This is a genomic window from Frankia torreyi (assembly GCF_000948395.1).
Lineage (GTDB): Bacteria > Actinomycetota > Actinomycetes > Frankiales > Frankiaceae > Frankia > Frankia torreyi.
The window spans coordinates 56,607-113,450 of record NZ_JYFN01000015.1 but is presented as its reverse complement, the minus strand read 5'-3'; the positions used below and the strand labels follow the sequence as shown (position 1 = coordinate 113,450).

Below are 56,844 nucleotides of genomic sequence, written 5' to 3'. Positions count from 1 at the left end.
TGGCGAAGTCGAACGTGCCGTGCCCGAGGTTGTCCGCGGACACAACGTACAGGCCGATCACCGCGGCGAGCATGAGCAGTCCGCCGAGCAGGCTGTAGACCAGGAACTTCACCGCCGCGTAGGAGCGCTGCGCCTGCTCCTTCACCGGGCCGTAGCTGCCGATGAGGAAGTACATCGGGATCAGCATCGCCTCGAAGAACACGTAGAACAGGAAGACGTCGGTCGCGGCGAACACGCCGATCATCCCGGCTTCCAGGGCGAGCAGCAGCGCGAAGAACGCCGGCACCGAACGGCGGCCGTGCCTCTCGGCGGCCTCGCCTCGCGCTTCGACCGGCGGGATCGTCACGGTCCGCGCCGGGGCCGGGGCGGCCAGCGCAACCGCGGTCCCGCCCGAGCCGCCACCGCCACCTGACCCACCACCGCCGCCCAGGTCATCACCGCCGAGCCCGCCGACACCGCCGAGCCCGCCGACACCGCCGATTTCTCCGGCCACGCCGATCGGCCCGACTCCGCCGGCGGAACCGGTGCCCCCGGCGGACCCGCCGGGCGTGCCGCCGGTGGCGTCGGGGGCGACCGTGGGCGCGGGGACACGGCCACCGCCCGTGGCGTCGCCGTCGACCTCGTCCCACGACGACAGCACCACGACGGGCACCAGCAGCGCGGCCAGCAGCATCAGTACCAGCGAGATGCCGTCGGCCCCGACCGAGTAGGAGATGCCGAACGTGGAGATCCAGTCGTAGGACTGGCCGAACTGGAAACCGGCCTTGTCGGGGTCGTAGGCGAAGGTCGCGAGCACGGCGAGCACCAGGACCGCGAGCGTGATGCCGAGAGTGAGCTGCTTGGCGAGCGTGGCGTGGCGCCGCGGCAGGGCAGCGACGACCACCGCTCCCGCGGCCGGGACGATGAGCAGGATCGTCAACCAGGGGACTGTGTTCACGTCAGCCCGCCCTCACCAGCAGCAGTGCGCCGACCACGAGGACGGCACCTCCCAACATCGACAGAGCGTAGGACCGAACGAAGCCGGTCTGCAGGCGGCGCATCCGCCCGGACAGCCCGCCGATGGCGGCGGCGCTGCCCCGCACGAGCCCGTCGATGCCGACGAGGTCCAGCCAGACCAGGAAGCGGGTCAGGTACTGGCCGGGACGCATGGCGACGGTCTCGTTGAACGTGTTCGCGAACAGGTCGTGCCGGGCGGCGAAGGTGACCAGGGTGACCTCGGTGTCCGGACGGGCCACGGACTCGACCGGCCGCATCTGGTAGCGCAGGTAGGCGCCGGCGAAACCGCCCGCGGTCACCACCAGGGTGAGCAGGGTGAGCACGACCGGAGAGAACGTGTGCACGCCCTCGACGCCCGTCCCGGCGACCGGTTCGAGCCAGTCCTGCAACGAGTGGCCGAGGACGAACAGGCCGCCGGCGAACACCGAGCCGACCGCCAGCACGATCATCGGCCCGGTCATCGACACCGGCGACTCGTGCGGGTGCTTGGCGGCCGGCCCCTCCGCCGACCAGCGCGGCTTGCCGTGGAAGGTCATCAGGAACAGCCGGGTCATGTAGAACGCGGTGATGCCCGCGCCCAGCAGCGCGATCGAGCCGAGCAGGTAGCCGGACGTGCCGCCCTTGTCGAACGCCGTCTCGATGATGCGGTCCTTGGTGAAGAACCCGGACAGCCCCGGAAAGCCGATGATCGCCAGGTAGCCGAGGCCGAAGGTCACCCAGGTGATCGGCATGTACCGCCACAGCCCGCCGTAGTGGCGCAGGTCCTGGTCGTCGTCCATCCCGTGGATCACCGACCCGGCGCCGAGGAACAGGCCGGCCTTGAAGAAGCCGTGGGCCAGCAGGTGCATGATGCCCAGCGCGTAGCCCGCGGGCCCCAGGCCCACGGCGAGGAACATGTAGCCGATCTGGCTGACCGTCGAGTAGGCCAGCACCTTCTTGATGTCGTCGTAGGCGCAGCCGATGACGCAGCCGATGAGGATCGTCGCGGCGCCGATGATGACGACGACGGTGCGCGCCGCCTGCGTCCCGTCGAAGATCGGCCCGGCCCGCACGATGAGGTACACCCCGGCGGTGACCATCGTCGCCGCGTGGATGAGCGCGGAGATCGGGGTGGGGCCCTCCATGGCGTCCGGCAGCCATGCCTGCAGCGGGAACTGGCCGGACTTGCCGCACGCGCCGAGCAGGAGCAGCAGCGCGATCGCGGTCAGGGTGCCGTAGCCGATGACGCCCGCGGCGGCGGCGCCGAACACGTCCGCGTAGCTGGTCGAACCCACGGTGGCGAACATGAACATGATCGCCAGGGCGAGGCCGACGTCGCCGACCCGGTTCATGTAGAAGGCCTTGTTCGCCGCGGTGGCCGCGGCCGGTCGGTCCTCCCAGAACTTGATGAGCAGGTACGACGACAGGCCGACCAGCTCCCAGCCGGCGTAGAGCGACAGGAAGTTGTTGCCCAGGACGAGCAGCAGCATCGACGCCAGGAACAGGTTCATGTAGGCGAAGAACTTCCGCCTGTTCGGGTCGTGCGCCATGTAGCCGATCGAGTAGATGTGGATCAGTGTGCCGACGCCGGTGATCAGCAGTACGAACACGATCGAGAGCTGGTCGACGAGCAGGCCGACGTCCACCCGGAAGCCGTTCACCGGGATCCAGGAGTACAGATGCTGCGACAGCGCCCGGTCGTCGCCGTCCCGGCCGAGCAGCGCGGCGAACAACACCAGGCCGAGCACGAAGCTCGCCGCCGCCGCGAGCGTGCCGATGATGTGGCCGACCCGGTCGGTGCGCCGCCCGCCGAGCAGCAGCACCGCGGCGCCGGCCAGCGGCAGCACGATGAGCAGCCAGGACAGCGAGAACACCCCGGAGGCGGCGGCGTAGTGGATCGGCTGGCCGCCGGGTTCGGTAGCGGCGAGCAGAGCCGGGGCGACCCTCATCGCGACCCCGCCACGGCGCGTCGTTGGCGATAAAGCGTCACTGCAGTCTCGTCCGTTCTTCCATGACCGCCGGGGGCGCCGCGGCCGCTGGGTCGCAGGTCAGTACTTCAGCAGGTTCACGTCGTCCACCGACGCCGAGCGACGGGTGCGGAAGATGCTGAGGATGATGGCCAGGCCGATGACGACCTCGGCGGCGGCGACGACCATGACGAAGAACGCCATGATCTGGCCGTCGAGGGTGCCGTTGATCCGGGAGAACGTGACCAGGGTCAGGTTCACGGCGTTGAGCATGAGCTCGATCGACATGAACACGACGATCGCGTTACGCCGGACGAGGACCCCGACGGTGCCGATGGTGAACAGCAGCGCCGAGAGGATCAGGTAGTTCGCGGGATTCACCGCTCGTCTCCCTTACCGGCGCCCGCCAGCGCCGAGCCGTTCACGTCGACCGGATCCGTTCCGCCCGCGGCGCCGTCCGCCGCGGCGCCGTCCGTCGGCGCCGGGGGTGTCGGCGCGCCCGGCGTGGAGCCGCCGCCCGCGCCCGGTCCGCCCGGCCGGCCCGGTCCTGCCGGCCCGCCGGATCCCCGCGGGCCGCCGGGACCCGCCGACCCCGGGCCATCGGACACTCCGGGGGCGCCTGGGGAACCCGGGGTGTCCGGGGCGTCCGCCGCCTCCCGGCCGTCGGGGAGGTCCGCGGCGCCCGGTTCGTCGGCGCCCCCGGGGATGCCGGGGATGCCGCCGATCCCGGAGGCGCGGCCGCCGCCGGGCAGCAGGCCGAGGGTGTCGGCCGAGTCGTGCCGGGCGAAGACGCCGGGTCCGGGCAGCGGGGTGACCTGGCGGCCGGGTTCGGCGAACCGGCGGCGCATCCGCTCCCGCTGGTCGACCCGGCCGCCCTCGCGCTCGCGGTGGCCGAGCACCATCGTCCCGATCGCGGCGACGACGAGCAGCGCCGAGACCGCCTCGAAGACGAAGACGTAGTTACTGAACAGCAGCCGACCGATCGCCTGGACGTTGCCGCCCTCGTTGGCCTTGTCGAGGCCCTTGGCGCTGCCGCCGTCGATGGCCGAGCCGATCGGGAAGACCAGCAGCCCGGCGAAGCCGAGCCCGAAGATCGCCGCGCCGAGCCGCTGGCCACGGATGGTCTCCACCAGCGAGTCCGAGGAGTCGACGCCGACGAGCATGAGCACGAACAGGAACAAAACCATGATCGCGCCTGCGTAGACGATGATCTGCACGAACCCGAGGAACGGCGCCTGCTGGACCAGGTAGAACACCGCGACGCAGAACAGGTTCGCCACCAGCAGCAGCGCTGCGTGCACGGCGCTGCGGACCAGCACCATCCCGACCGCGGCCAGCACCGCGATCGGCGCCAGGATCCAGAACACCGCGGCCTCGCCGGTGGAGGTGCTGGTGATCTCGCCCGCGGCGGCGAGCAGAGTCGCGTGGGTCATCGCGGCCGCTCCGACCCGGCGTCGGAACCGCCGGCGGCCGCGCGTTGCTCGTCGGTCACCTGCCAGGGCAGCGGCGCGTCGGGGTCGCGCACGTAGTAGTCGGTCTCGCTGGAGCCGAGCCGCATCGGGTGCGGCGGCGCCTCCATGCCGGCGGCCAGCGGGGCGAGGAGCTGCTCCTTGGTGAAGATCAGGTCCCGGCGGTTGTCGTCGGCGAGCTCGTAGTCGTTCGACATCGTCAGCGCCCGGGTCGGGCACGCCTCGATGCACAGCCCGCACAGGATGCAGCGCAGGTAGTTGATCTGGTAAACGCGGCCGTACCGCTCCCCCGGCGAGTAGCGCTCGGTCTCGGTGTTGTCGGCGCCCTCGACGTAGATGGCGTCGGCGGGGCAGGCCCACGCGCACAGCTCGCAGCCGACGCACTTCTCCAGCCCGTCCGGATGACGGTTGAGCTGGTGGCGGCCGTGGAACCGGGGCGCGGTCTCCTTCTTCTGCTCCGGGTACTGCTCCGTCGTCGGCTTCTTGAACATCGTCGAGAAGGTGACGCCGAAGCCCTTGTAGGGGTCGAAGAAGCCCATGACTCAGCTCTCCTGACGCGGAGGGGGGTCCGCGGGGATGACGGTGGACGACCCGTTGGCCGAGGTACCCGCGGGCACCGCCGGACGGTGGCGCGCACCGCCCGGTGGCGGGGGCGGCCACGGGATGCTTTCGAGGCTCGGCGCCTGGGCAAGCTTGCGGCGCTCGGCCTCCTCCAGCTCCCGCTGGTGCTTCGCGCCACCGGGATCGAGCAGCGCGATGATCAGCATGACGCCGATGACCACCCCGACGCCGATCAGCCACGGCGTGCGGTCGTCGACGTCCTTCTGGTAGACGCGGAAGGTCGCGATGATCAGGACCCACAGCAGGCCGACCGGGATCAGCACCTTCCAGCCGAACGCCATGAACTGGTCGTAGCGCAGCCGGGGCAGCGTCCCGCGCAGCCAGATGAAGAAGAACAGGAACAGCAGCAGCTTCAGGACGAACCAGATCAACGGCACCCAGCCGTGGTCGAGACCGGACAGGCCCGGGATCGGCGGCGGCTGCCAGCCGCCGAGGAACAGCGTGGTCGCGATCGCCGAGACGGTGACCATGTTGATGTACTCGGCGAGGAAGAAGAAGGCGAACTTGATCGAGCTGTACTCGGTGTGGAAGCCGCCGACCAGCTCACCCTCGGCCTCGGGCAGGTCGAAGGGGGTCCGGTTCGTCTCACCGACCATCGAGATGCAGTACAGGACGAACGACGGCAGCAGCGCGATGTACCAGCGCCCCGACTGGCTCTCCACGATCCCGGACGTCGACAGCGTGCCCGCGTACATGAACACCGCGACGAACGACAGGCCCATCGCCACCTCGTAGGAGATGATCTGGGCCGCCGAGCGCAGCGAGCCGAGCAGCGGGTAGGTCGACCCACTCGACCAGCCGGACAGGATCAGCCCGTAGACCCCGAGGGAGGCCGCGGCGAGCATGTAGAGCACGCTGACGGGCAGGTCCGCGAGCTGGAGCGTGGTGCGCTCGCCGAAGATCGAGACCTCCGGGCCGAACGGGATGACGGCAAAGGCGAGGAACGCCGGGACCGCCGAGAGGATCGGCGCCAGGATGAAGATCGGCTTGTCCGCGAGGGCCGGGATCAGGTCTTCCTTGAGCATCAGCTTGGCGCCGTCGGCGAGGCTTTGCAGCCAGCCCCTCGGGCCGTGCCGGTTCGGCCCGACCCGCTGCTGCATCTTCGCGACGACCTTGCGCTCGAACACGATCGAGAACAGCGTCATCAGCAACAGGAAGGCGAAGACCGCCACGCCCTTGAGCAGGATCAGCCAGAACGGGTCGTCGCCGAAGCCGGACAGGTCCGGGTCGACCGGGGCGGCGTACACGAGCGCGGCGGCGGCGTGGCTCATGGCCGGCCCCCGGCGGGCTCGTCGCCGACCGTGCGCGGCGCCGGGGCGATCGGGTCCGCGGCGGCGGATGCGGCCGGCGGTGCCGCCGGCGGTGCCGCCGGCGGCGCGGCCGTCCCCGGCGGTCCGGCCGCGGGTGGCCGGGAGCCGGCGGGCGACGTCTCGACCGTCACGGCGGTGTCGCGGGCGGCGGTGAGCTCGGCCCCCAGCGCCGTGCCGCGACGCTGGTCGACACCGAACGTGTCGGCGCCGGCGGGCCGGGGGGTGCCGCCGGCCGCGATCCGGACGACGACGCCGGCGCGGGCGGCGAGTGAGCGGCGCACGTGCGAGCCGGCCGAGTGGGTGGGCACCCAGACGACGCGGTCGGGCATGGCGGCGAGCTCGCAGGGCAGGGTGACCGACCCGCGGCCGCTGCGCACCGTCACCAGGTCCCCGGCGGCCACCCCGATCTCGGCGGCGGTCGCCGCGGACAGGCGGACCCGGGCGGGCCGGGCAGTGCCGGCGAGATACGGCTCGTCGGCGAGCAGGGCGCCGTCGTCGACGAGCTGGTGCCAGGTGGCGAGCACCGCCTCGCCCGGTCCGGGGACGCTCGCGGCCTCGGCGGGATCGGACGGTGCGGGCACCCGGGAGACGCCGGTCCCGGCCCGGCCGACGTCGCGCAGCTCGCGGGCGGCGGCGCCGGTGTCGGGCAGCCGCAGGTCGATGCCCATCTCGGCGGCGAGCAGGTGCAGCACGCGCACGTCGGGCAGCGCCGGGGTGTCCAGGGCCCGTTGGAACGGCCGCAGCCGGCCCTCCCAGTCGACGAACGAGCCGGCCTTCTCCGCCACCGGCGCGACCGGCAGCACCACGTCGGCGACCTCGGCGATGGCCGAGCGCCGCACCTCCAGCGACACGCAGAACGGCACGCGGGCCAGCGCGGCCAGCGCGGCGGCGGGGTCAGGCAGGTCCTCGGCGTCGACCCCGGCGACGAGAATCCCGTCGAGGCGGCCGGCGGCGGCCGCGGCGAGGATGCCGGCGGTGTCGCGGCCGGGCGCGCCGAGCAGCCGGCCGCCCCAGAACGCCTCGACCTCGGCGCGGGCGGCGGGGTCGGCGACCGGACGGCCACCGGGTAGCAGCGAGGGCAGCAGCCCGGCGGAGACGGCGCCGCGGTCCCCGGCGCGGCGCGGCACCCAGGCGAGCGCGGCGCCGGTGGCGTCGGCGAGGCGCAGGGCGGCGGACAGCGTTCCGGGGATCTCGCCGGCCCGCTCGCCGACGAGGATGACCGCGCCGGGCTCCCGCACCGCACGGGCGGTCGCGGCGAGCGAGTGGGTGTCGCCCGCGCCGGGGCGGGCGTCGGCAAGCGCATCGAGGACGGCCGGCTCGGCGCCGGGCTCGGTGGTGACCAGCGTCCCGGCGAGCTTGGCCAGCCCGCGGGTGACCAGCGGCGCGAGCGCGTGCACGGCGGTGGCGTGCTTGTCGGCGGCCTTACGCAGCCGCAGGAAGACGATCGGCGACTCCTCCTCCGGCTCGAAGGCGACGAGCAGCACCGCCGGCGCCGCCTCCAGGTCGGCGTAGGTCACCCCGATGCCGGTGCCGGCGACCGCGTGGCCGAGGAACTGCTCCTCCTCGGCCGAGTGCGGCCGGGCACGGAAGTCCACGTCGTTGGTGGCCAGCGCCACCCGGGTGAACTTGGCGTAGGCGTACGCGTCCTCGCGGGTCAGCCGGCCGCCGGCGAGCACGCCGACGCCGTTGCGGCCGCGGCATTCGGCCAGCCCGCGGGCGGCGTATTCCAGCGCCTCGGACCAGGTCGCCTCGACGAGTTGCCCGGTGTCGTCGTCGCGGATCAGCGGCGTGGTCAGCCGGTCGGCGGCGCGGGCGTAGGCGAACGCGAAGCGGCCCTTGTCGCAGTTCCACTCCTCGTTGACCGCCGGGTCGTCGCCGGCGAGGCGGCGCACCACCTTGCCGCGGCGGTGGTCGGTGCGCAGGCTGCATCCCGACGCGCAGTGCTCGCACGCCGTCGGCGTGGAGACCAGGTCGAACGGGCGGGCCCGGAACCGGTAGGCGGCGCTGGTGAGCGCGCCGACCGGACAGATCTGCACCGTGTTGCCGGAGAAGTAGGAGGAGAACGGCTGGCCGTCGCTGACCGCGACCTGCTCGGCGGCGCCGCGCTCGAACAGCTCGATGAACGGATCCCCGGCGATCTGCGCGGAGAACCGGGTACAGCGAGCGCACAGCACGCAGCGTTCCCGGTCGAGCAGGATCTCGGTGGAGATCGCCAGCGGCTTCGGGTAGGCCCGCTTGGCCTCCTTGAACCGGGAGACGGCGCCGCCGTTCGCCATCGACTGGTTCTGCAGCGGGCACTCACCGCCCTTGTCGCAGATCGGGCAGTCGAGCGGGTGGTTGAGCAGCAGGAACTCGATGTTGCCTGCCTGGGCCTTGCGGGCCACCGGCGAGGTGAGCTGGGTCTTCACGACCATGTCGGCGGTGACGGTCGTCGTGCAGGAGGCGACCGGCTTGCGCTGGCCTTCCACCTCGACGATGCACTGCCGGCAGGCGCCGACGGGGTCGAGCAGCGGATGGTCGCAGAACCGCGGGATCTCGATGCCGAGCAGCTCCGCCGCCCGGATGATCAGCGTGCCCTTGGGGACGCTGACCGGCAGCCCGTCGACGGTGAGGGTGACGAGATCCGCGGCGGTCGACGCGGCCGGCTGGGATGGTGCGACGGTCATGGTCAGTGCGCTCCCGCGTAGGCGCCCGGGGTGGGCGCGGCCGAGCCGTTGCCGGCCGCGGCGCTGCCCGGGGTGTCGGGGGTGTCCGGGGTGGCGTCCGGCCTCGACGTCACCGCGCTCACCGGGATGAACTCGTCCCGGAAGTACTTGATCCCCGAGACGATCGGGGAGGTGGCCCCGTCGGCCAGCGCGCAGAACGCCCGGCCGAAGATGTTGTCGCAGGCGTCGACGAGGGTGTCGACGTCGGAGGCGTCGCCCTGCCCCCGCTCCAGCCGGGACAGGATCTTCACCATCCAGCTCGTGCCCTCGCGGCACGGGGTGCACTTGCCGCACGACTCGTGGGCGTAGAACTGGGTGAGCCGGCGGACGACCCGGAGCATGTCGGTCGTCTCATCCATGATCATCAGAGCCGCGGTGCCGAGCAGCGACCCGGCCTCCTGCATGCCCTCGAAGTCGAGCGGGGCGTCGAGGTGCTCCGCGGTGAGCATCGGCGTGGACGACCCACCCGGCGTCCACGCCTTGAGCGCACGCCCGCCGCGCACCCCGCCGGCCAGGTCGAGCAGCTCGCGCAGGGTCGTGCCCATCGGGACCTCGTACTGGCCGGGCCGGGTCACGTGGCCGGACAGGCTGAAGATCTTCGGGCCCGGGGCGCGTTCCCGGCCCATCGTGCGGAACCAGTCCACCCCGTAGTTGACGATGTAGGGCACGGTCGCGATCGTCTCGACGTTGTTGACGACGGTCGGAGACGCGTACAGCCCGTGCGTCGCGGGGAACGGCGGGCGCAGCCGCGGCTGGCCACGCCGGCCCTCCAGCGAGTCGAGCAGGGCCGTCTCCTCGCCGCAGATGTAGGCGCCGGCGCCGGAGTGCACGACAAGCTCGAGGTCGAAGCCGCTACCGAGGATGTCGCGGCCGAGGTAGCCGGCGGCGTACGCCTCGGCGACCGCGGCGCGCAGCCGGCGGGCCGCGTGGATCAGCTCGCCGCGCAGGTAGACGAACGCCCGGCTGGCCCGCACCGCGTACGCCGCGATGATGATGCCCTCGACGAGCGAGTGCGGGTCGGCCTTCATCAGCGGGGCGTCCTTGCAGGTGCCGGGCTCGCCCTCGTCGGCGTTGATGACGAGGTAGTGCGGCCGGCCGTCGCCCTGCGGGATGAAGCCCCACTTCATCCCGGTGGGGAAGCCGGCGCCGCCGCGCCCGCGCAGCCCCGAGTCCTTGATGAGCTTGATGAGCTCGTCGGGGTCACCGGCGAGCGCCGTGCGCAGCGCGACGTAGCCGTCGAGCCGGCGGTAGGTCGCAAGCGTCCACGACTCCGGGGTGTTCCAGCGCCGGGTGAGGACCGGGGTGACGGGCATTGATCAGTTCCCCTTCCGCTCGGAGGAGGCGGTGGGCGCGTCGGGCTGGCCCGCACCGGTCTCGCCTGCGGTGACGAACGGTGCGGGGGCCTGGTCGGCCCGCCAGCCGGCCGCCTCGGCGAGCAGCAGGCCGGCGACCGACGGCTCGCCGACGCCGGGTCCCGCGACGCCCGCCGGGCGCTCGTCGGCGAACCCGGCGAGCTGGCGGGACGTCTCGGCGAACGAGCACAGCGGCCCGCCGCGGGTGGGGGCGGGGCGCTCGCCGGCCTGCAGGCCCTCGACGATCGCCTGCGCCGAGTCCGGGTCGACCTGGTCGTAGAACTCGTAGTTCACCGTCATCACCGGCGCGTAGTCGCAGGCGGCGAGGCACTCGGCGTGTTCGAGGGTGATCGAGCCGTCCGGGGTCGTCTCGTCGTGGCCGATCCCGAGGCGGTCGGCGACCCGGGCGAAGACCTCGTCCCCGCCGAGCAGCGCGCAGGACAGGTTCGTGCAGACCGAGACGAGGTAGTCGCCGACGGGCCGGCGCTTGTACATCGTGTAGAAGGTCGCGACCGCGCCGACCTCGGCCTGGGTGATGCCGAGCGTGTCCGCGCAGAAGGTCACCCCCTCGGTCGTCACGCAACCCTGCTCCGCCTGCACCAGGTGCAGCAGCGGCAGCAGCGCCGAGCGGGAGCGGCCGGCCGGGTAGCGGGCGATGATCTCGGCCGCGGCGGCGTGGATCTCGGGCGAGAAGGCCATCATCGATCAACTCCCCCGAGCACCGGGTCCACCGAGGCGACTCCGACGATCACGTCCGCGACCTGGCCACCCTCGGTCAGCGCCGGGACGGCCTGCAGGTTGACGAAGCTTGGGTCGCGGACGTGGACGCGGAACGGTCTCGTCCCGCCGTCGCTGACCACGTGGTAGCCGAGCTCGCCGCGGGGCGACTCGATCTGTGTGTAGACCTGGCCGGGCGGCACCCGGAAGCCCTCGGTAACCAGCTTGAAGTGGTGGATGAGGGCCTCCATCGAGGTCCCCATGATGTTCCGGATGTGCGCCAGCGAGTTGCCCATCCCGTCCGCGCCGATCGAGAGCTGCGCCGGCCAGGCGATCTTCTTGTCGGCGACCATGACCGGGCCCGGCCGCAGCCGGTCCAGGCACTGCTCGATGATCTTGAGTGACTCGCCCATCTCCTCCAGCCGCACCAGGTAGCGGGCGAAGGAGTCCGCCTCCAGGGCGGTCGGCACGTCGAACTCGTAGGTCTCGTAGCCGCAGTAGGGCATGGTCTTGCGCAGGTCCCAGGCGAGGCCCGCGGCGCGCAGCACCGGCCCGGTGACGCCCAGCGCGATGCAGCCGGCGGCGTCGAGGACGTTGACGTCGACCATCCGCGCCTTCCAGATCGGCTGGCCGGTCAGCAGCCGGTGGTACTCGCGGATGCGCTTGGGCATGTCGGCGAGGAACTCCCGGATGGCCCGCTCCGTGCCGTCCGGCAGATCCTGGGCCAGTCCGCCGGGGCGGATGAAGGCGTGGTTCATCCGCAGCCCGGTGATGAGCTCCAGCAGGTCGAGGACCTTCTCCCGCTCGCGGAACCCGAAGATCATCGCGGTGGTGGCGCCGAGCTCCATGCCGCCGGTCGCCAGCCACACCAGATGCGAGGCGATGCGCTGCAGCTCCATCACCAGCACCCGGATCACGGTGGCCCGCTCGGGGATGTCGTCGGTGATGCCGAGCAGCTTCTCCACCGACAGGCAGTACGCCGCCTCGTTGTACAACGGGGACAGGTAGTCCGCACGGGTGAGGAAGGTGACCGCCTGGGTCCAGGTCCGGTACTCGCAGCTCTTCTCGATCCCGGTGTGCAGGTAGCCGATGACGAGGCGGGTCTCGATGACCGTCTCGCCCTCGATCTCCAGCACGAGGCGCAGCACGCCGTGGGNGGAGGGGNGCTGCGGCCCCATGTTGACGACGATGCGCTCGGCGTCCTGTTCCCCGGCGCCGAGGATCTCCTCCCAGTCGCCGCCGGTGACGGTGTAGACGCGGCCGGAGGCGGACTCGGTGAAACCGGCCTCGTAGGCCGAGGACCCGTCGGTGGCGTGGGCGGTGCCGTCGGTGGGCTGGGCGGTCGATGTGTGCTGGGCGGTGGATGTGTGCGGGGCCGACGTGCTGGGCGTCATAGCGAACCTCGGATGTCGCCTCGGGGATGCAGGCGGCCGGTCAGGGCCGGGTGCGGGATCACGAGTAGCTCCGGCGCTCGTCCGGCGGCGGGACCGTGGCGCCCTTGTAGTCGACCGGGATGCCGCCCAGCGGGTAGTCCTTGCGCTGCGGGTGCCCGATCCAGTCGTCCGGCATCATGATCCGGGTCAGCCCGGGGTGGCCGGTGTAGACGATGCCGAACAGGTCGTAGGCCTCCCGCTCGTGCCAGTCCGCGGTGGGCCACACCGAGGTCAGGCTCGGCAGCGTGGGGTCGGCGTCGGCGACGGAGACCTCCAGGCGCAGCCGGCGGCGGTAGGTCATCGAGGTCAGGTGGACCACCGAGTGCAACCGGCGACCGGTGATGTCGTCCGGATAGTCCACTCCGGACAGCGACGACAGCAGCTCGAAGCGCAGTCCCGGATCGTCGCGCAGAGTCTGGGCCAGCGCGGGCAGGCCCTCGCGGCGCACGTGCAGGGTCAGCTCGCCGCGGTCGACGACGGCCCGCTCGACCGCGTCGCCGAGCTGCGGAAAGACGCGTTCGAGCGCGTCGTACACCGCATCGGCGTCGGGGTCGCCGAACGGCCGCTCGCTGGCGGCCAGCACCGGGGCCGGGGCGACGAGCCCGCCGAACCCGGAGGTGTCGCCGGTGCCGCCGGAACCGAACGCGTCGTGGCGCCGTCCCGGTCGCACGCCGTTGCCGCCGCCCACCAGCTCGCCGGCGCCGCTCGCGGCCGTCCCGCTCTCGTCGAGGGCGCCGCCGTCCGCGCCCCGGCCTTCGGCGGGAGTGCCGGCGGCGGGAGTGCCGTCAGGGGGTGTCATGGGTCGCTCCTGAGTCGGCATCCCGCTGCGCGGCGCCGGTGCCTGCCGTGGCGCCGCCCGCAGCGGCCTCGCTGTCGGCGATGTCGGCGGTGCTCGGGCCGGGACCGTGGGCCCGCGACTCGTCGGCGGGCTTGGCGTCGACGGGGATCCCCTTGGCCCGCCCGAACACCGACGGCGGGACGATCGCGGCCGGCCGGCGGGTGTCGAGAACGGGTTCGACGGCGCCGCGCCCCGTCGGGACCGGCGCGCCGGCCGGGATCCGGAAGTGCTTGCGGTCGTTGACGGACAGGGTCCGGGTGTCGAGCTCACCCGCGGGCAACCCGGCGCGGGCGGTGGCCACGTCGATCGGCTTGGGGTAGGGCGACGAACCGGACTCCGTGTGCGGGGTCTTGCCGGTGACCGGCCCGGCAAGGATCTTCTCGTGCAGCTTGATGATGGCGTCCATCAGCATCTCCGGCCGCGGCGGGCAGCCGGGCAGGTACATGTCGACCGGGACGATGTGGTCGACACCCTGCACGATGGCGTAGTTGTTGAACATGCCGCCGCTGCTGGCGCAGACGCCCATCGACAGCACCCACTTGGGCTCGGGCATCTGGTCGTAGATCTGCCGCAGCACCGGCGCCATCTTCTGGCTCACCCGGCCGGCGACGATCATCAGGTCGGCCTGGCGGGGACTGGCCCGGAAGACCTCCATGCCGAACCGGGACAGGTCGTAGCGGCCGGCGCCGGTGGACATCATCTCGATCGCGCAGCAGGCCAGCCCGAAGGTCGCCGGCCACAGCGACGACCGCCGCGACCAGTTGGCGAGCTTCTCGACGCTGGCGAGGAGCACGCCACCGGGCAGCTTCTCCTCTAGTCCCATTCCAGACCTCCACGACGCCACTCGTAGGCGTACGCGACGAAGATCGTCGCCATGAACAGCGCCATCGCACCGAGGCCGAACACCGCGAGGCTGTCGAACGCGACCGCCCACGGGAACAAGAAGATGATCTCGATGTCGAAGACGATGAAAAGCATCGCGGTGTTGTAGTACTTCACCGGGAAACGCTGCGGTCCGGCCGGGGCCGGAGAGGGTTCGATCCCGCACTCGTAGGCATCGATCTTCGCGCGGTTGAACCGGCGCGGGCCGATGAGCGCACCCGCCGCGACGGAACCGACCGCGAACAGGGTCGCGATCGCCAGCAGAACGAGGATCGGCACGTAGTTCGAGAGCATGCCGAACTCCTCTCCTTCGAAAGAGTGTTGCCGGACGTTATGAGGAATGGCTTTCCGGTGAACGGATCGCAAACGGTCCGTACTCGGTGTTCGTCACGTTTCTGGCCACTTGATCACGGCGCCGGAAGCGGGGCGCCCTCATAGAGTCCCGAGCCAGATCCCCTGGCCCGGTGGTACTTCGCGGTCTCGCCGGCCGCTCCTGCCGGCTCCCCCCAGGACTTGTGACCCCAGGATCTCCGACGGCGGGCTGGTCCCACAGTCCTGTCCGCGGAGAAAGCGGTCCGGGTACGCCATGACGGCCTGCCACACTCCGCTCCGACACCGGTCCACCAGCGCCGGCGCCGCAAGGCGCGATAGACCGGCATTCCGTCGATCCGGCCCGTTCTGCTCGCCACCGGATCGACTCGGGTAACACGTCAGGCCGCGGGAGCGAGCCGGGTCATAGCATTGATCAGTCGGTCCATCGCATCCCCTCCCCGGGGGTCGGTGAGATTCGCCATGATCTTGAGGACAAAGCGCATGAGGGTCGGCCGCGGCAGCCCGTACTTCGTTCCGAGCGCCATGATGGTCGGGTTCCCGATGAGCTGGACGAAGTATCGGCCCAGGGTGTAATACCCGCCGTACTGGGCGCGGATCATCGCCGGGTAGTGTCCGAGGGCGCGTTCCCGGGCGGGCCCCTCGGCACGGGCGAGCGCCTGCACGGCGACCTCGGCCGCGTACCGGCCGGACTCCAGCGCGTAGGCGATGCCCTCGCCGTTGAACGGGTTGACCATGCCGCCGGCATCGCCGACGAGCAGCACGCCGTCGCGGTAGTGCGGGGTGCGGTTGAAGCCCATGGGCAGAGCGCTGCCGCGCACCGGGCCGACCGCGTTGTCCTCGGTGAAGCCCCACTCCGGCGGCAGCGCCGCGAGCCAGCGGCGCAGCAGGTCGGTGTAGTTGGTGTTCTGGAAGGCGTCGGTGGTGTTCAGCAGGCCGAGACCGACGTTGCTGGTGCCGTCGCCGACGCCGAAGATCCAGCCGTAGCCGGGCAGCAGGCGGCTCTCGCGCGGGCGACCCTCCCACAGCTCGAGGTGGGACTCGAGGTGGTCGTCGTGGGTGAGCGGGCTGCGGTAGTAGCGGCGGACCGCAACGCCGAGCGGCCGGTCCTCCCGGCGGCGGATGCCGAGCGCCAGCGCGATCCGGGCACTGTTGCCGTCCGCGGCGATGACGAGCGGCGCGCGGTAGGTCACCGGCTCCCGGTCGGGCCCGGTACGCGCCAGTACGCCGACGACCCGGCCGGTGCGCTCGTCGAGCAGCGGCCCGGTGACGGCCGTGCCCTCCTGCAGCCGGACGCCAGCCTTCACCGCATGCCGGGCGAGCAGGTCGTCGAAGTCCAGCCGGGGGCGGACGAGGCCGTAGTCGGGCCAGCTCGCCAGGTCCGGCCAGGGCAGTTCCATCCGCACACCGCCGCCGACGATGCGCAGCCCCTTGTTGCGCGCCCAACCGGCGGCGGGCGAGGTGTCGATGCCCATCTCGACGAGGCTGCGCACGGCACGCGGGGTCAGCCCGTCGCCACAGACCTTCTCGCGCGGGAAGGTCGTCTTCTCGACGAGGAGGACGTCGAGCCCGGTACTGGCGAGGTGGTAGGCGGCCGACGAACCACCGGGGCCGGCGCCGACCACGATGACGTCGGCGTCGGTCGTCGACCCGCCGCCCACGCCGTCAGTCCTTGTCGTCGCCATGGCCACCCATTGCTCCGGATCTGCTCGACCACCCGTCCCGGGAGCACTCCCGGACGGGACCCTCCGCTTGAGTGCTCGTGAAATTCTTCACGAGCGTCCTCGGCGAGTGTAGGCCCTACGCAGGCCAATCGCACCAACCAGGATGCGCTGAAGACCGGACGAGTCGACTTCGCGCACCCAATGACCACTGTGAGCGACCGTTTCCCGCTCCCGGCCCGCACGGACCCGCCGCGGCGTCCCGGCGCAACTTCTGGGCGAGGGTATAATGCCCACCCCTCCTCTCGCGTGACCGCTGGTCACAGGCGCGACAGCCACGCCGAGCTCTCCAGCGTGTCACACATCGCAATTCATCCACTACACGCAGCCGACGGCCGGAAACGGCCCATGGCACCTTCTCCCCGCGGGGTGGGATCACCGCCTGTGCGGGGTAGTCACCCGCTGGCCGTCCGAAACGCGGCGCTCGTCCGCGGGCGCCGGGTGCGTCGCGGCGGTGCCACCAGGACCGCGCGGGGCACGTCCGGGCCAGGCGGCGCCGCCCGAACGGGCGGTCTCGACCGGCCCAAGCGGGTGACGCCCGGCCGGAAGGGACCACCCTGACCTGGCAGCCACGACATTCTGTCCCGACCCGATCCGCCCACTTGCCCACCTGATCGCCCGCCGCATCGTCCACGCCGTGTCATCTAACCCCGAAAAGGCGCAAAGTATCCCGAATCGTCACCCATCCCACCGGATGTGCACGGGCGGGCGGGCCACCACCGGCCCGGCCCGACCCGGCCCGACCCGGCCCGACCAGAACGCCCGTCACCGACACGCCCCGGAAGACCCGCCACAACCCGGCCGACCCGACCCAGTTCCGAATCGAGAGACGCGATGACCGAAGAGACCGTCGTCCTCCCCACCGCCGACGGACCTGCCCCGGCGACGCTCGCCGAACCCGACGGTCCCGCGCGCGGCGGCGTCGTCGTCCTGCATGAGGCGTTCGGCCTCACCGAGCACGTGCGGGGACTGTGCGGCCGCTTCGCCCGGGCCGGCTGGCGGGCGATCGCGCCCGACCTGTTCCACCGCGTCGGCTCGCCGGTCTTCGACTACGACGACATCGCCTCGGCGGTCAAGGTGGTCGAGGACCTCGACGGCACGGACCTGCTGGATGACGTCGATGCCGCCCTCGCCGTGCTCGCCGAGGAGGGAACGGCGCTGGACCGTTGCGCCGTCGTCGGCTTCTGCCTGGGCGGGAGCATCGCCTTCCAGGCCGCGGTGGCCCGCCCGTTCGGTGCGGCGGTCACGTTCTACGGCGGCGGGATCCGCACCCGACGCTTCGGCGAGCCCAGCCCGCTGGAGATCGCCGGGCGGCTGCAGGCGCCGTGGCTCGGCCTGTACGGCGACCAGGATCCGAGCATCCCCTTCGAGGACGTCGAGGCGCTGCGGGCCGCGGCGGCCGAGGCCCCCGTGCCCACCGAGATCATCCGCTACCCCGAGGCCGGGCACGGCTTCCACAACGACGCCCGCCCGGCGTCCCACCATCCGGCGTCCGCCCGCGACGGCTGGTCGCGCACCCTGACCTGGTTCGACTCGCACCTGCCCGGCTGACCCGCGGCAGGCGTCGATCAGCCGGGGGCGTCGATCAGCCGGGGGCGTGGCCGCGGTGCAGGGCGACGACGCCGCCGGTGAGGTTGCGCCAGGTGACGCGGGACCAGCCGGCCTCGCGCAGCAGATCGGCGAGCTCGGCCTGGGCGGGCCACGCCCGGATCGACTCGGCCAGGTAGACGTAGGAGTCCGGGCTGCTGCTGACCGTGCGGGCGACCCTCGGCAACGCGCGCATCAGGTACTCCAGGTAGACGGTCCGCCAGGGACCCCACACCGGGCGGGAGAACTCGCAGACGACGAGGGCGCCGCCGGGCCGGGTGACCCGGCGCAGCTCGGCGAGGCAGCGCACGGTGTCTGCGACGTTGCGCAGCCCGAACGAGATCGTCGTGCGGTCGAACACGGCGTCGGGGAAGGGCAGGTGCAGCCCGTCCCCGGCGGTCAGCACCACCCGTCCCGCCGGGCTGGCGGGCGGCGGCCTCTCGGCGAGACGGCGCTGGCCGGCGCGCAGCATGCCCAGGGAGAAATCGCAGGCGACGACCTGCGCGCCGGCCTCGGCGAAGGCCCGCGAGGAGGTGGCCGTGCCGGCGGCGAGGTCGAGGACCCGCAGGCCGGGGCGCAGGTCGAGGAAGGCGGCGGTGGCACGCCGCCAGGTCCGGTCGAGGCCGCCGGAGAGCACGGCGTTGGTCAGGTCGTAGCGCCCGGCCACACCGTCGAACATCGCCGCGACCTCCTGCGGCCGCTTGTCCAGCCCGGCCCTGCCCACCGCGCCCCCTCCCGTCGTCGACCCCGATCCATACCGAACCGATCCACCCCGCACCGATCCGAACTTGCCGCGCCGCTCAGCCACCGGCCGTCGATCCTCCACCGGCCGTCGATCCGCCGCCGAGCAGCTCGCCGTCGAACCGGGCGAGGGCCGCCGGGGCCGCGGCGCGGGCCGCCTCCTCGGCTGCGTCCCAGTCGGTGGCCGCGCCGAGGCGGCGCAGCCGGTCCCGGGTCGCCTCATCACACAGCGCCCCGGCGACGCCGGCCGCATACAGGTCGCGGGCGCGGGCGCCGAGCCCGGCGGCGACGGCGTGCTCGGTGCCGAGGTCGGTGCCGAACATCGCCGGGTCGTCGGTGGCCAGTGAACAGGCCACGCCGGCCGCGTGCAATGCGGCAAGCGGATGGTCACCCAGGCGGACCACGGAGCGGGTGCGCAGGTTCGACACGGGGCAGACGTCCAGCACGATCTCCGCGTCGGCCAGGCGGCTCATCAGCGCCGGGTTCTCCACCGCGCGGATGCCGTGGCGGATCCGCCGGGCGCCGAGCGCGTCGAGCGCACCCTGGATCGACGCCGGACCGTCCGTCTCCCCCGCGTGCGGCACCGCGGCGAGCCCGGCGTCCGCGGCCAGGGCGAACGCGGGCGCGAACGGCTCCGGCGGATGGCCGATCTCCGGGCCGCCGAGCCCGAGGCCGACGACGCCGCGCTCGGCGAAGCGCGCCGCCCAGCGGGCCACCTCGGTAGCCGCCTCGACGGGCAGCACCCGGTCGATGTCCGGGGTCAGGCGCACCTCGACGCCGAACCGCTCCCGGGCCTCGATCGCCCCGTCGGCGTAGCCGTTGAAGATCTCCTCGACCCGGACGCCGCGCTGCACGCGGAACCACGGCGAGAAGATGCCCTCCACATAGACGGCGCCGTGCGCGGCCGCCTCGGCGGCGTAGTCGACGACGACCTGGCGGAAGTCGGCCTCGGTCCGCATCACGTGCGTCGTCATGATCCAGACCTGGATGAAGTGGTTGAAGTCGCGGAACCGGTACAGCTCCGCGAGGCCCTCGACCGTCCGCGACGGCAGGGCCTCCTCGTTGCGCCGGGCCATCTCCAGCAGCGTCGACGGCCGGACCGTCCCCTCCAGGTGGACGTGCAGCTCGATCTTCGGCCCGGTAGCCGCCAGGACCGCGGCCGGGGACCCGGCGGACTCGCTCATCGGGCCAATCTATGGCGTCCCGCCCGGGGCGGGTGCCTGGGGCGGGTGCCTGGGNGCGCCCCCGCGCCAAGGAAGATTGCTCAGGTGGCCGAGACGAGGGGGAGCGCGGTGGAGGAGAAGTGGGAGGCGACGCGGTCGTCGGTCGGGTCCTGGGCCGGGTCGCGGTGGACGACGAGGTGGCGGTAGAGGGTGTCGCGCTGCGCGGGGATGCGGCCGGCCGTGCGGATCAGGCTGATCAGTTCGGAGCGGTTGGTCCGGTGGCGAGCGCCCGCCGAGGAGACGACGTTCTCCTCCAGCATCACCGAGCCGAGGTCGTCGGCGCCCATGTGCAGGGTGAGCTGGCCGACCTCCTTGCCGGTCGTCAGCCACGAGCCCTGCAGGTGGGCGATGTTGTCGAAGAACAGCCGGGCGACGGCGACGAGGCGCAGGTACTCCAGCGTCGTGGCCTGGGTCCGCCCGCCGAGGTGGTTGTTCTCCGGCTGGTAGGTCCACGGGATGAACGAACGGAAGCCGCCGGTACGGTCCTGCACGTCCCGGATCATCTTCAGGTGCTCGATGCGCTCGGCGTTCGTCTCGCCGGTGCCCATCATGAAGGTCGCGGTCGATTCCAGGCCGAGGGTATGCGCCGTCTCCATCACCGACAGCCAGACATGGCCGGGCTCCTTGAGCGGGGCGATGGCGTGCCGGGGGCGCTCGGTGAGGATCTCCGCGCCGGCGCCGGCGAAGCTGTCCAGGCCCGCGTCGCGCAGCCGGGTGATGACCTCGGGGAACGTCAGGCCGGAGGTGCGGGCGATGTGCACGACCTCGCTGGCACCCAGCGAGTGCAGGGCGAGCTGCGGGTAGGCCGCCTTGATCGCGCCGAACACCTGCTCGTACCACTCGATGCCGAAGTCGGGGTTGTGGCCGCCCTGGAGCATGATCTGGGTGGCACCGAGCTCCACGGCCTCGCCGCACTTGGTGACGATGTCGTCGACGTCGCGGACCCAGCCCTCGGCGTGCTTCGGCGCCCGGTAGAACGCGCAGAACCGGCAGGCCGTCACGCAGATGTTCGTGTAGTTGATGTTACGGTCGATGATGTAGGTGGCAATGCCGTCGGGATACCGGCGGCGACGTACCGTGTCCGCCGCCGTGCCGAGCGCGTGCAGGGGTGCCTGGGTGTAGAGGAGCAGGGCCTCCTCGGGCGAGATGCGGCCGCCCCCGGCGGCCCGGTCCAGGATCGACCGGATCTCGCCGGCGCCGTCGCCCCGACCCACCGCAGACTCGCCGTCGGCATCCACAAGGCTCATGGCGCGATGGTACGACCTGGATCCCGATGCCGGACCACGTCGCGCTCAGGCCAGCACCAGGACGGTCGGGGTGAGACGGCCGGACGATCAGTAGCCGGAACGACCGCCGGTGTCGGCCGGACCGGTGCTCGGAGGGACGTCCGCGTCGTAGCCGCTGGACGACCGCTCACCGTAACCGGCACCGGACCCGCTGGACGGCCGCTCACCATAGCCGGCATCGGACCCGCTGGACGGCCGCTCACCGTAGCCCTGCTCGGAACCAGAGCCGCCAGTCCCGGACGGCCGCTCACCGTAACCGTGCTCCGCGCCGTAGCCGCCCGGGTGGCTCGGGGTCGAGCCGGTGGTCGGGCCGTCGGTGGTCGGGCCGCCGGTGGTCGGGGGGCTACCCGGAGCGTTGTGATGGCCGGGGCCGTGGGTGCGGTTGGTGAACTTCTGCTGTACCTGCTTGATCTTGGCTCGGTTCTCGGGCTTGTTGGCCGCAGCCTTGGCCTTGTCGACCATTTCTCGCGTCTTCGGGCTGTGCAGAAATTCGTTGATCTTGCTTGAGATGCTCGCCATGAGGTCGGTGTACCTATCCGGCGGTGGTTTTACGCCTGTCGGTCAGCCGTTCCGCGCTCCGTCACCCCGGACCGCCCGAGGAACCGCCCAAGGTGTCCTTGGCCTGGTTCCACAGGCTGTCCACCTGGTCGCCCACGCCGTTCTTGACCGAGGTGGCCACCTTGTCCCACAGCCGGCTGCGCTGCTCGTCGACCATGGACGCGATCTGGTCGGCCGCGGAGAGCAGGAGCAGGACGACCAGAACGAACAGGATCGTCCGCTTGAAGGGGATCCGCAGCCGGAACCGTCGGCGCGGGCGTCGCGGCGCCGGGGGGTCATGGTGTTCCGGCGCCCGGTCGCGGGGGCGCTCGGCGACCGGGCGCGGCGCCGGTTGCGGGCGCGCGGCATCGCCGCGGTCGGCCGCCCGTCGCCCCTCGGCGCGCCGCCCCTCGGGACGGTCCGGTGCATACGGCTGGGCCTGCGGGTATGGCTGGGCCTGCGGATACGGCTGGGCCCGCTGGTTGGGCTGGGCCTGGGGATAGGGCTGGGCCTGGGGGTAGGGCTGGGCGGGGTAGGGCTGGGCCGGCGGGTGGGGCCGGGCCTGCGGATACGGCTGTGGCTGCTGCTGAGGCGGCGGGTACGGGCGGCCCGCCTGGCGAGGTGCCGCAGACGGGGGTGGTGCCGCCGGCGGGTAGGGCGACGGGGGCGAGCGGCGGTCGTCCGCCGGCGGCGCCGGCTCGGCGCGGCGGTCGCGGGCTGCCGGTCCGGGTGCGGCGGCCGGGGCGGGAGGCTGCTCATCTTCGTACTGGACGAATCCCGCGCGCCGCCGCCGGCGGCCCGGCACCCCCTGACCGTCGGCAGCGCCACCGAAGCCGGCGCCACCACCACCACCAAAGCCGGCGCCCTCGAAACCAGCGTCGCCGGCGCGGCCCGCCTCCTCGGCGGCCCCGCCGCGGGCGCGCGGGGCGCGATCCTCGACGCCGAGACCGGCCAACGCCGGTGGCGGCACGGGCGGCCCGGCCGGCGGCGGAAGGTCGGCCGGCTCATCCCATCTGGGTTCCCTCGCCGACGGGGCGTCGCCTTCCCACCAGCCGTGCTGCTCGCCGGCGCCGGCGACGCGGGTCCGCGCCGGCCTGGCGGCGTCGGCGCGCCGGGCGCCGGGCGCCGGGGGGTCGACGTCCGGTCCGGTCGAGCCGTCGGCGGCCACCGAGTCGTCATAGCGCCTGGTCCGGAAGGCGTCCGCGCCCGCTGCGGCCCCAGCGGCCCCAGCGGCCCCAGCCGCGGCCGCGGCGGCGCTGCGGCCTCGCGGCCAGGTGCCGTCGAGGACGGCGGTGGCCGCGACCCGGGTGTCCCCGCCGGGCGGCGCCTCCTCCCCGAGCAGGGTCAGCAGCAGCCGTTCGGTCGACGGGCGGTCCCGCGGGTCGCGAGCGAGCGCGGAGCGGACGACGGGTTGGAGCTGCGCCGGCACGTCCCGCAGGTCGGGCCGACCCGTCTGGATCTTCTCCGACATCTCCAGGTAGGTGCCCTGCCCGTAGGGGTGAGCGCCGACGGCGGCGTAGGCGATGAGCAGGCCCCAGGCGAAGACGTCGACCGCCGGGCCGATCGTCGAGCCCTCCATCTGCTCGGGGGCCATCCAGCCGACCGAGCCGAGGACGAGGCCGGTCTGGGTCCGTCCCTGCGCCGCGTCGAGGGCCCGGGCGATCCCGAAGTCGATGACCCGGGGGCCGGAGAACGACAGCATGACGTTGCTCGGCTTGAGGTCACGGTGGACGATGCCGGCCTTGTGGATCGCGGTCAGCGCGCTGGCCACACCGATCGCCACGCCCTGCAGGGTCGACATCGGCAGCGGCCCGGACCGGGTGACGACGTCATCGAGGCGAACGCCGTCGATGTACTCCGTGACCAGGTAGGGGCGGCGGGCGGCGGGATCGGCGTCGAGGACCTGCGCGGTGCAGAACGGGGCGACCCGGCGCGCCGCGGCGACCTCGTCCCGGAACCGGTCGCGGAACTCGGGGTCGGCGGCCAGGTCCGAGCGGATCACCTTGATCGCGACGAGGGCTCCGGCGGTGTCGCGGGCGAGGTACACCGTGCCCATGCCGCCCGAGCCGAGCCGGCGCACGACCCGGTAGGCGCCGATGACGGTGGGGTCGTCCGGGTGCAGTGCCTCACCCCGGGTGCCGTCCGGCGCGTCCCGGCCCGTCGATCGATCCGCCACCGCTCTCCCGCCCGTGTCCGCTGTAGTGCCCACCGCCGCTCGGTGCGGCCCGGCGACTGCGGGTGCCTGTTACCTCACGCTAGCCCTCGCCGGACGCCACACGGGGAGCGCTGTCCGCCATCCGACGGCCGCGACGGTGCGCCGTTCCCCCCGGAACGTCCTGGAATACTGCCTGAACAGCCGGCACGAGCGACAACGAACCGGGCAACGGCGAAACGATACAAGCGCAACGCCGCCTCCCGTTGACCGGGACCGCGCTTCGCCCGGCGATCCGGGCGCATCGCCCGGCACTGCCGGCGCCCGGCGTCGCGGCACCGGCCGGTCAGGGACGCCCACCAGCGGAGATGACGGCGTGCCAGCCGGATCTCCGGCAGGATGAGGCGAAGGAACGTCCAGTGGCACCGACCGGACACTCCAGTCCGACCGGTCGGGTCGCGGGCCGCGAGGTGCGGGGAGCTGCTCATGGTCACGCAGTCGGTCGAGGCGAACGACGGCACCGCCGTCCGCCCGGAGGCCGCCGCGGGCGGCGACGTCGACACCAGCGTGGACATGCTGATCGTCGGCGCCGGCCCCGCGGGGCTCTACGGCGCCTACTACGCGGGTTTCCGGGGCATGTCGGTCGCGCTGATGGACTCGTTGCCCGAGGCAGGCGGCCAGGTCACCGCGATGTACCCGGAGAAGGTGATCTACGACGTGGCCGGCTTCCCGGCCATCCGCGGCCGCGAGCTGGTCGACGCCCTCGTCACCCAGGCGGCCCAGTTCGACCCGACCTACCTGCTCGACCAGCAGGCCGCCGAGCTCGCCCACGAACCGGAGGCGGTCGTGGTGACCAGCAGCCAGGGCCACCGGGTCCGCGCCAGAGTAGTCGTGATCACCGGCGGGCTCGGCACGTTCACCCCGCGGCCGCTGCCGACCGGGACCGGCCATCTCGGCCGCGGCCTGGCCTACTTCGTGCCGAAGCTGGACGCCTACGCCGACCAGGACGTTGTCGTGGTCGGCGGCGGGGACAGCGCCTTCGACTGGGCGCTCGCCCTGGAGCCGATCGCCCGCTCGGTCACGCTGGTGCACCGCCGCGACCGGTTCCGCGCGCACGCGGCGACGATCGAGCGGGTCGAGGCGTCGAGCGTGGAGATCCTCACCTTCTCCGAGGTCGCCGCCATCCACGGGGAGGACCGGATCGAGAAGGTCGAGCTGGTGCAGACCCGCACCGGAGACCGGCACGTCCGCCCGGCGCAGGCGGTGGTCGCCGCGCTCGGCTTCACCGCCGACCTCGGGCCGCTGACCCGCTGGGGGCTCACCATGGCCCGGCGCCACATCGCGGTCGACTCGACGATGTTCACCGGCGTCGACCGGGTCTTCGCGGCCGGGGACATCACCGAGTACCCCGGCAAGGTCCGCCTGATCGCCACCGGTTTCGGCGAGGTCGCGACCGCCGTCAACAACGCCGCGCCGGTCGTCGACCCCGCGGCGAAGGTGTTCCCGGGGCACAGCTCCGGCGACAGCACCGCCTGACCACATGACCGCCCGACCGGAATGACCGTCTGACCGGACGACCGCCCGACCGGAATGACCGCCTGGCCGTCTGACCGGACGGCCAGCGGCCGCGATCGGGCATCTGGCGCACACTGGTGGCATGCGCGGTCTTCTGGTTATCGGCCACGGTTCACGGCGGGACGAGGCGAACGCCACCGTCCGCGAGCTGGCCCGCCGCCTGGCGACCGAACCTCGCCAGGACGGCGACGGCTGCGCGGGTCGCCCGCCGTCCGCGCCGGCAGCGCCGCGGCCGTGGGGGGCCGTCGAGGCGGCGTACCTCGAGGTCAGCCGGCCCGACATCGGCGAGGGCTATGCCAGGCTCGCGGACGCGGGGTGCACCGAGATCGTCGTCTATCCGTTCTTCCTCTTCGGCGGCAACCACACCCGCCGCGACCTCCCCGCGGCACTGGAGGAGGCACGCGGACGGCACCCGACGACCCGCTGGATCCTCTCCGAGCCCCTCGGCCTGCATGCCTGCGTCGTCGAGGCGGTGCGGGCACGGCTCGACGACACGTTGCGCGACCTGGTCGCCGCAGCCGAGCACCCCACCGGCTGACGGACCGGCCCCACGTCCGGCGATCATGGCGCCCCCTCAGGAACCGCGCCCTGCGTCGCAGCCCCTCGCAGGGAGGCGGTACGCCTGAGAACGGTGCCGCCGACGACGGCAGGCGGCGGCCGCCGGGGTGACGATCAGAAGGCCGCGGCGGCGCGGCTGGCGGCGACGAAGTCCGCGACGGCGGCGGCAAGCGGGCGCACCCCCGGCTCGGCCGGCACGATGTCCACCCGGATGCCGGCGGCCTCGCAGGCCTGGGCGCTGCGTCGGCCCATCGCGGCGACGAGCAGGTCCGGGGGCAGCGGCCCGTACAGCTCGGCGGTGCTGCGGGCAGCCGTCGAGGAGGCGAACGCCGCGACGTCGAAGTCGCCGTGCCGCAACTCGTCGGCGATCCGCGGATCGGGATCAGCGGTCACGTCGGTCAGCAGCGGCACCCGCCGCGGCGTCCACGGGCCGTCGGCCGGCAGGTCGGCGGCGCCGACGACGAGCACCTCCGGCACCGGGGCCGGCCGGCGGCCCGCCGTCCCCTGCCCGGCACCCACCGCTGCCCCGGCACCCACCGCACCCTCTGCACGGGCAGCACGGGCGGCCCGGCCGGCATCTCCCGCGCCTGCGGCGAGGTCGTCGAGCGTGGTGGCGGCCAGGCCCAGTGCGTCGAGGGCGGCGGTGACGTCGGGGCGGGCGGCCACCAGGGTCAGCCCGGCCAGCGCGCGCACGTCGGTGCCCGCCCGGCGCAGCAGGGCGACCACCGCGGCGACCTCGTCCGGGTCGGCGAGGACGAGGCCCGCGGCCCCGGGCAGCGCCGCCAGCAGAGCCGCACCGGCGTCGTCGAGCGGGGCGGGGCGGGCCACGACCGTCTCGACCGCGTCCGCGCCGAGCTGTCGCAGCCGGCGGGCCAGCAGGCCCGGGCGGGGCCGGGTGCGGGCGACCAGGACGCGCACGCCCGCGAGCGGCGCCGCACCGGCGGCCGGGGCGTCGTTGCGGGCGGCGACCTCGCCCACCACGATCACTGCCGGTGACCGCACGCCCGCGGCGATCGCGTCGATGGCCAGAGCGTCGAGCGTGGTGCGCAGGACCCGCTGGGCGGGGGTGGCGCCACGCTCGATCACCGCGACCGGGGTGGCCTCCGGGCGGCCACCGGCGAGGAGGGCGTCGGCGATGTCCATGAGCCGCGCCACCCCCATGAGGATGACGATCGTCGCCCGGGAGGCGGCGAGTCCCGCCCAGTCGACGGTCGAGTCGGGGTGGCCGGGTGGCAGATGACCGGAGACGACGGCGAGTTCCTGCGCCAGGTCGCGGTGGGTGACCGGGATGCCGGCGAGCGCCGGCACGGCCAGCGCCGAGGTGATGCCGGGGACGACGGTGCAGGCCACGCCCGCCTCCGCGCAGGCCTGGGCTTCCTCACCGCCCCGGCCGAGGACGTAGGGGTCGCCGCCCTTGAGCCGCACGACCCGGGCGCCGGCCCGGGCCCGGTCGACGAGGACCGCGTTGATCTCCTCCTGGGCCCAGGAGCGGGCGGTCGGACTCTTGCCTACATGGATGATCTCCGCGTCGGGCGGCGCGGCGTCGAGCAGGACGGCCGCGGCGAGCCGGTCGACCACGACCACGTCGGCGGTCGTGAGCAGCTCACGACCACGCACAGTCAACAGCCCGGGATCGCCCGGACCAGCCCCGACCAGCCAGACCTCACCCGCGATTCGCCCGTCCATCACGGCGTGCACCGTACCTGTTCGTCCTTGTCCGACGAGCGCTCACGCGGGCGGCGCCACAGCGCGGCCGAGTCGGCGGCCGGGTCGGCGGCCGGTCAGTGGATGCCGCACTCCGTCTTGTTCGTGCCGGCCCAGCGGCCCGCGCGGCCGGCGCCCCGCCGGGTGCACGGCCAGCAGCCGACGGAGTCGTAGCCGTCGGAGAGCAGCGGGTTGACGATGACCTCGTGCTCGGCGACGTACCGGTCGACGTCGGCGTCGGTCCAGGCGGCCAGCGGATGGATCTTCACCTTGCCGCGGCGCGCGTCCCAGTCGACGACCTTCAGGTTCGCCCGGCCGGCGGACTCGGCGCGCCGCGACCCGGCGGCCCAGGCGTCGTAGGGCGCCAGCGCCCGGTCCAGCGGCACCACCTTGCGCATCCGGCAGCACAGGTCGGGGTCGGTCTGGTAAAGGTCCTGGCCGTAGACGGCGTCCTGGCCGACGACGGTGAGCTGCGGGCGGACGCTGATCAGCGGCAGGTCGTAGGTCGCGGCCACCGCGTCGCGGGTGCCGACCGTCTCGGCGAAGTGGTACCCGGTGTCGATGAAGACCACGGGCACGTCGGACCGGATCCGGGCGAGCATGTCGACCAGGATCGCCTCGGCCATGGACGCGGCGACCACCAGCTTCGTGCCGAACTCCTCGGCCGCCCAGCCGAGGATCTCCTCGGCCGGCGCGCCTTCGAGCTCGTCCCCGGCCCGCAACGCCCGGGATTGCAACGTGGCACCCATCAGCTCGTCTCCTCGTCGTCGCGCGCGGCGCCTCGCCGTGCCGTCTGGTCCCCCGTTGCGCCGCGCCTGCCCGCCGGCGTGGCACCGACCGGGCCCGCAGCGACCGCGAGGGCCGTCAGGCTCAGTCGGAAGGCTCGCCGGCAGGCCCGGCACGCCCAGTGCCCGTGCCCGGAGCCGGCGCCGTCCGGCGCCGGCTCCGGGACGATGTCCTCCTCGCCGCAGTACGGGCAGTAGAAGGGCACCGCCCGATCACTGCCGGCCATCGGCACCCCCGGCCGCCGGCCCTGCATCGGCACCGGCACCGGCACCGGCCGAGGAACCCACGGCGCCGACCGCGGCCAGCGACGCCTCGTCGGCCCGCTCCGCCCAGTCGGCAAAACTCTCCCCGTCGGCGCGCTCGCGCCGGTAGGTCTCCAGCAGGCCGACGACGTAGTCGAGCAGCCCGTCGGCGGTGACCTTGAGGCCGCGCGACTTGCGGCCCAGTCGCGACCGGGTGCCCAGGTGGCCGCCGAGGTGCACCTGGAAGCCCTCGACCATCTCACCGGCGTCGTCGGGGACCAGCGAGCCCTTCAGCCCGATGTCGGCGACCTGGAAGCGGGCGCAGGCGTTCGGGCAGCCGTTGACGTTGATCCCGATCGGCTCGTCGAAGTCGGGCAGGCGGCGCTCCAGCTCCTCGATGAGGTCGCGGGCGTTGCCCTTGGTCTCGACGATGGCCAGCTTGCAGAACTCGATCCCGGTGCAGGCCATCGTGCCGCGGCGGAACACGCTCGGCCGGACGACCAGATCCAGCGCCGCGAGCTCGGCCTCCAACGGCGCCACGGCCTCGTCGGCCACGTCGAGGATGACCAGCTTCTGGGTCGTCGTCGCGCGGATGCGGCCCTGTCCGAACCGGTCGGCGAGATCCGCCACAGCGCGCAGGATCGTCCCGGACACCCGCCCCGCGCGCGGGGCGAAGCCCACCGCGTTGCGCCCGTCGCGCTGGCGGTGCACGCCGATGTGGTCGCGGCCCTCGTTGCGCGGGGGCGCCGGCGGCGGCCCGTCCGGCAGCGCGGCCGTCAGGTACTCCTTCTCCAGCGTGGTGCGCACCCATTCGGCGCCCATGTCCGCGACGAGGAACTTCAGCCGGGCTCGGGTGCGCAGGCGCCGGTAGCCGTAGTCGCGGAACAGCGAGGCGACGCCGTGCCAGACCTCGGCAACCCGCGCCGGCGGCACGAACGTCCCCAGCCGCACGCCGAGCTTCGGGTTCGTCGACAGGCCGCCGCCGACCCACAGGTCGTAGCCCGCGCCGAGCTCCGGATGGACGACGCCGACGAACGCGATGTCGTTGATCTCGTGCAGCGTGCAGTGGTCCGCGCAACCGGAGATCGCGCTTTTGAACTTACGGGGCAGGTTCGCCAGCGTCGGGTCGCCGACGAAGCGCTCGACCACCTCGTCGATAGCGGCCGACCCGTCGATGACCTCGTCGCCGTCGACGCCCGCCAGCGGGCAGCCGAGGATGACCCGCGGGGTGTCGCCGCACGCCTCGGCGGTCGTCATCCCGGCGCCCTCGAGGGCACCCCAGATGGCGGGCACGTCCTCGATGCGGATCCAGTGGAGCTGGATGTTCTGCCGGTCGGTGACGTCGGCGACGTCCCGGCCATACCGGGTGGAGATGTCCGCGATGACCCGAAGCTGGTCGGCCGTCATCCGCCCGCCGTCGAGCCGGATCCGCTGCATGAAGTAGGAGTCGTCGAGCTCCTCCGGTTCGAGGACCGCCGTGCGGCCGCCGGAGATTCCCGGCCGGCGTTGCGTGTACAGGCCCCACCAGCGGAACCGGCCACGCAGGTCCTGGGGGTCGATCCCGTCGAAGCCGGTGTGCGGGTAGAGGTTGAGGATGCGGTCGCGCACCTCCAGCCCGCCTTGGTCCTTCTTCATGCGCTCGTTGGCGTTGAGCGGCTCGGAGTATCCCAACGCCCACTGGCCCGCTCCCTTGGGGCGGGACGGGCGCGCGGGACGGGCAGGGCGGGCAGGAGAAGTCATGAGATCTCTCGATGCGCGGGGAAACGCGACGCCGGCAGAGTGGCGCCGCGAACGGGAACGTCAGCGGGAGCGGCGACAGCCGGCGCTGGAGACCCGCAGCAGGTCGACGTGCAGGCGCGCGACGAGCATCGGCTCAATCACGAGGCACGCGGCCGCGGGGGACGACGCGAACCCGCGCCGGGGCGAGACGCGGACCAGATCCGTCGCTCGCTCAGCCGGCGCCCCGAGGGTGAGGGCACGCGTAACCACGGCCCCATGTTTCCACAGAAGTGACGCCGATGGGCGCGTTGTGGGTCCCAGGACCACGCCACCAGCGAGTATCACCCCGCGAACCGGGCCAAATCGGGCCAGTACCGGTGGCCTTCCCCGGCCCTCCGACACCGCCACCACAACTCTACCGCACCGATGGAGAAAATGAACAACGCAGTCCACGCCGGAGATCGGTGATGCGAGGCTCAGCCGGTGCGCCGGGCGGCGCAGAGGCGGCGGAGCTGATCGACCAGCGGGCCGGTGGCCAGGCCCTTTTCCAGTAGGGCGTCCGCGCCCAGAGCGAGCACGCGATCGAGCAGCGCGTCCTCGGAGAAGCCGGTGAAGATGACCACGGTGGCGTGCGGCGCGACCCGCCGGATCCGCGGCAGTGCGCCGAGGCCGTCGAGCACCGGCATCGCGAGATCGAGCAGCACAAGGTCCGGCGCCGTGCGCACGACCTCGTCGATGGCCTCCGCCCCGTTGGCGGCGGCGCCGACGACCACGAAGTCGGGTTCGGTGCCCAGTAGTAGGCAGAGCAGCTCACGCACGCCGTCCGCGTCGTCCACGACGACCACTCGGCGCGGGGCGACTGTGGGCGGCGGCTCGGCCGCGCCCGGGCCCGCGCCGTCACCGGGGGCGGGGTCCCCGGGCCGCTCGCCATCCGGGATCGCGGCCCACGTGACCGGGCGGCTGGCCTGCACACCCGGGCCGCAGCCAGCATCCCGGCCGGGCTCGGGGCTGCGAGCCGTCCCGGAAGAGCCCCGAGCCGGGGCGACAACGTCGTCCCGGCCGAGCCCGACGGTGTCGGCGTCCACCGAACGGCCGGTATCCACCATTCTTTTGTACGCGCCCCACCCGACCCCGCGCATCGTCATTCAGGATGGTTTCCGGGGATGACCCATGTCGGTCATCCCAGCGATACCCACAGACCGTGGCGAAGTGCCGCACGCCCGGCGTGACAGTGATAGCCCGCGTTGCGGGAATAGGCCGCCGGAGACGATCTCTCGATGATTCCGCGGCTTTCCGCCCGGACTTCCTCAGCAACACTCCCGTTTCCCAACAAGAGCCCAAGAATACAGGCATAATGTCTCGACGGGTCCGCCACGCCCGTCCGGCCCTCCTAACGTATTGCATCCGATCACACGCCTGGAGCGACACCGTCCGGCAGAAAATCCCAACTTATGACGGAGAGTAATCATCGCAAGCGTTCGCGTATGGGACTTTTGGCCTCTAGTCTACTAGGGTGCACCATGGAGTAGCCTGATCACTACCGGTGAATTCCTGCCGGCTCTCGGGGGGGGGCACGAGAGGCGGCGCACGACGACTGGCCTCCCTCGGTGGGAGGCGACCTCTGCCACGCGGAAGGACGTCAACAGATGCGGCAACGGAGCCGAGGCCGGCAGGGCGCGGCGACCGCTGAAGACCTGCTCCCCGTGGAGGTCCGGCGGCGGCGCTGTGAACGCGTTCTCTCCCGGGACGAGCTCGCCCGACGCACCGGCTACAGCCGCCAGTACATCTCCCAGTTGGAGCAGCCCAGTCGTGGGATTCCTTCGCGCCCCGTGATCGCGGCCGTCGACGCGGCGCTGGAGGCCGGGGGCGCCCTGGTCGACCTGCGCGAGGCGGCCGTGGCCGCGCGAGCCGAGCGCCTGCGTCGCCGGCCCGACCCGGAGCGGGAGTCCCGCCGCCGGGTGTCGGACCTGCTCGACCACCGCCGGTCGGACCGCGAGCTCGACTACCTCGATCGGCTGGTTGCCGACCTCATCGCCAAGGCCGACCGGCTCGACCCGCAGGACGTCACCGCCCGGGTACTCGACCAGCAGAGCGTGGTCGACAACCTGCTATGCACCCCGCTGCTGCCGCATCAGCAGTTCCGGCTGTTCATGCTCGCCGGCCACCTGGCCGGCCTGCTCGCCATCTCGCTGCTCGACGTCGACGAGCTCGCGGGCGCGAGCACCTGCTGCCTGGAGGCGGCGGTGTTCACCGAACTCACCGGGCACGAGGGGCTGCGGGCCTGGACCCTCGCCGTCAACGGGCTCATCGACGCCGCCGCCCGGCGGGAGTGCGCCGCCGACGCCGGCCAGGCGCCGGACGCCGCCGCGCCGGATGCGACTGTCGACGGCGGGGTCGGCGACGGCGGGCGCGGCGACGGCGGGCTCGGCGGGCCGACCGTCACCCCGCTGCACAGGCGGCCGGGGGCTGCCGGCCGCACCCCGGCGATGCCCACTCCCCCGCCGAGCGCCGCCCCGCCGGCCAGGTTGGATCCCGTGGAGGGGCCGGCGTCGCCAGTCGGGTCGGGCGCGTCGGCGGAGGCGTTCACCCCGGCCGGGTCCGGCGCGCAACCGGAGGATTCGGCTGCCTTCGAACCCGCCCTGCCCGGTGGAGACGGCGGCGAATCACTCGACGAAATGCTGATCGCGCCCGGCGGGCGGGCCACGCCGCCCCGGCTGATCGCGCTGGTGAAGGGGCGCATCGCCCGCTTCGCGACCGCGAACACCCACCGGGCCGTCCCACCGTCCGGTATCTCCCACGCGTTCCGCCCGCCGGTCTGACCCCGGGCTGACCCCGGGCTGAGCTGTCCCGCGCCCGGTCCAACGCCGTCAGATCGGGCGGATCAGACCTCGGCGAAGGTCATCGCCCGCAGCGGGGGGACGTCGCCGCGGCGCGCGGCCTTGTCCGCGAAGGCGCGGATGCCCGCCTGCTGCCGTTCACCCAGCCGGAAGTCGAGGGTGGTGAAGTAGCGGGCCAGCGTCGCCGGGTCGAACACCTCGAAACGGGCCGCCCGCGTCGCTACCTGGTCAACATCGCGCAGCGCGAGGTCCAGCCCGGACCGGAACGCGTCGTGGACCTCCTTCACCGTCCCGGGATGCCGCTGCGCGAACGATTTTCGGGCCGCCCACACCGCGAAGACCATCGGCAGCCCGCTCCACTCCCGCCAGGCCGCACCCAGGTCGATCAGGCCCAGGGGATGGCCCTCGCCGCCGCGTTCGGCATCGTAGGTCGCGCGCAGCGCCACGTCTCCGATGATCACCGCGGCGTCGGCCTCCCGCAGCATCGACGGCAGGTCGGGCGGCATCGTGACGTACGTCGGCCGCAGTCCGTGGCGTTCCTCCAGCAGCATCCGGGCCAACAGCACGCTGGTCCGCGACGTCGAGCCGAGCGCAACGGTGCGGACCTCGGCAAGCGGCACCGCCGTGCTCAGCACGACGGACAGCACCGGCCCGTCGGAGCCGACCGCGAGATCGGGCAGGACGACGAGATCCTCCGCGTGCCGGAGGTACTCGACCAGGCTGATCGGGCCGATGTCCAGGTCGCCCGCCACGAGGGCCTCGTTGAGGCGATCGGGGGTGTCCTTGGTCAGCTCGATGTCGAGCAGCGCACCGGAGTGAACCAGCCCCCAGTACAGCGGCAGGCAGTTCAGGAACTGGATGTGCCCGACCCGCGGCCGGGCTTCGGTGCCCGCCGGCCCGGTCAACGCCGGCCGCCGTGACGGTTCTCCATCACGGCGAGGACCGCGCGACGCTGTCGCAGCGCCAACGGATAGCTCATCAGTCCACTGACGACCAATGCCAGCACAAATGCGAGAANCCCGCCCGCCCCGAGCAGCAGGACGACGGCGAGCACCACCCCGAAGAGCACCGCGCGGAGCGCGAAATACCGCAGGTTGATGCCGAGCAGGCCGCGATCCTTCGCCGCCGGGGCCCCCGGCGGCGCGGCCGCGACCCCCGGCGGCGCGGCCGCGGGCCGCCTCGGGCGCACGGTGGGGCGCTTGCGCAGTTCCATCAGGACCTCCGCTTCTTCGTCGGCACCCAGCCGAGCCGGCGCAGCACGGTCGGGAAGAACCCCAGCCCGAGGAAGACGACGAGCAGGCCGAGCAGGCTCGCGCCGCCGATCGGCAGACCGGCCCAGTCGAGCAGCACGTAGACCGCCACGCCCGGGACCAGGATCACCAGGAAGGCGAGCACGAAGATTGAGCCGATTCCTGGCGCGCCGGGCGGTCGGACCGGCGGGCGGGGGGNGGAGGNGGCGTTCGCCGCCGGGGTGCCCGCGGGCGCGGGCTGGCCCGCCGCGCGGTCCTGCGTCGGCTCGTCCTCGCTGACCATCGAATCCCGCCTCAGGCGTCGATGGAGGTCGGGATCTCGCGGCGGGCCGGATCGGGACCGTCGTAGGCGCGGATCTCCCGGTAACGGGTGTCCCGCTCGACCGGCCGGAAGCCGGCGTCCCGAATGATCGCCAGCAGGTCCTCGCGCGTCATCGTGTTCGGAGTACCGAAGCGGTCCGCGTCATGAGTGATCTTGTACTCGACGACCGATCCGTCCAGGTCGTCGGCGCCGAAGTTCAGCGCGAGCTGCGCCGTGGTCAGCCCGTGCATCACCCAGAAGCACTTGACGTGGTCGATGTTGTCGAACAGCAGCCGGGAGACGGCGAACGTCTTCAGCGCCTCCGCGCCGGTCGCCATCGGCTGGTTCATCAGCCGGTTGCGCGGGTCACCGGCGGCGTCGTGCTGGAAGCGCAGCGGGATGAACACCGCGAAGCCGCCCGTCTCGTCCTGCAGCTCCCGCAGCCGCAGCACGTGATCCACCCGGTGGCGCGGCTCCTCGATGTGCCCGTAGAGCATGGTGCAGGGAGTACGCAGGCCCTTGGCATGGGCGAGGCGATGGATGCGCGACCAGTCCTCCCAGTGGGTGTCGTGGCCGACGATGTGCTGCCGGATCTCCCAGTCGAAGATCTCCGCGCCGCCGCCGGTCAGCGACTCCAGCCCCGCGTCGATGAGCTCGTCGAGGATCTCGTCGGCGGGCAGTCCGCTGATCTTCTCGAACCAGTGGATCTCGGTGGCGGTGAACGCCTTGAGCGCGACGCCGGGCAGCGCCTTGCGCAGCTCCCGCAACGAGCGGGGGTAGTAGCGCCACGGCAGCGTCGGGTGCAGGCCGTTGACGATGTGCAGCTCGGTGATGCCGGCCGGCTCCATCTCCTTCGCGAGCCGGACGGCCTCCTCGATCCGCATCGTGTAGGCGTCGGCCTCGCCGGGCTTGCGCTGGAACGAGCAGTAGGCGCAGGACGCCGAGCAGACGTTGGTCAGGTTCAGGTGCCGGTTGACGTTGAAGAAGGTCCGGTCGCCGTTCTTCCTGGTCCGGACCTCGTGGGCGAGGCCGCCGAGCCAGGCGAGATCGTCACTGGCATACAGCGCCTCCCCGTCGGCGCGGCTCAGCCGCTCGCCGGCGGAAACCTTGGCCTCGATCTCCCGTTTGAGCCCAGCATCCATGCCATCCAGACTAGCCCGCAACGCCGTCAGNCCCNCCCGAGCCGGCCGGGCTGACCCGTCACAACCGCCGGGCCCGTGGGGGTCGGTCAGGCGTCCCGGCCCTTGCCGGCACCCGGCGACGGCGGCCCGGCCGCGTCCCGGCCCGCGGCGGCACGCTGCGCCGCCCGCCGCTGCATGCGTCCCAACGGCCAGGTCAGCAGGCCGGCGACCGCGAACCCGATCAGCACCGCGAGCAGCAGGTTCACCCCGACCACCGCGAGCACGACCGTGATCACCACCAGGGCGGCCAGCCGGATCAGGAAGTACGGCAACTGCACCCGTAGGTCCACATCCTGCATCGGGGGCCGCTGTCGACGCCCGGCCCGGCCCGCGTCGCCGGCCTGTCCGCCGCCCGCCGAACGACCGCCGCCCGCTGGCCGGTCGGGGCCGCCCGTCCCGGCCGCCTTCGATCGGCCGGAACCGCGTCCCCGCCCCTTCGCCGCCCCGCGCCCGTTCGTCGCCATGTCGCCCTCGATCCGCCGAGCTCCGCGCCCCGCCGGGGCGGTGGCTGTGATCCACCCCCCGGCCCTGGGCCGTCGCCGCCCACTCTGCCCGCCCAGGCCCCGCCCCTGCCAGAGGGATCCCGGAACTACCCGGTCGAGAACGAACCGCCGCCAGCCTGATGTGGTCGCGGGTGGCCCTTCGGCCGGCCGACCCGGCTGCGTCAGGCGCCGGCGAGACCGAGTTGGTGCCGTAGCGCCGCCTCGTCGGCGAGGGCCCAGTGCTCGACGACCTTCCCGTCTCGCACCCTGACCATGTCCAGGCCGGTTACCTCGTAGCGACGGCCGGAGCCCGGGTGGGTGCCACGGAGCGTGTAACGGTTGACCGACGTGTCCCCGGTCGAGACGTTCTGCTCGATCCTCGCGGAGACGTTCTGGAACCCCTCGTTCATGCGCTCCCACTTCCTTCGCCAGGCGGCGATGCCGTGGTGGTCGCCCTCCCGGCCCCCTCGGTGGTCGATCACGTCCGGGTCGATCAGTGTCAGTGCGTCGTCGAGTCGGCCGGCGAGAACCTCGCCGTACTTCTCGACGACGCGACGGTGGACGTCAGCCGCATTCGACATGCTGCGCTCCTCGAATACCGTGGCACTGGACGTACACAAGCGGGGAACTCCCCGATTATCTCGCGGTCGACAACATAACCGGGGAACTCCCTGGTTAACAAGGGGGATCATGGCGCTCCCGGACTCGGCAGGTCCGCCGCAGGCCGAGCGGCACCTGCGGGCGGACGCCCGACGCAACTACGAGCGGCTGCTCACCGCCGCCGCCGCGGTCTTCCGCGAGCAGGGCGTCGACGCCGCCCTCGACGAGGTCGCGCGGCAGGCCGGAGTGGGCAACGCGACCATGTATCGCCACTTCCCGACCCGGCAGGACCTGATCGTCGCCGTCTACTCCGACGAGGTGGACGCGCTCTGCGCACGCGGCGAAAGTCTGCTGTCGGACCAGCGGGCCGACGACGCGCTCTTCATGTGGCTGCACGACCTCGTCAGGTTCGTCGGGGACAAACGTGAGCTCGCGCTGGCGCTCGGCGCCGACGTCGACAGCGCGAGCCGGTCGGGACTGTTCAACCGGTGGCATTCGGCGATGTACCGGACGGTCACGGCCCTGGTCGTCCAGGAACAGCAGCGAGGCACCCTCCGGGACGATGTCGACGGGTGGGATCTCCTGGTCCTGGTCAACGGGATCGCGCTCGGTGGCGTCGGCCCTGAGCGGGTCGGAGCCCTGTTGGACCTCGTCCGACGCGGAGCGGCCCCCGGTCCGGCAACCGGCACGACCGGGACGTGACGCCGGGCCACGCGGCCCGCGTGCCCTCGGTCACCCCGTCCGGTGACCGGCCTGGTCGGATCGTCGGGCCTGGCCGAGTTCGCCGGTCCAGCGCCGGAACAGGGCGTGGTCGACGCCGGCCGCGTCGAGTATCCGGCCGGCGACGAAGTCGACGAGGTCGGCGGCGGTGCGCGCGCCGGCGTAGAAGCCGGGACTGGCCGCGGCGACCACCGCCCCGGCGTCGTGCAGGGTGAGCATGTGGCGCAGCGTCGCGCCCGTGTACGGCATCTCCCGCGGGACGACGACGAGGCGCCGGCCCTCCTTGAGGGTCACGTCGGCGGATCGCTGCAGCAGATCCTTGGACAGGCCGAGGGCGATCCCGGCCAGGCACGCGGTGCTCGCCGGGACGACGATCATGCCGCGAGTCCGGTACGAGCCACTGCTCGTCGGGGCGGCGAGGTTGCCGGGCGCGTGCACCGCCACGAGCGTCTCCACGGCGGCGGCCGATTCGGGAGCGGATGCGCCGAGAGGGGCGGACAGCCAGCGTTCCAGCGGTTGCTGCCAGGCGGCGTCGTGCCAGGCGATGCCGGTCTCGTCGAGCAGGGTCAGCCGCGCCGCCCGGGACAGCACCAGATCGACCGGTAGCCCGGCGGTGAGCAGGCCGCGCAGCACGGCGGCTGCGTACGGCGTCCCGCTGGCGCCGCTCACGCCCACCACCCAGGGAACCCGATCGCTCCCGGCGCCGGCGTGCGGGTCGTGCGTCACGGTGACGGGCCTCACAGCGGGGCTCAGGCGGACAGGCCGCGGCTGATCAGGTCGGCGACGGCGAAGGCGAACAGGGCGATGCCGACGAAGCCGTTCGCGGTGAGGAAGGCGCGGTTGACCCGGGAGAGGTCCTTCGGCGAGACGATCGCGTGCTCGTAGCTGAACGCCGCCGCCGTGACCGCGAGGCCGGCCCACCACCAGGCGCCGTTGTTCTCCATCAGCCCGTAGGCGACGAACAGCGCGAAGGTGACGACGTGGGTGACGGTGGAGCCGAGGAGGGCGCCGCGGACCCCGAAGCGCGCCGGCACGGACCGCACCCCGATGCGGCGGTCGACCTCGGCGTCCTGGCAGGCGTAGATGAGGTCGAAGCCGCCGATCCAGGAGCCCACCGCGAGACCGAGCACGACCGCCGCCCACGACCAGTGGCCGGTCACCGCGATCCAGGCGCCGATCGGCGCGACGGCCTGCGCGATGCCGAGCACGGCGTGCGGGAAGTCGGTGAAGCGCTTGGCGTACGGGTAGATCACCAGGGGCGCCACCGCGATCGGGGCGAGCGCGAGGCACAGCCAGGACAGCGTGGCGGCGGCGGCGAGGAAGACGCCGAGGGCGACGACGGAGCCGACCACGGCGGTGCGCACCGACACGGCGCCGGTGACGAGCTCCCGGCCCGCGGTGCGCGGGTTGCGGGCGTCGATGGCGCGGTCGATGATCCGGTTCGCGGCCATCGCGAAGGTCCGCGCGGCGACCATGGCGACCGTGACGAGCGCGAGAGCGGTCCAGTGCACCGACCCGGACGCGGCAAACGAGGCTGCCAGGGCGGCGATGTAGGCGAACGGCAGCGCGAAGACCGAGTGCTCGATGGCGACGAGCCGCAGGAACGCCCGCACGTGCCCGATCGCCTGCTCCTGGCCGCCGCCGGCACCTCCGCCGGGCCTGGCGGTGCCACCCGACGCGCCCGGCAGAAACGCTGCGTCACTCACCGCGAGCACCCACCCACTGCCTCTTCTGCTTGCCTGGAGGCATGGGCGTCCGATGTATCCCTCTGGATGGGCGAGGAGAGGTGGTCACAGGCCGTACTCCTTCCAGCGGCGGGTCACCTGGGCGCGGACCGCTTCGTCCATGACGATCTCCTCGGGCCAGCCGCCCTCGCGGCGATAGCCCTCGGTCGGCAGCTTGCGCGTCGCGTCCACCCCGACCTTGCCGCCCCAGAACTGCTCGTAGGAGGCGTGGTCGAGGTGGTCCACGGGGCCGATCGTGGTGATCAGGTCGTGGGCGTAGTCGACGTTGCCAAACGCCCGCCAGGCCACCTCGGCGTAGTCGTGGACGTCACAGTCGGCGTCGACCACCACGATCAGCTTCGACAGCGACAGCAGCCCGGCGCCCCAGACCGCGTTCATCACCTTCTGCGCATGCTTGGGGAAGCGCTTGTCGATGGAGACGATGCAGCAGTTGTGGAAGACGCCGGCCTCGGGCAGGTCGTAGTCGACGATCTCGGGGATCATCATCTTGATCAGGGGGCGGAAGATGCGTTCGGTGGCCTTGCCCATCGGCCCGTCCTCCTGCGGCGGGCGGCCGACGACGATCGTCTGGAAGACCGGGTCGCGCTGCATCGTCATCACGTCGACGTGCAGCGCCGGGAACGGCTCGACCGGCGTGTAGAAGCCGGTGTGGTCGCCGAAGGGGCCCTCCGGGAGCCGCGCGCCCGGCTCCAGCCAGCCCTCCAGCACGATCTGGGCATTCGCCGGCACCCGCAGCGGCACGGACAGGCAGTCGACCATCTCCACCCGTTCGCCGCGCAGATAACCGGCGAACAGGTACTCGTCGATGTCGGCGGGCAGCGGCGCGGAGGCGGCGTAGGTCACCGCCGGGTCGCAGCCGAACGCGATCGCCACGGGCAGCCGCTCCCCGCGCCGCTCGGCGACGGCGTGGTGGGCGTTGGAGTCCTTGTGGATCTGCCAGTGCATGCCGACGGTGCGCGCATCGTGGCGCTGCAGCCGGTACATCCCGAGGTTGCGCGCCCCGGTCTCCGGGTGGCGGGTGTGGGTGAGACCGAGGTTGAGGAAGGCGCCGCCGTCGTTCGGCCAGGCGTGCACCCCGGGCAGCCGGAACAGGTCGACGTCCGGTCCCTTGAGCACGACGTCCTGGCACGGCGCGGTGCGGACCCGCCGGGGCGGGATGGACGTGAGCGAGGCAGCCTTGCCCAGCGCGTCGCGCAGCCCGGACAGGCCGGTCGGCAGCTCCGGGCGCAGCAGCGCGGCGAGCCGGTCGCCGATCTCATCGAGGCGGTCGACCCCGAGCGCGGCGGCCATCCGGGCCTCGGTGCCGAACAGGTTGATGGCCAGCGGCATGTCGGCGCCGCGGGGGGACTCGAACAGCAGCGCCGGCCCCCGCTCCCGAACCACCCGCGTCACGATCTCGGTGACCTCCAGGTGGGGGTCGACGGGCACGGAGATCCGTCGCAGGTCCTTCCGCCGTTCGAGGTGAGCGAGGAACGCGCGTAGATCCGCCCAGGCCATGCCTCCATCCTGGCAGCCGACGCGGCCGGCCGTCCGACCTCCCACCATCCGTCACGACGGAAACCCGGGGAGTCACGACGCGCCGCCGTGACGGTGAGCGGGCGGACGCCGGCGGCGGCCGATGGCGGACCGGCCGGACGCGGGCCGGGGCCGGAGGGCACACTAGGGATACACGGGCCGGCCATCACCGCGACATGTGCGCTCTCCGGGGAGGGCACCGCACGCTCGTCTGCCCCTTTCGGCGATGCCGCGCAGGGCCGGGACTACACACCCGCCGACCGATGTTCATACCCCATATGTCGAGCCGGATGTAATCGATCAAGGAGAGCGGAAGGAGCGACCAGCCTGTGCTGGGCCTCGCGCTGAGTTTCGTGGTCATCGGTATCTGGGCGTACATGATCGCCGACGTGTTCGGGACCCCGTCGGATGAGGTACGCAGTATGTCCAAACCAATCTGGATTATGGTTGTGATTCTCTTCGTCTTGCTCGGTTCCGCCGCGTGGTACTTCTTCGGTCGCCCCCGGGCGAACGGGCTCGGAGCGCGGCCGCCGCGGCGCGCGGTCTCGGACCACCCGGCCTTCGGCCAGCGTTCGACCTGGGACGTCGACCGCCGCGAGGGGGGCCTGGGACGGCCCGGTTCGCGGATGGGTACCCGGCGCCCGGCCGTGCGGCCCAAGGGTCCGGACGACGACCCGGAGTTCCTCCGCGAGCTCGCGGACCGCATTCGCGGCGGCGACGCGGAGCCCCCGTCCGCCCGCGGCTGACACCGTCCCCAACCCCCACCGCCGAGCCGAGCAGCACCGAGCCGCACCGAGCCGCGCCTCGCTCTCTCCGAGCCGCGCCTCGCTCGCTCGCTCGCTCCGAGCCATACCGGCCGGCCATGGTCAGGCTGAACCCGACCCCACAGCGATCAAGATCATCGCGGGGTGGAGTCTCACGCCACCACGAGGGACGATCCTTGCCCTTTCAGGGGGATGAATCGGACGCGGAGCCCTCCAGAAGGGCAAGGAAGGTCGGCCGCGCGCGCTGCGCTTCAGAGAACGGTTCACGCGGAGCGGACCGACGGACGTACGTGACGCGGTTGCGCGCTCGGCGTGGATCCATCCGCGTCCGTGCCCCTGATCACGGCCCGGAGACGCGCAGGGCCCCGGGGCCAAGGCGGGCGGCCCGGGGCCCCGAGGTCCGGCGGACTGCCGCCGGGTCAGACGCCCGCGTAGGAGTGCAGACCGGTGATGACGAGGTTCACCAGGTAGTAGTCCACGAACAGCGCGGTGAACGCGACCAGGGAGATGGCGGCGGCCCGCCGGCCCCGCCAGCCAGCGGTCGCCCGCGCGTGCAGGTAGGCCGCGTAGCAGACCCAGGTGATGAACGACCAGGTCTCCTTGGGGTCCCAGCCCCAGTACCGGCCCCAGGCCGCCTCGGCCCAGATCGCCCCGGCGATGATCGCGAAGGTCCAGATCGGGAACGCGAACGCGATGACCCGGTAGGACAGGGTGTCGAGAGCCGCGGACGACGGCAGGCGCATCACGATGCCGCCGCGGCTCTGCATCGCGCGGCTGGCGTCGGCCCGGCCGGCCGCCACCTCGGCGAGCCGGTTCTCCCAGCGCTCCTTGACCAGGAACAGCACCGTGGTCACCGCGGAGATCAGGAACACCCCGCTGGAGACGATCGCGCCGACCACATGGATCTTCAGCCAGTACGAGTTGAGCGCGGGCACCAGGGGTCCGGGCGCGACGTAGAGCACCGTGCCGGCGAAGCCGAGGTAGAGCACCACCGGCACCATGACGAAGACGCCCAGCCAACGGACCTGCTGCCGGGTCATCAGGGCGAGGAACGTCGTGACCGCGATCAGACAGATCATCGACGAGTACTCGTACATGTTGCCCCAGGGCACCCGGTCCGCCGCGATGCCACGGGTGACGACTGAACCCAGGTGCAGCGCCCAGCCCACCACCGTGAGCAGCACGGCGATCCGCCCGATCCACCGGGCACGGGCGGGCACCTCGACGTCGCCGTCGTTGCCGGCGACCAGGGTGTGAGCGGCGGTGTCCCGCTGGCGCACCGCCTCGATCTCGCGGGCGCGCGCCGCCGCGAGCGCGGCCGCGGCGGGATCGTCCGGGTCGATCTCCACGCCGGAGCCGGCCTCCGCGGGGGCTCCGGCCCCGACCAGCACGGCCGGCCGGTCGGCCGCGCGGGCGGCGGGAACCTCGGCCGCCAGCTCCGCGGCACCGCGGCGCGCGCCCAGGCGGCTGAACGCGAACTCGGCCGCGTAGCCGAGCATGGCCGCGGCGTAGACCGCCATGCCGCTGCCAAACAGATGATCGGAGAGGCTGGCTACGCCCTCGTTGACCGCCATCAGTGCTCCCGTTCGCTGGCGTTCGACGCGGCGCCACCGGCTGCGGTGCCGCGCGATTCCGTAGTGCTCGGCGCCGCGGCGCCGCCTGGCGCCGCGGGCTCGCCCGGCGGCGGTGCCGCCGCCTCGGGCCGCGGCGCCGCCTCCCGCCCGCCGGCCGGGCCGGTCGCCTCGCGGACGAGGGTGGTGAGCTGACCGAGTTCGACGGCGAAGCCGTCCCCGTGCGACCGGGACAGGCCGCCGATCTCGACGACCGAACCGCCCTCGGGTGCCGGGCTAGCCCGGACCCACAGGCGGCGGCGGTGCACCCGCAGGCTGGCGATCAGCCCGGCGATGATGAGCACCGCGAAGATCAGCGCCTCCCGCTTGAACGGGTCGGACTTCACCTGGAAGGTGGCGAACTCCGCGACGCTGTCGGCCTCCAGGCTCAGCCCGCCGGGCAGCCCGCTCAGGGTCCGTTGCCGAGGGTTGTTCAGGGCGAGCACCTGCGCGTTGCGTGCGGTTCCGGCCGGACCGTTCAGGGTGAGCTGGCGCATGTCCTGGGTGTCGACCGTGTACACGTTCTGCGGCACGCCCTCGTCGAGGTGAAGGTTGCCGACGAAACCGGTGATCGTCAGGCCGGGTGCGCGGGCCGCCGGGAAGGTCGAGACGTAGCCCTGGGTCGGGTCGAGGTGGGTCGTCGGCGTGAACACGCCGCTGAAGGCGAGCTGCTGGGGCTCCTTGCGGACGCCGAGCGGCGCCAGGCCCGTGTCGGGAATCTTGACCGTGCAGGTCGAGGTGAACATCCCGTCCCGTGGGGTGCAGGGCACGTTGCCCTGCCAGACCGTCCGGCCCTTGGCGTCCCGCAGGACGAAGTGCGGGGCGTACCCGTGCCCGATGAGGTAGACCTTGGCGTTGCCGAGGACCAGCGGATGGTTCACCCGGATCGTCGCCTGCCGGGTCGGTGCGTCCAGGTCGGGCGAGTAGGCGACGTCGGCGCGGAAGTCCGACGGCTCGCCGTTCGGCTCGTAGGCGGCCGCGAACCGGTTCAGCGTCAGCGAGAACGGACGCAGCTTCGCGGTGTCGACGAGCTTGCCGCCACTGAACTGGTCGTAGGAGATGATCGTGTTGGCCATGCTGTCCCCGGTGACGACCAGCGTGGTCCCCTGGTAGCCGAACCAGGAGCCGAAACCGACCGCGGCCAGCAGCCCGACCAGGGCGACGTGGAAGACAAGGTTGCCCGTCTCGCGCAGGTAGCCCTTCTCGGCCGCGACGGAGTGGTCCGGCGAGCCGTCCGGCCGCTGGGTCCCGGCGGGGGCGACGCTGGCGCGGAACCGGCGCCGGCGCAGTGCCGCGCGAGCGGCGGCCGTCGCATCGGCCGGGGCCAGCGGGCTGGTCCACGAGCTGCCACCCGGCAGCCGGCCGGGCCGCGCCGGTGCCTTCGGCGGAGCGGTGAACAGTGCCCTGGCGTGCCAGCGGATGCGCGACGACAGGCAGCCGATCAACGAGATGAACAGCAGCAGGTAGATCGCCGCGAACCAGGGGGCGGCGAAGACGTCGAAGCCGGAGAGCTTGTCGAGCAGGGGCCCGAGGGTCTGGTGCTTCGACAGGTACTGATCGACCCGCATCGGGTTGATGTTGCGCTGCGGCAGCAGCGACCCCGGCACGGCGGCCAGAGCGAGCAGGAACAGCAGCACCAACGCGGTGCGCATGCTGGTGAGCTGCCGCCAGGAGCGAACGGCGAGCGCCAGCGCCGGATGCCGCCCGGCCCGGGTCCCGCCGGACGCCGACGCGTACTGTCCCGCGGCACCGCCGGCCCTACCGGCCGCGGATCGGCGAGCTCCCCCGGCAGAGGTCGGGTCGGCGCCGAGTCCGGCAGCTCCGTCAGCCCCGTCGCGCCCGTCGGACCCGGCTGGCGCGAACACGTCCGGCGCGACGGCCACGCGGGCGTCGGCGTGCCCCTCGGGCAGCCGGCGTCCGCTCGAGGAATCCGGGGCGAACCCGACGGCCTCCTCGTCGATGAGGCCCGCCGGATCGATGAGGCCCGCCGGATCGATGGAGCCCGCCGGATCGGCCGCGTCCGGGTCGCCGGGGCTCGGCTTCGGCGCGAGGTCGGTGGCCGCACCGGCAGGCTCGTGGGGACGGGTGGAAGAGGTCACAGCGGCGTCTCCGAGAAGCCGGGGGCATAGGGCCGCAGGTTGCCGATCAGGTCGGCCCACTCCCCGGTGAGTTGGAGCACCCCGACCGCGACGAGCAGCACGCCACCGGTCAGGGTCAGGGCGCGGGTGTGTCGCCGTAGCAGGTGCAGGGCGCCGACGGCCCGCCGGAAGGCGAGCCCGACGGCGAGGAACGGCAGCCCGAGTCCCAGGCAGTACACGGCGGAGAGGAACGCGCCCCGGCCGGCCGTCGCACTCGTCACCGCCAGCCCCTGCACTGCCGCCAGCGTGGGACCGAGGCAGGGGCTCCAGCCGATGCCGAACAGCACCCCGAGCACCGGCGCGCCGAGCAGGCCGGGGCGCGGCAGCCGGTGGAAGCGCCACTCGCGGTTCGCCCAGGACATCCGGGAGAACAGCCCGGCGAAGGCCAGGCCCATGACGATGGTGAACGCCCCCAGGAGCTGGCTCATCCCGACCTGATGGCGGACCAGCCACTGACCGAGTCCACCGAAGGCCGCGCCGAAGGAGACGAACACCGAGGTGAACCCGAGCACGAACAGCCCGGTGCCGGCGGCGACCCGCCCGCCGACGCGCAGCCGGCCCAGCCGCGGCCCGAGACCGGCGAACCGCCCGCCGCGGCCGCCGTCCCCGGTCTGCGCTGCCGTCGATCCGGCGGCCGGGACGGCAGCATTCCCGCCGGGGACGGACCATCCGGCCGCACCGGCCGGTGCCGGTGCCGGCGGCGCGGCAACAGCGACGGCCAGGACCGGCTCGGACGCCGCAGCGCGATCGGCCGACCCTGACGGTGGACGGGCGGGGCGACGCTCACGGTCCTGGAGCTCCTCGCCGGACAGGCCGGTGATGAAGCTGAGGTAGCCGGGAACGAGGGGCAGCACGCACGGTGACAGGAAGGACAGCAGCCCGGCCGCCGCCGCGACCGGGGCGGCGAGCAGCACGGGCCCGTCCGTGACGAGCCCGACCACGCTCACCGCGGGTCCCCCAGCCCGCTCGGCCGCCGCCCGCTCACGCCTCGGCCTGCAACCGGGTCAGCACGGGCTTGAGATCGTCCTCGGGCACGACCGGGCCGGTGAAGCGGGCCGCGATGCGCCCGTTCGCGTCGAGCACGAAGGTCGACGGCAACCCCGGGGCGACCGGCCAGCCCGCGGCGAGCGTGCCCAGCCGGTCGACGACGCTCGGGTACGGCACGCCGTTGTCGCGCACGAAGGCCTTGGCGCCCGACGGATCCTTCTCGTTGACGCCGAGGAACGCCACCGTCGGGTTTGCCTTGGAAAGCTGCACCAGGCCGGGCGTCTCCGCCCGGCAGGGGGCGCACCACGAGGCCCAGAAGTTGACCACGACGATCTTCCCCCGCAGGGACGCGACGTCGAACGCGGCTCCGTCGAGGTTCTTGCCGGCGAGCTCGGGCGCCTCGTGCCGGTTCCCGGCCGGGACGAAGTCCTTGCCGGCGGACTGCTGGACGAAGTTGAAGCCTCCGCCGCCGGTCGCGTCGACCGTTCCTCCCCCGCCGGAACAGGCCGCCACCAACCCCGCCACCGCGAGCACCACCGCGGCGAGCCCGACCCGCCTGATCCGCGTCCGCTGCCGGCGCGACCCCGCGGCCCGGTCATGGACAACGCCTGCCACCGGCGTGTCCGACCTGTCACCCGACGCGGACCGCCGTCCCATCTCCGCCACGCGAACCAGTATGTGCCCTGCCCCTTCCCGGCCCGGAACCCGTCTACGACCAACTGTAGAACTCAACTCAGCGTAGGCGGCGAGGCCGGCGGACGCGCGTGGAGTTCGACACGGCAGACACCACTGGGCTCGGCGGCTACCAGGTGGGTACCATCCCGCCGTCGACCCGGAGGTCCGCGCCGGTGATGTTCCCGCTGCGATCCCCGGCGAGCAGGACGACGGCGGCAGCGACCTCCTCCGGCGTGCTGAACCGGCCGGTCACGGAGCTGCCGGCCGCGGCGTCGACGACGCTCGCGGGGTCCGCGCCGGTGGCTCGCGAGACGGTGGCGGCGACACCGTCGGACCCCAGCCACAGGTCGGTGGCGACCGGGCCGGGACTGACCGTGTTGATTCGCACGCCCCGACCACCGACCTCCCGGGCCAGCGACTTGCAGAAGTTCGCCAGCGCGGCCTTCGCCGCGCAGTAGTCGATGACCGCCGGATCGGCGAGGACCGAGTTCACGGAGCTGATCGTGACGATGGAACCGCTGCCGGCGGCGAGCATCAGTGGCAGCGCCGCCCGGGTCGCCCGCACCGCGGCGAGCAGGTTCAGGTTGAGCGTTCCCAGCCACATCTCGTCGGTGACCGAGCCGAACCCGCCGGGCCGGGCGGGCGCGGAACCGACGTTGTTGACCAGGATGTCGACCCGCTCGCCGGCCCACTCGACGAGCGCGGCCGGACCGTGGGGGGTGGCCAGGTCCACCAGGTGCACCCGCACCGCGCCGGTGGCCGCCAGCTCGTCGAGCTCGGGCGAGCTGCGACGGGCTCCGGCCACCACCGTGGCGCCCTCGGCGACCAGCGCCCGAACCACCGCCAGGCCGATGCCCCGGCTCGCCCCCGTGACGACGGCGATCCGCTCGAGCAGTCCCATGTCCATTCCGAACCTCCATTGTCGGCAGCGCCGTACGGCCGTCGGCCGTAACCGTCCCTCATCCACGCGGCCGGTAGCACCGGACCGCGAGACGGACGGTCACGGCGGCGTGCTGCCGCGGCCAGGCCGCCTCGGCCCGATGGCGCAGGTCCTCGGCCGTGCGGTGGTGGCCGGTCGGGCCCATCAGGGCCAGGTCGACGGCCTCGTCGGGGGACAGCACGAGCGGAATGTCCAGGCGTTCGACAGCGGCCGGAGCGAACCGGTCGGCGGTCCGCTCGTCGAGTCGATCGCCCTTGTCCGGCTGCATCCCGACCAGCCCGAGCGGGCCCCGCAGCTCGGCGAGATGGCCCGGTTCGGGGGTGACGACGATGAGCAACCCGTCCGGCCGGAGCACCCTGCGCATCTCGGCCGGGTTGCGCGGGGCGAAGACGTCGAGGAGCACGTCGACGCAGCCGTCGGCGACCGGCCACGGGCCGGCGGCGTCGAAAGCGACCGCTCCGATCCGGGGGTGGGCCCGCGCGGCCCGGCGCAGCGCGTACTTCGACACGTCGACCGCGACCCCGGCTGCCCCGGCGGGCAGCGCGGCGAGCACTCCGGCCAGGTGGTGGCCGGTGCCGGCCCCGATCTCGAGCACCACCGGCCCCGAACCGGCCGGCCCCGAACCGGCCGGCGGGGCGGGGTGGGCTGTCGTGCTCGCGTCCCGGCTCGGGGCCTGAGCCGTCCCGACGGCGGGCGGTCCGGCGGCGGCGAGCTCGGCCAGCCGGGTGGTGAGCGGCCGGTAGTGCCCCGCCCCGAGGAAGGACTCCCGCGCCGCGACCATGGCGGCCGTGTCGCCGGCGATCCGGCGGGTGTGGCCGGTGCGCAGGTTCACGTAGCCGCCGCGCCCGAGGTCGAAGCCGTGCCCGGCGGCGCAGCGCAGGGAGCCGCCGTCCCGCTGCAGCGCACCGGCGCACACCGGGCAGCGCAGCACCGACAGCACCGCCCCGACCCCGACATCACTGTCACCGCCACTGCCGCCACTGCCGCCACCGACGCCGACGCCGACGCCACCGCCGACGGCAGGTTCGGGCGGCGGTGCCGACGGACGCGACGGGGTTCGGCGGGTCAGGCGCCGACCGATCCGGGCAGGTTCGCGGTCGGGCCGTTCGGTTCGGCGTACTCGACCCCGACGAGCTCTCGCCCGCGGTAGACCGCGGTGGTGACGCTGGCCAGGCCGCACTGGCGCCGGTCGGGACGGTGCCACAGGTGCACCCCCTCCAGCGCTCGCCGGGCGGTCCACACCGGGAGCTGGTGGCTGACCAGCACGACGTGCCGCCCGGGGTGGACGTCGCGCCACTCGGCGACGGCAGCGAGCATCCGCTCGGCGATCTCGGTGTACGGCTCGCCCCACGACGGCCGGAACGGGTTGGCCAGCAGCCGCCACAGGTGCGGGTAGCGCAGAACCGCGGGGCCCGCCTCGAACGGTTTGCCCTCGAAGGCGTTGCGGCTCTCGATCAGCCTCGGGTCGACCTCGATGGGCAGTCCGTGGGCGGCGGCGATGGGAGTGGCCGTCTGCTGCGCGCGGTCCAGGGGGCTCGCGACCACGGCGGCGATGTCCAGCCCGGCGAGGAACTCCGCCGTCACCTTGGCCTGGCGGTGGCCCGTCTCGGACAGCCCGAATCCGGGCAGCCGGCCGTAGAGGACCTTCTCCGGGTTGAAGACCTCCCCGTGGCGGACCAGGTGCACCCTCGTCAGTGGGTGCTGCCCCGGCTCGCCGTCCACCGGCTCCTGGGTCGGGCCCGTCATGACCGGCCCCCGCTCGTCGCGGGCACGGGCGCCGGTTCGGGCACGGCGGCGGCGGCACGGGCGGCGGCGGGCGCGGCGGCGGCGATGCGCTCCATCGTGGCGTCGTCGTGGGCAGCCGAGACGAACCACGCCTCGAACGCCGACGGCGGCAGGTAGATCCCCGCGTCGAGCATGCTGTGGAAGAACGCGGCGTAGCGGGCGGCGTTCTGTGCCTGGGCGCCGGCGTAGTCGACGACGGCCGCGGCGTCGGTGAAGAAGAAGCTGAACAGTGAGCCGGCGCTGCTGGGCAGGTGGGCGACGCCCTCCTCGGTGAGCGCCGTCGAGACGATGCCGGCGACGTCGGCGGCGCGGGCGTCGACGGTGGCGTAGACGTCGTCGGTGCAGGCCCGCAGGGTGGCCAGCCCCGCCGCGACGGCAATCGGATTCCCCGACAGGGTGCCGGCCTGGTAGACGGGGCCGGCGGGGGCGAGCCGCGCCATCACGTCGGCGCGGCCGCCGAACGCCGCCGCGGGCAGGCCCCCGCCCATCACCTTGCCGAAGGTGAACAGGTCCGGCGACCAGTCCTCGATGGCGCCCTCGATGCCCCACCAGCCGGCCCGGGAGATCCGGAAGCCGGTCATCACCTCGTCGAGGATGAGCAGCGCGCCGTGGACGTCGCACAGCCGGCGCAGGCCGGCGTTGAAGCCGGGCAGCGGCGGGACCACGCCCATGTTGGCCGCGGCGGCCTCCGTGATGACCGCGGCGATCGTGTCGCCGCGCTCGGCGAAGACGGCCTCGACCAGGGCAAGGTCGTTGTAGGGCAGGACGATGGTGTCGGCGGTCGCGGCGCCGGTCACGCCGGGGGTGTCGGGCAGCCCGAGGGTGGCCACCCCGGAGCCGGCGGCGGCGAGCAGGGCGTCGACGTGCCCGTGGTAGCAGCCGGCGAACTTGATGATCGTGGACCGGCCGGTGAAGCCCCGGGCCAGCCGCACGGCGCTCATCGTCGCCTCCGTGCCGGAGTTGACCAGCCGCACCTTCTCGACCGGGCCGACCCGCTCCACGATCAGCTCGGCGAGCTCCACCTCGCCCGGCGTCGGCGTGCCGAAGCTGGTGCCGGCGGACACCGCCCGGGACACCGCCTCGACGACGGCGGGATGGGCATGGCCGAGGATCATCGGCCCCCAGGAGCAGACCAGGTCGACGTAGGTACGCCCGTCCGCGTCCGTCAGATACGGACCGTCGCCGGACACCATGAAGCGAGGGGTGCCGCCGACGGCCCGGAAGGCGCGGACCGGGGAGTTGACCCCACCGGGAACGACACGCTCGGCGCGCCGGAACAGCTCTTCGGAGGCCGGCGCGGCAGAGGGAACCACCATGCCCCCGATCCTCGCAGGTCCACTCGGCCACCCGCGCCTCGCGTGGCCAGCGGCACGCCCGCGACCGCCCGTCGGCGCTCCGTCGGGCGCCGCAGCCGCGCCCGCGGCCCAGCACCCGGGTGGAGCGCCGCCGGTGGACGGGGGTCTGCCCCGGCCGCCCACCGGCGGCGGACTGTGCGCCAGGACCCCGGCCGGCCGGCAACGCGGATCGCGCCCGGCAGCAGCTCCGAGGCCACCGTCCGTGACCGCCGTCGTGGGTGGTTCGACAAGGATGCCGGGCCCGCGGCGGTGGCGGAGGGGATGGCGACGTTGTCCTGATAGTGCCCGGTGCAACGGCCACGCGCCCGATCCCGAACTACTGATCGATAGGCGAGCCTGGCCTAGCCGGGGGTCCCCCGACGGGTGGTTCGCCGCGGCAGTGGACTTTCCCGCCGACTCACCCCGCGGCTGGCCCGTTCGGGCGTGAGCACTCTCACGCCACCGGCACGTTTCATCGGGCATGCCTGCTCCCCGGCTGGATCGCCGCAGCCGCCCGGTACAACCCGGTGGACTGGGCGGTCACCGCCGCCCGGGAGGCGATCAGCGCCGACCCGGACGGGACGGCCGCCGGCCGGCGGCGCCCCCGCCACCGGGCCACGCCGGCCTCGTTGAGACGGCGTGCGCAGTGTCATCGATCGTCGCTGATCTTCACAGCCGCCGGACGCGCAGCACGCAGGTCAACATCGGCAGGGTGAACTCACCGCGGGCGGTCTCCGGTCGGCTCGCGAGGAAAACGCGGATCCGCCCCAGCGTGGCCTCGCGTTCCTGTTCCGGCATGACCAGCATCCCCGCCCTCGTCGCGAGTGTCGCGACGAGGGAGTCGGCGGTACGACGCTGCCCGTGCCGGAACTCGGCCTGCTCCGGCGAGCCGAACCGGGCGGCCATCCCAGTCCTGGGAAGGTGCAGGTCGGCCGTCTCAGCGCGCCAACTGGTGGGCGTGTCCCGCGGGCCGATGGCCGCGCTCCCGCTGACCTGCGCGAGCCCGGCAACCCAACGGCATCGACGGACGCGTCCGGCAGCGGTATCGCCTCGGCGCTACCTGGCAGGGCACGGACAACCGGCAGTGCGCGGCGCAGCTCGGTCAGCATCGCCGGGTCGGGCTCGACCGCGATGACCTCGGCGCCCAGCGCGAGCAGCGTGGCGGTGAGCTTGCCGGTTCCAGCGCCGAGGTCGAGCACGCGCGGACCGGGCGCGCGCTCGAGCGCCCACCGCACCGCGGCCTGGGCGTAGTCCGGGCGGTGCTCGGCGTACGCGACCGCCGCGGTGCCGAACGACGAGCTGAGAAGTAGCCGGTCATCCTGGCCCACGCGATCATCCTATCGGTGCTGCCGCCGGTCAGAGGTCGGCATGCGCTGCCTCGGCCTCGACCGAGGTGTCGTGCCGTTCGCCGCGGGGCAGCAGGAGCAGGGCGACCGCACCGGCGACCGCCATCAGGGCCACCGGGAGCAGCAGGGTGTGGCGGAAGGCCGCGACCACGCCGCCGGCCGCGGTGGCGGGGATGTCGCCGGAGAGGTCGGCGCCCTGGTCCAGGCCGGCCAGGCTCGCCAGGTTCGACGCGAGCAGCACCGACGTCAGCGCGGTGCCGACGGAGACGGCGACCTGGTTGGTGATGTTCAGCAGGGTGCTGCCGGCGGCGGTGTCCCGGTCGGGCAGGTGACGCATCGCCGTCGTGATCGTGGGCATGATCGTCGCACCGGTCCCGATTCCGGTCACCGCCATCGAGGCCAGCAGACGCCAGTACGGCGTGTTCGCGTCGAGCTGGAGCAGGGTGGTCAGCAGTCCGGCGGTCGCGATCACGATGCCCGCCCCGACGACCCGCGCCGGTGGAACACGATCGATCAGCCGGCTCGCGACCTGCAACGACACCCCGGTGGTCAGCGCCTGCGGGATGGCCAGCAGTCCGGCGGCCGCCGGGCTCTGCCCCCGGACGAGCTGCCAGTACAGCGGCACGATGAACATCGAGCCGAAGTAGGCCGCGGCGAACAGGCCCAGCGTGCCGGCCCCGGAGGCGACGGCCCGCCGGCCCAGCAGGCGCACCTCGACCAGCGGGCGCCGCGTGCGCAGCCGCACCGCCCGCAGCACGAACACCACGCACAGCCCCAGCCCGAGCAGCGCCGGGACCAGCACGGCCGCCGAGACGAGGGTGCCACGCCGGCCGCTTTCCGCCAGCCCGTACACGACGGCGGCCAGCCCCGGCCCGATCAGCGCGAGCCCCGGCACGTCGAGCCGCTCGCGGACACCCTCGGGCGCGTCGCGCGGCAGCAGCCACAACGCCAGCGGAATGGCGACCAGCGCGATCGGCACGTTGATCAGGAAGATCCACCGCCAGGAGTACTCGACGAGCCACCCGCCGAGCGTCGGCCCGGCGAGCGGGCCGACGAGCACGGGCAGCCCCAGAACGCCCATCGTGCGGCCCCGGACCTCCGGCCGGGCGCTGCGCATCGCGATCGTCATCGCGATCGGGTTGACCAGCCCACCGCCGATCCCCTGCAGCACCCGGAAGGCGACGAGCGAGCCGATGTTCGGGGCCAGCCCCGCCAGCAGCGAACCCAGCCCGAACAGGCCCAGCGCGGCGACGTAGACGCGGCGGGTGCCCAGGCGCGCGGCGAGCCACGCGGTCGTCGGCACCACGACCGCGAGCGCCAGGGTGTAGCCGGTGGTGACCCACTGGATCACCGCCAGCGGGGCGTGCAGGTCGCGGGAGAGGCTGCGGATCGCGACATTGGTGATGGTCACGTCGAGCACGACCATCAGCCCGCCGAGCACCAGCACGGCAAGCGTGAGCCGGGTCTGCCGGTCGATTCCGGCCGACGGGCCGGGAGCCGCCGGCCCGGCGACCGGTCGTCCTGTGGCCCCGCGGACGGGGTCCGATCCCGGTTCGGAGCCGTGGGGCCGGAGGTTCGGCGGGTCGGGATGGTCGAGGGCTGTCGGGGGCGAAGTGCCTGCCATCACGGTCCTCCTCGGCCAAGGCTGCCCGGCGGAATCTCCACCGCACCCCGGCCGGCCAACAGTCTCGAACCTGAAGTCGACATGAGGTCAAGGCCACCGCGCGATCCCCCTACGACTGGTCCTGACCCGGCGCACAAGCGGCCGGGCCATAGGACAATCGCGTGGTTACCCGTCGGTGCCGTCCCGCGCGACCGGACCGTGGCGCACAGCCGGCACCGACGTTCGGGGCTCGACCAGCTCAGGTGGCCCAAGGCCGCCGGAGGAGGGAGGCGGCGATGGCCGTCCACCAGTGCGGAGTCGACGGGTTACCGGTCAGCTACACCGATATCGGTAGCGGCCCGGTGCTCCTGTTCGTCCACGGCGTCTACGTGACCGGTGCCCTGTGGAAGGACCTCGTCGCCCTGCTCGGCGACCGGTACCGCTGCATCGTCCCGACCTGGCCGCTCGGCGCGCACGAGCCGGTGGGCGACGCGGACCTGAGCGCCGCGGCTACCGCCCGTCGGATCCTCCATCTGATCGAGCTTCTCGATCTGGACGACGTCACGGTCGTCGCCAACGACACCGGCGGCGGGCTGGTCCTCACCGCCCTGGGGGACGACTCGTTGGACCTGGCCCGCATCGGCGGCCTCGTCCTGACCAACTGCGACAGCTATGAGCACTTCCCACCGGGGTCGTTCCGGCACATCGCCCGACTGTGCCGGGCCAGCCGCCGGCTCGGGGCCGTCGTACTGAGCACGCTCGCCAGCGGGCCCGGCCGCGCCTTCTTCATGAAGGCGGTCTGCGTGACGGCTGTGCCCCGCCCCCGGCAGGACGAGATCTTCGGGCCGTTCGCGACGAACGCCAGCACCAGGCACGAGGCGGTGCGGGTGACGGCATCCCTGGATCCCGCCCTGACCATGCGGGCGGCTCCCGCGATCGAGCGGTTCTCCCGCCCCGTCGTGCTGGCCTGGGGCACCGACGACAAGCTCTTCCCGCTCGACCACGCCCGCCGGCTCGCGCAGGCGTTCCCGAACGCCCGGCTAGTCGAGATCTCCGACAGCTCCACTTTTGTCATGCTCGACGCTCCCGACCGGTTGGCCAGGATCGTGGCCGAGGCCGTCGACGCCCGCCTGGAGGCCGGCACCGATCCCGGTCTGCCGGCCGAGGCGGCGCTGCGCACCGACCAGCCGCGCTCGGCCCGGGTGCACGACTAGGACCTGGACGGCAAGAACAACTCCCAGACCGGCCGGTCAGCTTTCTGTACGCGCATCGGGCCGGTCACGGGCTCAGCCGCGCCTGTCCGCAGCCGGTCTCGCCCGAGAGCTCGTCGCGGACGCCCGGCAGACTGTCGAGGGGGCCGGGGCCGGCGGTCCTGTGGACGAGCGACACCAGGCTGGCCTGGTGGAATCGGTAGTAGTCGAGGGTCAGCGTATACGCGCCGGATGAGGTGCTCGGCCCCGTCTCGGTGACGATTGCCGCCGCGGGGACGGCGGCGGGGCGGCACGCCCACGCCGCGACGAATCCGGTTGATCCACCATAGGCAAGCGCGGCCTGTTGCCCGGCCCGGGTGACCAGGTGCAGGTGACCGTCGAAGTATCGGAAGACGGCCGCGGTCTGGATGGACGCACCCTGGTCGGTCTGGACGAACACCTCGGCGTGGCCATCGCGGTCGGCGTCGGCCGCCCCGAGGACGTGGATGTCGACGAACGTCGGGTCACCGGCCCGAAAGCGGACTGCATCGTCGCCCCCTCCGGTGTAGCGGGCGTGGAGCGTCCCCGGCTGGGTGATGGTCAGGGTGTCAGGTCGACCGTCACCGTCGACATCGCCGTTCAGGGCGACTGCTGGCCGGACCGGCGTTGTGCTCGTAGTCGGCGTGCGGGTCGCGGTCGGCGTGCGGGTCGCGGTCGCGCCTGTCGTCGGTGTGTCGGCAGTGGCGGTCGTCACCGCGGAGGTGCCCGTGGTGGCGGCCCCGCCAGGTGCCGAGAGATCCGAAGCTCGGTCATCGGAGCAGGAGGCGAATAGGAGTGTCCCGGCGAGTATGGCGAAACCGGGAAGGAGGCGACTACGGAGCACGACTTTCCTCCAGCCACATGCCGTTACCTACGCAAAGATGGCAATGAACCCACGCCCCCGCCAAGGAAGCCCGTGCCAGCCAGGTGAATGACAGCGGCGACCTGCACCACCGTCAGGCGAGACGCACAGGAAAAATCTACTGCGCACCTCGTGGCGCATTACCTCACTGTCGCATGACGGACAGGTTCGAACCGTCCCGGGCTGTTTGGAGATCTGACTTTACCCGACGCGGATAACCGAACTCGTGCCTGCGGTCGACGTCGCGGCCCACGGCACGCGGACTAATGTCGGCCGGCCGCATCACTCCTCGCTCCCGTGCTGGCCGTGCCCCGTCTGCACGGCCTGGACCCGGACCCGGACCCGGGTAGGTACCGTGGCTCCTTCGGAGATCCGCCCCTGCGCCCGGTACCGTCTTGGGCGGGCACCGGCGCAGGACGAGGGGACGGGGGCGAGACGTGCGGGTCGCGGTCTTCTCGTCGAAGGACTACGACCGCCGGTTCCTGAGCAGCGTCCGGACCGGTGACCTCG

Annotated in this window: 51 protein-coding genes and 4 pseudogenes (2 of these 55 running past the window's edge); 8 read left to right on the top strand and 47 right to left on the bottom strand. The window is 73.0% G+C overall.

Annotation, left to right across the window (positions count from 1 at the left end; genetic code table 11):
* The 15 genes and pseudogenes from FF36_RS12055 to FF36_RS11990 all read right to left on the bottom strand — a co-directional run.
* Positions 1–937, bottom strand: partial view of an NADH-quinone oxidoreductase subunit M gene (locus FF36_RS12055; RefSeq protein ID WP_044885131.1) — the beginning only. 947 nt of this gene lie to the left of the window's left edge; 937 of the gene's 1,884 nt are visible here — the first part of the coding sequence; it begins with the start codon at positions 935–937; the stop codon falls past the left edge of the window.
* Position 938: 1 nt separating this feature from the next.
* Positions 939–2,924, bottom strand: a complete 1,986-nt coding sequence (gene nuoL, locus FF36_RS12050) for an NADH-quinone oxidoreductase subunit L (protein WP_044885130.1) — start codon at positions 2,922–2,924, stop codon at positions 939–941.
* A gap of 99 nt (positions 2,925–3,023) precedes the next feature.
* Positions 3,024–3,323, bottom strand: coding sequence for an NADH-quinone oxidoreductase subunit NuoK (nuoK, locus tag FF36_RS12045; protein ID WP_044885129.1), 300 nt, complete (start codon positions 3,321–3,323; stop codon positions 3,024–3,026).
* Positions 3,320–4,375: an NADH-quinone oxidoreductase subunit J gene (locus FF36_RS12040; protein WP_044885128.1), complete on the bottom strand. Its 1,056-nt coding sequence runs from the start codon at positions 4,373–4,375 to the stop codon at positions 3,320–3,322. Before FF36_RS12040 ends, nuoK begins: the two co-directional genes overlap by 4 nt.
* Positions 4,372–4,950 (bottom strand): NADH-quinone oxidoreductase subunit NuoI, encoded by a 579-nt coding sequence (gene nuoI, locus FF36_RS12035; protein WP_044885127.1) that lies wholly within the window; start codon positions 4,948–4,950, stop codon positions 4,372–4,374. The genes FF36_RS12040 and nuoI overlap by 4 nt, the downstream gene beginning before the upstream one ends.
* A 3-nt stretch (positions 4,951–4,953) precedes the next feature.
* Positions 4,954–6,303 (bottom strand): NADH-quinone oxidoreductase subunit NuoH, encoded by a 1,350-nt coding sequence (gene nuoH / locus FF36_RS12030; RefSeq protein ID WP_044885126.1) that lies wholly within the window; start codon positions 6,301–6,303, stop codon positions 4,954–4,956.
* Positions 6,300–9,008 (bottom strand): NADH-quinone oxidoreductase subunit G, encoded by a 2,709-nt coding sequence (locus FF36_RS12025; protein ID WP_044885125.1) that lies wholly within the window; start codon positions 9,006–9,008, stop codon positions 6,300–6,302. Before FF36_RS12025 ends, nuoH begins: the two co-directional genes overlap by 4 nt.
* Before the next feature lie 2 nt (positions 9,009–9,010).
* Positions 9,011–10,360 (bottom strand): NADH-quinone oxidoreductase subunit NuoF, encoded by a 1,350-nt coding sequence (gene nuoF, locus FF36_RS12020; RefSeq protein ID WP_044885124.1) that lies wholly within the window; start codon positions 10,358–10,360, stop codon positions 9,011–9,013.
* A gap of 3 nt (positions 10,361–10,363) precedes the next feature.
* Positions 10,364–11,101 carry an NADH-quinone oxidoreductase subunit NuoE gene (gene nuoE / locus FF36_RS12015; protein WP_370657180.1) on the bottom strand — a complete coding sequence of 246 codons (738 nt, stop codon included), beginning with the start codon at positions 11,099–11,101 and terminating at the stop codon, positions 10,364–10,366.
* Positions 11,098–12,272 (bottom strand): annotated as a pseudogene (locus FF36_RS12010) (NADH-quinone oxidoreductase subunit D); the annotation flags it as partial. The gene nuoE and the pseudogene FF36_RS12010, both read right to left, overlap by 4 nt.
* A 9-nt stretch (positions 12,273–12,281) precedes the next feature.
* Positions 12,282–12,510: pseudogene (locus FF36_RS37765) on the bottom strand (NADH dehydrogenase subunit D); the annotation flags it as partial.
* 58 nt (positions 12,511–12,568) lie between these two features.
* On the bottom strand, positions 12,569–13,348 hold the full coding sequence (locus tag FF36_RS12005) for an NADH-quinone oxidoreductase subunit C (RefSeq protein WP_236705506.1): 780 nt from the start codon (positions 13,346–13,348) through the stop codon (positions 12,569–12,571).
* Positions 13,335–14,210: a NuoB/complex I 20 kDa subunit family protein gene (locus FF36_RS40770; RefSeq protein WP_044885121.1), complete on the bottom strand. Its 876-nt coding sequence runs from the start codon at positions 14,208–14,210 to the stop codon at positions 13,335–13,337. The genes FF36_RS12005 and FF36_RS40770 overlap by 14 nt, the downstream gene beginning before the upstream one ends.
* Positions 14,201–14,563 carry an NADH-quinone oxidoreductase subunit A gene (locus tag FF36_RS11995; protein ID WP_044885120.1) on the bottom strand — a complete coding sequence of 121 codons (363 nt, stop codon included), beginning with the start codon at positions 14,561–14,563 and terminating at the stop codon, positions 14,201–14,203. Before FF36_RS11995 ends, FF36_RS40770 begins: the two co-directional genes overlap by 10 nt.
* 416 nt (positions 14,564–14,979) lie before the next feature.
* A complete protein-coding gene (locus FF36_RS11990) occupies positions 14,980–16,284 on the bottom strand; it encodes a geranylgeranyl reductase family protein (protein ID WP_173667234.1) in 1,305 nt (434 codons plus the stop codon).
* Positions 16,285–17,154: 870 nt separating this feature from the next.
* Here FF36_RS11990 and FF36_RS11985 point away from each other — a divergent pair.
* Positions 17,155–17,871 (top strand): dienelactone hydrolase family protein, encoded by a 717-nt coding sequence (locus FF36_RS11985; protein WP_044885118.1) that lies wholly within the window; start codon positions 17,155–17,157, stop codon positions 17,869–17,871.
* Positions 17,872–17,905: 34 nt separating this feature from the next.
* On the opposite strand, the gene FF36_RS11980 is transcribed toward FF36_RS11985, so the two are convergent.
* The 5 genes from FF36_RS11980 to FF36_RS11960 form a co-directional block, all read right to left on the bottom strand.
* Entirely contained in the window at positions 17,906–18,631 is a 726-nt protein-coding gene (locus FF36_RS11980; RefSeq protein ID WP_044885117.1) for a demethylmenaquinone methyltransferase, read from the bottom strand.
* Between the two features lie 76 nt (positions 18,632–18,707).
* Positions 18,708–19,832 (bottom strand): adenosine deaminase, encoded by a 1,125-nt coding sequence (gene add, locus FF36_RS11975; RefSeq protein ID WP_044885116.1) that lies wholly within the window; start codon positions 19,830–19,832, stop codon positions 18,708–18,710.
* A gap of 80 nt (positions 19,833–19,912) precedes the next feature.
* Positions 19,913–21,118, bottom strand: a complete 1,206-nt coding sequence (gene mqnC / locus FF36_RS11970; RefSeq protein WP_044885115.1) for a cyclic dehypoxanthinyl futalosine synthase — start codon at positions 21,116–21,118, stop codon at positions 19,913–19,915.
* Positions 21,119–21,205: 87 nt separating this feature from the next.
* Positions 21,206–21,676 (bottom strand): hypothetical protein, encoded by a 471-nt coding sequence (locus FF36_RS11965; protein WP_044885114.1) that lies wholly within the window; start codon positions 21,674–21,676, stop codon positions 21,206–21,208.
* Between the two features lie 61 nt (positions 21,677–21,737).
* Positions 21,738–23,870, bottom strand: coding sequence for a serine/threonine-protein kinase (locus tag FF36_RS11960; RefSeq protein WP_044885113.1), 2,133 nt, complete (start codon positions 23,868–23,870; stop codon positions 21,738–21,740).
* Positions 23,871–24,419: 549 nt separating this feature from the next.
* Between FF36_RS11960 and FF36_RS11955 the strand changes: the two genes are divergently transcribed.
* Together FF36_RS11955 and FF36_RS11950 are read left to right on the top strand one after the other, a co-directional pair.
* Positions 24,420–25,382, top strand: a complete 963-nt coding sequence (locus tag FF36_RS11955; RefSeq protein WP_044885158.1) for an NAD(P)/FAD-dependent oxidoreductase — start codon at positions 24,420–24,422, stop codon at positions 25,380–25,382.
* A gap of 121 nt (positions 25,383–25,503) precedes the next feature.
* Positions 25,504–25,959: a sirohydrochlorin chelatase gene (locus tag FF36_RS11950; RefSeq protein ID WP_044885112.1), complete on the top strand. Its 456-nt coding sequence runs from the start codon at positions 25,504–25,506 to the stop codon at positions 25,957–25,959.
* A gap of 134 nt (positions 25,960–26,093) precedes the next feature.
* On the opposite strand, the gene cobA is transcribed toward FF36_RS11950, so the two are convergent.
* The 6 genes from cobA to FF36_RS37755 all read right to left on the bottom strand — a co-directional run bounded on the left by cobA (position 26,094) and on the right by FF36_RS37755 (position 31,575).
* The gene (cobA, locus tag FF36_RS11945; RefSeq protein WP_044885111.1) at positions 26,094–27,665 is read right to left on the bottom strand and encodes a uroporphyrinogen-III C-methyltransferase; all 1,572 of its coding nucleotides are present in this window, start codon (positions 27,663–27,665) and stop codon (positions 26,094–26,096) included.
* A 95-nt stretch (positions 27,666–27,760) separates the two neighbouring features.
* On the bottom strand, positions 27,761–28,432 hold the full coding sequence (locus FF36_RS11940) for a phosphoadenylyl-sulfate reductase (protein WP_044885110.1): 672 nt from the start codon (positions 28,430–28,432) through the stop codon (positions 27,761–27,763).
* Positions 28,432–28,695, bottom strand: coding sequence for a hypothetical protein (locus FF36_RS11935; RefSeq protein WP_044885157.1), 264 nt, complete (start codon positions 28,693–28,695; stop codon positions 28,432–28,434). Before FF36_RS11935 ends, FF36_RS11940 begins: the two co-directional genes overlap by 1 nt.
* Entirely contained in the window at positions 28,682–30,451 is a 1,770-nt protein-coding gene (locus tag FF36_RS11930) for a nitrite/sulfite reductase (RefSeq protein WP_044885109.1), read from the bottom strand. Before FF36_RS11930 ends, FF36_RS11935 begins: the two co-directional genes overlap by 14 nt.
* A gap of 60 nt (positions 30,452–30,511) precedes the next feature.
* Complete coding sequence (locus FF36_RS11925; RefSeq protein WP_044885108.1) at positions 30,512–30,700, bottom strand: putative leader peptide; 189 nt, start codon at positions 30,698–30,700, stop codon at positions 30,512–30,514.
* Positions 30,701–30,906: 206 nt separating this feature from the next.
* Positions 30,907–31,575, bottom strand: a complete 669-nt coding sequence (locus FF36_RS37755) for a response regulator (RefSeq protein WP_044885107.1) — start codon at positions 31,573–31,575, stop codon at positions 30,907–30,909.
* Between the two features lie 501 nt (positions 31,576–32,076).
* On the opposite strand from FF36_RS37755, the gene FF36_RS11915 reads away from it, so the two are divergent.
* Positions 32,077–33,249: a helix-turn-helix domain-containing protein gene (locus FF36_RS11915; RefSeq protein WP_044885106.1), complete on the top strand. Its 1,173-nt coding sequence runs from the start codon at positions 32,077–32,079 to the stop codon at positions 33,247–33,249.
* A 62-nt stretch (positions 33,250–33,311) separates the two neighbouring features.
* Here the strand turns inward: FF36_RS11915 and FF36_RS11910 are convergent, their stop codons facing one another.
* The 5 genes and pseudogenes from FF36_RS11910 to FF36_RS11885 form a co-directional block, all read right to left on the bottom strand.
* A complete protein-coding gene (locus tag FF36_RS11910; protein ID WP_044885105.1) occupies positions 33,312–34,172 on the bottom strand; it encodes a menaquinone biosynthetic enzyme MqnA/MqnD family protein in 861 nt (286 codons plus the stop codon).
* Positions 34,173–34,285: 113 nt separating this feature from the next.
* Positions 34,286–34,480 (bottom strand): annotated as a pseudogene (locus tag FF36_RS37750) (hypothetical protein); the annotation flags it as partial.
* Positions 34,481–34,811: 331 nt separating this feature from the next.
* The gene (mqnE, locus tag FF36_RS11895; RefSeq protein WP_044885102.1) at positions 34,812–35,960 is read right to left on the bottom strand and encodes an aminofutalosine synthase MqnE; all 1,149 of its coding nucleotides are present in this window, start codon (positions 35,958–35,960) and stop codon (positions 34,812–34,814) included.
* Positions 35,961–36,046: 86 nt separating this feature from the next.
* Positions 36,047–36,298: a hypothetical protein gene (locus FF36_RS37745; protein WP_236705509.1), complete on the bottom strand. Its 252-nt coding sequence runs from the start codon at positions 36,296–36,298 to the stop codon at positions 36,047–36,049.
* A gap of 365 nt (positions 36,299–36,663) precedes the next feature.
* Complete coding sequence (locus tag FF36_RS11885; RefSeq protein WP_044885100.1) at positions 36,664–37,062, bottom strand: ester cyclase; 399 nt, start codon at positions 37,060–37,062, stop codon at positions 36,664–36,666.
* Positions 37,063–37,171: 109 nt separating this feature from the next.
* On the opposite strand from FF36_RS11885, the gene FF36_RS11880 reads away from it, so the two are divergent.
* Positions 37,172–37,783, top strand: a complete 612-nt coding sequence (locus tag FF36_RS11880; RefSeq protein ID WP_044885099.1) for a TetR/AcrR family transcriptional regulator — start codon at positions 37,172–37,174, stop codon at positions 37,781–37,783.
* 30 nt (positions 37,784–37,813) lie between these two features.
* On the opposite strand, the gene FF36_RS11875 is transcribed toward FF36_RS11880, so the two are convergent.
* From FF36_RS11875 to FF36_RS11865, 3 genes are all read right to left on the bottom strand, one after another.
* Positions 37,814–38,479, bottom strand: coding sequence for a UbiX family flavin prenyltransferase (locus FF36_RS11875; protein WP_082121855.1), 666 nt, complete (start codon positions 38,477–38,479; stop codon positions 37,814–37,816).
* A gap of 71 nt (positions 38,480–38,550) precedes the next feature.
* The gene (gene mqnP / locus FF36_RS11870) at positions 38,551–39,507 is read right to left on the bottom strand and encodes a menaquinone biosynthesis prenyltransferase MqnP (protein WP_044885155.1); all 957 of its coding nucleotides are present in this window, start codon (positions 39,505–39,507) and stop codon (positions 38,551–38,553) included.
* A gap of 84 nt (positions 39,508–39,591) precedes the next feature.
* Complete coding sequence (locus FF36_RS11865) at positions 39,592–41,043, bottom strand: menaquinone biosynthesis decarboxylase (RefSeq protein ID WP_044885098.1); 1,452 nt, start codon at positions 41,041–41,043, stop codon at positions 39,592–39,594.
* 347 nt (positions 41,044–41,390) lie between these two features.
* Between FF36_RS11865 and FF36_RS11860 the strand changes: the two genes are divergently transcribed.
* Positions 41,391–41,807 carry a PLD nuclease N-terminal domain-containing protein gene (locus FF36_RS11860; protein ID WP_044885097.1) on the top strand — a complete coding sequence of 139 codons (417 nt, stop codon included), beginning with the start codon at positions 41,391–41,393 and terminating at the stop codon, positions 41,805–41,807.
* Between the two features lie 437 nt (positions 41,808–42,244).
* On the opposite strand, the gene ccsB is transcribed toward FF36_RS11860, so the two are convergent.
* From ccsB to FF36_RS11810, 12 genes and pseudogenes are all read right to left on the bottom strand, one after another.
* Positions 42,245–43,399, bottom strand: coding sequence for a c-type cytochrome biogenesis protein CcsB (gene ccsB, locus FF36_RS11855; protein WP_044885096.1), 1,155 nt, complete (start codon positions 43,397–43,399; stop codon positions 42,245–42,247).
* Entirely contained in the window at positions 43,399–45,534 is a 2,136-nt protein-coding gene (gene resB, locus FF36_RS11850; RefSeq protein ID WP_044885095.1) for a cytochrome c biogenesis protein ResB, read from the bottom strand. Before resB ends, ccsB begins: the two co-directional genes overlap by 1 nt.
* Positions 45,531–46,520, bottom strand: a complete 990-nt coding sequence (locus tag FF36_RS11845; protein WP_044885094.1) for a cytochrome c biogenesis CcdA family protein — start codon at positions 46,518–46,520, stop codon at positions 45,531–45,533. The genes resB and FF36_RS11845 overlap by 4 nt, the downstream gene beginning before the upstream one ends.
* A 34-nt stretch (positions 46,521–46,554) precedes the next feature.
* Entirely contained in the window at positions 46,555–47,175 is a 621-nt protein-coding gene (locus FF36_RS11840) for a TlpA disulfide reductase family protein (protein WP_242422447.1), read from the bottom strand.
* A 187-nt stretch (positions 47,176–47,362) separates the two neighbouring features.
* Positions 47,363–48,136, bottom strand: coding sequence for an SDR family oxidoreductase (locus FF36_RS11835; RefSeq protein ID WP_236705513.1), 774 nt, complete (start codon positions 48,134–48,136; stop codon positions 47,363–47,365).
* Between the two features lie 58 nt (positions 48,137–48,194).
* A complete protein-coding gene (locus FF36_RS11830) occupies positions 48,195–49,115 on the bottom strand; it encodes a putative RNA methyltransferase (RefSeq protein WP_063870351.1) in 921 nt (306 codons plus the stop codon).
* A 125-nt stretch (positions 49,116–49,240) separates the two neighbouring features.
* Positions 49,241–49,921: a histidine phosphatase family protein gene (locus FF36_RS11825; RefSeq protein WP_044885092.1), complete on the bottom strand. Its 681-nt coding sequence runs from the start codon at positions 49,919–49,921 to the stop codon at positions 49,241–49,243.
* Entirely contained in the window at positions 49,918–51,276 is a 1,359-nt protein-coding gene (hemL, locus tag FF36_RS11820) for a glutamate-1-semialdehyde 2,1-aminomutase (RefSeq protein ID WP_044885091.1), read from the bottom strand. Before hemL ends, FF36_RS11825 begins: the two co-directional genes overlap by 4 nt.
* A 490-nt stretch (positions 51,277–51,766) precedes the next feature.
* Positions 51,767–51,913, bottom strand: coding sequence for a hypothetical protein (locus FF36_RS35415; protein WP_157866935.1), 147 nt, complete (start codon positions 51,911–51,913; stop codon positions 51,767–51,769).
* Between the two features lie 50 nt (positions 51,914–51,963).
* On the bottom strand, positions 51,964–52,200 hold the full coding sequence (locus FF36_RS41455) for a hypothetical protein (RefSeq protein WP_236705543.1): 237 nt from the start codon (positions 52,198–52,200) through the stop codon (positions 51,964–51,966).
* Between the two features lie 167 nt (positions 52,201–52,367).
* Positions 52,368–52,493 (bottom strand): annotated as a pseudogene (locus FF36_RS41450) (methyltransferase domain-containing protein); the annotation flags it as partial.
* Positions 52,494–52,650: 157 nt separating this feature from the next.
* Positions 52,651–54,264, bottom strand: a complete 1,614-nt coding sequence (locus FF36_RS11810; protein ID WP_052681060.1) for a DHA2 family efflux MFS transporter permease subunit — start codon at positions 54,262–54,264, stop codon at positions 52,651–52,653.
* Between the two features lie 275 nt (positions 54,265–54,539).
* Here FF36_RS11810 and FF36_RS11805 point away from each other — a divergent pair, with 275 nt between their 5' ends.
* Positions 54,540–55,457 carry an alpha/beta fold hydrolase gene (locus tag FF36_RS11805; RefSeq protein WP_082121850.1) on the top strand — a complete coding sequence of 306 codons (918 nt, stop codon included), beginning with the start codon at positions 54,540–54,542 and terminating at the stop codon, positions 55,455–55,457.
* 64 nt (positions 55,458–55,521) lie between these two features.
* Here FF36_RS11805 and FF36_RS37730 read toward each other — a convergent pair whose 3' ends face one another.
* Complete coding sequence (locus FF36_RS37730; RefSeq protein ID WP_242422446.1) at positions 55,522–56,187, bottom strand: FG-GAP repeat domain-containing protein; 666 nt, start codon at positions 56,185–56,187, stop codon at positions 55,522–55,524.
* 584 nt (positions 56,188–56,771) lie between these two features.
* On the opposite strand from FF36_RS37730, the gene FF36_RS11795 reads away from it, so the two are divergent.
* Positions 56,772–56,844: the start of a 2-hydroxyacid dehydrogenase gene (locus FF36_RS11795; RefSeq protein ID WP_044885090.1), read on the top strand. 926 nt of this gene lie beyond the right edge of the window; 73 of the gene's 999 nt are visible here — the first part of the coding sequence; its start codon is at positions 56,772–56,774; its stop codon lies off the right edge, out of view.

Excerpts from the sequence above, each read along its gene's own strand:
- ccsB (WP_044885096.1), bottom strand. The coding sequence starts at position 43,399 with ATGGCGGTCAACGAGGGCGTAGCCAGCCTCTCCGATCATCTGTTTGGC.
- nuoL (WP_044885130.1), bottom strand. The coding sequence starts at position 2,924 with ATGAGGGTCGCCCCGGCTCTGCTCGCCGCTACCGAACCCGGCGGCCAG.
- FF36_RS11965 (WP_044885114.1), bottom strand. The coding sequence starts at position 21,676 with ATGGCGAGCATCTCAAGCAAGATCAACGAATTTCTGCACAGCCCGAAG.
- add (WP_044885116.1), bottom strand. The coding sequence starts at position 19,832 with ATGAGCGAGTCCGCCGGGTCCCCGGCCGCGGTCCTGGCGGCTACCGGG.
- FF36_RS37755 (WP_044885107.1), bottom strand. The coding sequence starts at position 31,575 with ATGACGATGCGCGGGGTCGGGTGGGGCGCGTACAAAAGAATGGTGGAT.
- nuoH (WP_044885126.1), bottom strand. The coding sequence starts at position 6,303 with ATGAGCCACGCCGCCGCCGCGCTCGTGTACGCCGCCCCGGTCGACCCG.
- FF36_RS12040 (WP_044885128.1), bottom strand. The coding sequence starts at position 4,375 with ATGACCCACGCGACTCTGCTCGCCGCCGCGGGCGAGATCACCAGCACC.
- nuoE (WP_370657180.1), bottom strand. The coding sequence starts at position 11,101 with ATGATGGCCTTCTCGCCCGAGATCCACGCCGCCGCGGCCGAGATCATC.
- FF36_RS41455 (WP_236705543.1), bottom strand. The coding sequence starts at position 52,200 with ATGGCCGCCCGGTTCGGCTCGCCGGAGCAGGCCGAGTTCCGGCACGGG.
- FF36_RS40770 (WP_044885121.1), bottom strand. The coding sequence starts at position 14,210 with ATGGGACTAGAGGAGAAGCTGCCCGGTGGCGTGCTCCTCGCCAGCGTC.
- FF36_RS11985 (WP_044885118.1), top strand. The coding sequence starts at position 17,155 with ATGACCGAAGAGACCGTCGTCCTCCCCACCGCCGACGGACCTGCCCCG.
- cobA (WP_044885111.1), bottom strand. The coding sequence starts at position 27,665 with ATGGACGGGCGAATCGCGGGTGAGGTCTGGCTGGTCGGGGCTGGTCCG.
- FF36_RS11940 (WP_044885110.1), bottom strand. The coding sequence starts at position 28,432 with ATGGGTGCCACGTTGCAATCCCGGGCGTTGCGGGCCGGGGACGAGCTC.
- FF36_RS11835 (WP_236705513.1), bottom strand. The coding sequence starts at position 48,136 with ATGGGACTGCTCGAGCGGATCGCCGTCGTCACGGGGGCGAGCCGGGGC.
- FF36_RS11995 (WP_044885120.1), bottom strand. The coding sequence starts at position 14,563 with ATGCTCTCGAACTACGTGCCGATCCTCGTTCTGCTGGCGATCGCGACC.
- FF36_RS11885 (WP_044885100.1), bottom strand. The coding sequence starts at position 37,062 with ATGTCGAATGCGGCTGACGTCCACCGTCGCGTCGTCGAGAAGTACGGC.
- FF36_RS12005 (WP_236705506.1), bottom strand. The coding sequence starts at position 13,348 with ATGACACCCCCTGACGGCACTCCCGCCGCCGGCACTCCCGCCGAAGGC.
- FF36_RS11805 (WP_082121850.1), top strand. The coding sequence starts at position 54,540 with ATGGCCGTCCACCAGTGCGGAGTCGACGGGTTACCGGTCAGCTACACC.
- FF36_RS11915 (WP_044885106.1), top strand. The coding sequence starts at position 32,077 with ATGCGGCAACGGAGCCGAGGCCGGCAGGGCGCGGCGACCGCTGAAGAC.
- mqnE (WP_044885102.1), bottom strand. The coding sequence starts at position 35,960 with ATGGATGCTGGGCTCAAACGGGAGATCGAGGCCAAGGTTTCCGCCGGC.
- FF36_RS12025 (WP_044885125.1), bottom strand. The coding sequence starts at position 9,008 with ATGACCGTCGCACCATCCCAGCCGGCCGCGTCGACCGCCGCGGATCTC.
- nuoF (WP_044885124.1), bottom strand. The coding sequence starts at position 10,360 with ATGCCCGTCACCCCGGTCCTCACCCGGCGCTGGAACACCCCGGAGTCG.
- FF36_RS11865 (WP_044885098.1), bottom strand. The coding sequence starts at position 41,043 with ATGGCCTGGGCGGATCTACGCGCGTTCCTCGCTCACCTCGAACGGCGG.
- FF36_RS11930 (WP_044885109.1), bottom strand. The coding sequence starts at position 30,451 with ATGACTTCTCCTGCCCGCCCTGCCCGTCCCGCGCGCCCGTCCCGCCCC.
- FF36_RS37745 (WP_236705509.1), bottom strand. The coding sequence starts at position 36,298 with ATGCAGGATGTGGACCTACGGGTGCAGTTGCCGTACTTCCTGATCCGG.
- FF36_RS11935 (WP_044885157.1), bottom strand. The coding sequence starts at position 28,695 with ATGGCCGGCAGTGATCGGGCGGTGCCCTTCTACTGCCCGTACTGCGGC.
- FF36_RS11825 (WP_044885092.1), bottom strand. The coding sequence starts at position 49,921 with ATGACGGGCCCGACCCAGGAGCCGGTGGACGGCGAGCCGGGGCAGCAC.
- mqnC (WP_044885115.1), bottom strand. The coding sequence starts at position 21,118 with ATGAGCCTTGTGGATGCCGACGGCGAGTCTGCGGTGGGTCGGGGCGAC.
- FF36_RS11950 (WP_044885112.1), top strand. The coding sequence starts at position 25,504 with ATGCGCGGTCTTCTGGTTATCGGCCACGGTTCACGGCGGGACGAGGCG.
- hemL (WP_044885091.1), bottom strand. The coding sequence starts at position 51,276 with ATGGTGGTTCCCTCTGCCGCGCCGGCCTCCGAAGAGCTGTTCCGGCGC.
- FF36_RS11880 (WP_044885099.1), top strand. The coding sequence starts at position 37,172 with ATGGCGCTCCCGGACTCGGCAGGTCCGCCGCAGGCCGAGCGGCACCTG.
- FF36_RS11990 (WP_173667234.1), bottom strand. The coding sequence starts at position 16,284 with ATGGCGACGACAAGGACTGACGGCGTGGGCGGCGGGTCGACGACCGAC.
- FF36_RS11810 (WP_052681060.1), bottom strand. The coding sequence starts at position 54,264 with ATGGCAGGCACTTCGCCCCCGACAGCCCTCGACCATCCCGACCCGCCG.
- nuoI (WP_044885127.1), bottom strand. The coding sequence starts at position 4,950 with ATGGGCTTCTTCGACCCCTACAAGGGCTTCGGCGTCACCTTCTCGACG.
- FF36_RS11955 (WP_044885158.1), top strand. The coding sequence starts at position 24,420 with ATGCTGATCGTCGGCGCCGGCCCCGCGGGGCTCTACGGCGCCTACTAC.